Source organism: Aetokthonos hydrillicola CCALA 1050, from assembly GCF_017591665.1.
Classification (GTDB): domain Bacteria; phylum Cyanobacteriota; class Cyanobacteriia; order Cyanobacteriales; family Nostocaceae; genus Aetokthonos; species Aetokthonos hydrillicola.
On the sequence record NZ_JAAKGC010000001.1, the window covers coordinates 1 to 57,671 of the forward strand.

Sequence of the window (57,671 nt, forward strand, 5' to 3'; positions counted from 1 at the left end):
TCACTATGATCAACGAGGGTACGTAGTAGTTCTCCTGTTTGCCAATTCCAGACTTTTAGGGTGGAGTCATAGGAAGCAGAAATCATGTAGTTGCCATCAAGTGTGAGGGCGACTGCTTTTACCGAGTCACTATGACCATTGAAGGTACGCAGTAGCTCTCCTGTTTGCCAATTCCAAACTTTTAGGGTGTTGTCACCGGAAGCAGAAATCATGTAGTTGCCATCAGGTGTGAGGGCAAGTGCATTTACCAAGTGACTATGAACAACGAGGGTACGCAGTAGTTCTCCTGTTTGCCAATTCCAGACTTTTAGGGTGGAGTCATGGGAAGCAGAAATCACGTAGTTGCCATCAGGTGTGAGGGTGACTGCATTTACCGAGGCACTATGACCAACGAGGGTACGCAGTAGTTCTCCTGTTTGCCAATCCCAGACTTTGAGAGTTTTGTCATGGGAAGCAGAAATCATGTAGTTGCCATCAGGTGTGAGGGCGACTGCTTTTACCGAGTCACTATGACCAACGAGGGTATGCAGTAGTTCTCCTGTTTGCCAATCCCAGACTTTTAGGGTTTTGTCACCGGAAGCAGAAATCACGTAGTTGCCATCAAGTGTGAGGGCGAGTGTACCTACCCAGCCACTATGATCAACGAGGGTACGTAGTTGTTCTCCTGTTTGCCAATTCCAGACTTTTAGGGTGGAGTCATGGGAAGCAGAAATCACGTAGTTGCCATCAGGTGTGAGGGCAACTGCATTTACCGAGGCACTATGACCAACGAGGGTACGCAGTAGTTCTCCTGTTTGCCAATTCCAGACTTTTAGGGTTTTGTCACCGGAAGCAGAAATCACGTAGTTGCCATCAGGTGTGAGGGCAACTGCATTTACCCAATGAATATGACCAACGAGGGTACGTAGTTGTTCTCCTGTTTGCCAATTCCAGACTTTTAGGATGGAGTCAAGGGAAGCAGAAATCACGTAGTTGCCATCAGGTGCGAGGGCAACTGCATTTACCGAGGCACTATGACCAACGAGGGTACGCACTAAGGAACCACCAGGGGGAGCAAAGCTGGCTGTTTGGGGAAGCAAGCTTGGAGTTGTACATTGCTGCACCTGCGTTAACAATCTTTGAATTTCTTCTCTTTCAAAACCCAACAACCGCCCTAATAATTGCCCTGGCAATTGCTGTTGATCTTGATTTAAAATATGTGCTGACAACCGCAATGCGCCTTGAATTAACTGTAAATTCTGGTCTTCCGGCAAAAAATCATAATCTGCTATCAAGGCATTAACATTAGTATTCTCCAACTTCCCCTGCAACCAGCGAAAATCAAAAAGCAGTTGTTGTAATTCCCTTGGACTTCCCCCAGCCTGCAAGTGATAGGCTAAATTTTGCCATATATAACCGTCATTTTGTAAATCATGCCAGCCCAATGGGTATTTCTCACCGTAAGCATTTAATAGGCGATTGTGTAAAAACCCTATGCCCTCACTTTCCTTCCCTGACACGGTGTGCTGTTTTCTGACATAATCAAACTGCAAGTCATGCAAGCGCAAATTTCCAGCTTCATCCCGTAAAGCCAGAGATTTACTCACCAATTCATCAATAATATCTTGGCTATCAAACTCATCAAACCCCAACGGTTGCCAAAAAGTCTGCAAAACTGCTTCTGGTATAGATGTATCTTCTCTAAAGACAGCAAAATCTAAATATCGCTGTTTGCAATTCTCATCCAAAGCCTCTATACTTACCGCGATCGCCTTAAGTAAATCGGGATATGGATAATCAGGAAACTGTTGTTTGATTTTCTCTAAGTCAGCACCACGCAGTTTTTCTAAAATATTCTGCCAGCGATTTAGTGGCTTACCCCGCATCATCGCCCCTACCATCGCCAATGCTAAAGGCAAATATCCACATTCTCGTGCTATCTGCAAGGCGACATTATTTTGCGGGGTGGAGCCAATGATCTCTGGTTGTTTTGCCCAATCTGCCAAAAGTACTAACGCCTGTTGTGTATCCAAAACCCCAAGCGGATATTCTTCCCCTCCTAACCCTGTAACTATCGCTGCATTACGGGTGGTAACTAGCATTTGACAGCGTTCCCCTAACACATCAAACGGAGTCGCATTTTCCAAACGCCAAATATCATCCAAAATCAGCAGGCAAGCTTTATCTGCAAATAACTCCCGTAACCGTGCTTTTGCCAATCCCATCTCGGTAAAAGTCGCTTGCTTATCGCCCAATTCCTTGGCAAGATAGGATTGCCAAGTTAAAATCTGGGGATTTTCTTGTCCCAATGTTACCCAAAACACCCCATCAGGAAACGCCCTTCTGACTTCTTCATCTCGTGCTAGGGCTGTAGCTAAAACAGTTTTACCAATTCCCCCCATCCCTTGCACACCAACACGGTGACTTTTGCCAGTGATTCCCACAGGCTGATTTGTGCGCTCAAGTAATTGTTTCTTTAAAGGCTCTAGTTGTTCAGGACGTGGTAAAAAATTTGGCGGTAAATTTGGTACATTACCGTCCAGTTTACCTAAATATGCCGCCTCAGGTTCAACATCATCAACTAGTTTTTTTTTTAACTCCTCAGCTAAATCGTCTCGCCCAATAGCAATTAAAGCTGATTCTAAATCACCAAGTCGATTTCTTTGCTCTAACCACTCCCAAATACTGTGGGGTTCTCTTCCGGGTTTGAAACCGGCACGCTCGTGCGCTTTAATATCAAAATAATCTGCTAGATCTTGCCAATCTTGTGTCAACCTTTGGCAAATATAAATTTTAGTTCGACCGGGAATTTGTATATAACTACGTTGTTCCACAACTGGTGAATTAATTCTTGTAGCTATAATAGCCTTTTTTTTGATCACAGGAATCGACTCGCCAGACACACCAGCTAACAAAATCGCATTCCGGGCAAAATCAAAAGCAAACTCTATAGGCGAATCACCGTCAGATTCGGGATTATAAGCCAAAAGCGCATCGTAAAATCCTACAACAAATTCAATTGCTGCTTTATCTTGGATTTGATCGCTCATGCCAATCACATAATTAATGTGTTGGACAATAGCTTCTGCTTGAATTTCTGAGTAGCAAGCATTTAACAGCACACATTCTACCTGCTTAGAAAACAGTCCAAATAGTCCAGCTAAAGCTTCTCCCGTAACTAGCTGTTCAGATCCTGTTTCATCCTCAAACCTTAACCCTTCTATCCCTGAACCATGGCCAGAAAAGTGGATAATATTTGGTCGATAACCCAAAATAGCGCGGCGAATATCCCTTGGACGTACTGCCAAATCATAGCGCAGGTCAAATTTATCCCGATTTAGCGACCTTTGTAAACCTTCTTTAATATCACGCAGTTCTTCATCCAAGCGCAACCGCACAGTTTGCTGAGGATTTGCTGCCAAAATTAAAATTTTCTGCGGTTTGATGGTCATTGCTGACGTTGGGAGTAGGCATTTTTAAGTATACAGACATCTTGCACCCGGACTGAATTAGCCCGATATCCCGCCCGGAACTTAAGTTCCGGGCTAATAGCTTAAGTCCATTGAAATGGACTGAAATCCTTGCTCAGTCCTCTTGAGAGGACTTTAGCTATCAGCCAGCGATTTAAATCGCTGGCTGAGTTCGGCGGATGCGGAGAAACTACTTAAGACTCACGCCCTGTTTCCCATTGATCTCGCCATTTGACTGTCCCTTCAGTGGTAATTACCCAGCGACGACAAACGATATTCTCTCGTAGCGGGGAACTTCCTTCACGCAAGAGTATGTATTTGTAAGAAATTAACTTACCAGCACTTTCATTAAAGGGAATTTCTCCAAACCAAGTGTTGGTGTTAATATATTCCAGTCGGTAAGCCTTAGCAATATCCCAGTTGCCTAGCTCTGGACAATCTCCAATAACCGCAACGATCTCACCAGGCTTTGTTTCGACACCGTTAAGCTGCGCCCGCACTATGGTTTGTCCCTTGATACGCTCCCCAAGGTGACTGATGACAATCACGTCCCGTGAACCTAACTCCAAGTTATACAGGTTTCCATTTTTGACTTCAAACTTACGCCGCGTCAGGATATCAGTATGCTCTCCCTCTGGTAATTCTGTGGCGACAACATCCAGAGTGACAGCTTCCCCACGATTCATAGCCACAAATACTACTGAATCACGGTAACGCCTGATGTAACAGTAAATATCGGGTGTTATATACTTTTGCCAGTGACTCCCCATAGATACTGCTGGATTCAATCTTCGCAACCCTGAAAGCAACCGAATATCCCGATAAATGGGTGAGTCAGTGTCCCACTTCTCCATCATTGGACGATTATAAGGGTCATCGCCACCGTTTGTATCGTTGTGGAGATATTGTTCGGTGCCATAGTAGATGCAGGGAATACCACGACAGGTCATAATGAATGCGATCGCCACTCGTAGGAGATCCGGATCTGGATTCAAGCTTTGAAATCGCGGCATATCGTGATTATCAATAAATGTAATCAACTCTGTTGCCCTGTAGTAGTGATGATCTAAGTTAAGAACATCTTGAATCAGGTGAAATCCCCCTTCAGCACCTTGAGCCAAAGCTTCTCGAATTGCGATGCAAAGACCAAAGTCTAAAATTGTCATTCCAGACTCATTAGCAAACTCAACTGAACGTTCGTTCCTGGGATCGCTAAAAATCCATTCCCCAAAGATAAAAACATCTGGTTTGTGGTTTTGAATATCAGCATTAAACTCTTGCCAAAACCAGATAGGCATATGCTTAACCGTATCGACTCGCAAAGCATCAACTCCCCGGTCTAGCCATTGTTTAATTGCTGATTTAATATAGTTGCGGTAGTCTGGATTATTTTCATTGAAGGTCGCCAATCCAGATAGCTCACAGTTTTGCACTTGCCACTCGTTTTCCCAGTCAACGACTTCACCATAATGGTGATACCAGTGATTCTCATCATTGTTGAAATCAACAATCTTAACGCCATCGTCGTAGAGTTCACCTTTAGTACCGCTGAAATCAGGGTTACTATGGTTACACACAATATCCAGCACCATTTTCATATTGCGTTTGTGTAACTCATCGATTAATCTGTCAAAGATTGTCTCTTTAGTTTGTTGAGTTTTGTTAAGAGAAGGTTCTTCATCCGTGCCAATAAAGCGAGGATTGAGGCGCTTAAAATCTTTAGTCCAGTATCCGTGAATCGCAGCTTGTTCAACAAATAACGCTTCAACTTGCTCGAACAGGGGTGTCAGCCAAAGTGCTGTCACTCCCATATTTTTTAAGTAATCCAGTTTGTCAATAATTCCTTGAAGGTCACCACCCCAATATTTCCCCCAATCTTGTCGGTCTGGATCGTAAAGTTCTGGGTTGGGACCTGCACTATTGTCGGGATCACCGTCATGAAAGCGATCCACAACAATAAAGTAAATGGTTTCTTGGCGGAATTCAATGTCTCTAGTGTATAGGAATTCTAAATCAATATCACTCTCCGGTTTAGCTTCAGTTACCAGAGAATCTACTTCTACTTGTGGATCGCTGACTTGATATTGAGATGAGGAAGCTTGAGAGGGAGGAGTCGATACCATAATATGCGTGTAAATTCTATATAGATTGTTAACAGCCTCAAAGTTGCCTTTGAGGCTGACTTTCTTAAAAGTTTACAGTTCCTAGCTTCAACAACTCAAACCCCCGGAGTCGTAAAACAGTTATCTCAAACTTAACCTATGCAGTATTGGTACAGCTTCAACCATCAGTCTTACAAGCTGAATTTTGCCAACCAAGCATCATAACTGCCTGCATTGGGTGCAGCTAATGCGCCCGCAGTCTCGCCTGTAAGATAGATACTATTGCCTTGGACAGCTATGCCAAAGGCTTCATCATCAGCAACAGTACCTAACTGTTCTTTCCATAGCAGTTGCCCATTGCTATCATACTTTCCTATCCAAGCGTCGTAACTCCCGAGATTGGTTTCTCCCAAAGATCCTTTGGTAAAACCTGTAATATAAGCATTACCAGTACTGTCTACAGCTATGCCACCTGAGTAGTCATCAGTGTTAGTACCCAATTGTTTTGTCCACAGTCGTGTGCCACTGCTGTTGTACTTCGCAATAAAAACATCGCTACCTCCAGCGTTTGTCCCACCGAGAGAACCAGTAGTATTTCCCGTGATGTAAATATTACCGTTACTGTCTAAGGCTAACCCATATATTAAGTCATCAGCAGAAGTGCCTAATTGTTGTATCCATAACTGTGTACCACTAGTATTGTACTTTGCTATGTAGGCATCTCTACCCCCAGCCCTAGTACTACCCAAAAGTCCGTCAGTGTAGCCTGCAATATAGACATTACCAGTACTATCAACTCCAATGGCAAAAGAATTATCATCAGAAGAAGTGCCTAACTGCCGTATCCAAAGTTGTGTACCACTGCTGCTATATTTTGCTACAAAAGCATCTTCTATCCCACCAGCAAAAACCCCTCCTAAGGAGTTATTGGAGTTGCCTGTAATATAGACATTATCAGAACTGTCTAAAGCTAACCTAATACCAAGAGTAGTAGCAGTTCCAAACTGTTTTGTCCACAACTGGTTACCATTGGTGTCATACTTCGTCACAAAGGCAACAGTATTAGATATAATATTTATTGAAGTAGCACCGCTAATACTTCTAGAAGTAACGACAGAGCCACCAGTTGAGCCAGCAACATAAACGTTACCAGCATTATCAACAGCTACATCTGAAGCTCCGTCGTAACCTGAAGTTCCCCATTGTCTTATCCATAATCGGTTACCTCTGTTGTCATACTTTGTCACAAAGGCATCATAATTCCCTGCATTGGCTCCTCCTAAAGATCCAGAAGTACTTCCTACAACATAAACATTACCAGCTTTATCTATACTTATCCTTCCAGAAGAGTCATCACCGAGAGTCCCAAATTGCCTGATCCAATCTGTAACGATGGGCGATCGCTCACCGAGACTAATAGTCTTCCTACTATTAGCTCTGTTAAGATTTGGCTTGACAAGCGTAGATAAACCACCACTTTTTTTCAAGCCGATGGTTTGAAATTGAGATAGTCGCTGGGTATTGCTGAGTGTCTGGTGACTATTGGCAGTTGCACGGTAGGAATTGGTATCGAATAAGCTTGTAGTGATTGTAGTTGCGATCAAACTGCTCAAGAATAATCTGTGCCATTTCCATTGAGATTTCATTGATGTCTCTCCTGGTTACAATTTTTGCATTCGGACTGGACGTTCAAACCGTAATTTCTACACAGGTGTGAGGAGGATGATAAAGTGATACTCTCAAGCCTGCTGATATTATGTCAATGCAAAAAAGTCGCAGAAAGTCGGAAGTTTAAGATTTTTCACTGTTGTGCAGGATAAGTTTTTCGACTGAAAGGTGTATTAGGTTGAAGGTAATTTCTTGTAGCCGATACGCTTCAATTTATTCCCTTGCAATATATATGTCTGAGCAACTTTCAGTCTTGGACAGCACAACCCATCCCCTGGACCTTGAGTCAACATAACGACTTTTATTTTCCCTGCACTAATAGAGACACTCTGGACTACCACGCGATCGCCAAGATACTCGGTAGCAGCGTTTTTAAGGCTACCTTTTTCATTGATGATTACAGCTAGGTATTCAAAAATTCCTGAACCACCGCCGTTTACTGTAAGAAGGGTAACAGCATCTTTTATACCATCATTATTCAAATCACCAAGAGTGATGGTCTTTCCTCCCGATACACTTAATTTCGTCTCTTGATTTCTATAAGAACCATTAGTCAGCTTGAAAGAACCGTAGTCGGAAACATGGTACTCAGCATTTGAAAGCGTTTCTTTAGTTAGGGGTGTTTTGCTGACTTTCTGTGTACTTGTTTCTGGAAGAAGTGCGATCGCTAAAGAGTTTGATATTGCAAGTTGTTTTGTTACTCGCAGTCCACTCACAATCAGACCAAAACCAATTATGAAAAAAATAATTTTGTATTTTGCGCTCATATTCATTAATCCAGATTAACAATAGAAAGATAAAAACTCTTTTTTATTCCTTGAAAGAACCTAGAATTGTTACTAATGCATCCCTATTACCTTTATAGGGTTCTTTCCACAGAGTTACAGTAAGTAGGTGATTGTCCTTTGTAAGGTATAAGTAATTATTGTACGTTCCACTTTCGTCTCCAGATTCGTATTTACGGTATGTTCGCCCGTTGATTGTTATCTTACCTTTGTAGACATTTGGACCAGTGATTACATCACAGTTACAAACAGTAGTAAGCTGTTTATGGGTTTCTGCCAACTTTTTACTACCATTTGTTTGAATATAGATAGATATATCGGCACAACCAATTGTGTTGATATCACCCATAAATGAGCATTTATTATCTCCACGCTGTCGAGCTTCATAATTTTTTTGTGTTAGAATATCAAAACTGATATTACCCCTATTTCTAACTTTCTCAATGCGTGCCCAACTTGGTAAGTCGAAAGAGTAGCCAAATTCAGGTAAAACAATTTTGCGCGTGTTAGTAGCTTGGGCAATTAATATAGGTTGCTGTGCTGTTAATTGCTGACTACTAAGAGTAATACTCGTGCTGATACTGGCTGTTATAATTGCTGAAACAGCAGCATTTTTCACTATTTGTAGTAGTTTCATATTTTTATCCTAGTTGGTAAAACTTCAATTCTTTTTATGTTTAATTTAAGTTAGTAATTTCTAGATTTAGCAATTTCTAGATTACGAAATTCAACTTTAGAGAGTTTACAAGAAGTTTAATTTATTTAAAATACTGATATTTTTGTTACTTCTTGCGAAATTTTCAATTTCATTAATTTCTCTTTTAGTTACAAATTTTGCATTCAGATTTGATGTCCTACCCGTCATTTTTATACAAGTAGAAGGAAGATGATGAAGCGATACTCTCACGGTTGCTGATACTTGTCAGGGCGAAAAAGTCGCAAAAAGTCGGAGGTTTAAGATTTTTCACTCTTATGGAGGATAAGTCTTTCGACGCAAGGTGTCTCAACGCTTGTCGCTTAAAGGAAAAGGTTCAAGGCGAAGAAAGAACCCTGAGCAGGTTTTTAAGATTTTCACGATGAACAGGATTATTTTGAAGTTAACAAGGGCGGTTTGATAAAGGTGTAATCCTTGAATCCTCATTTGACCTTTTACCTTCAGTTAGACTTTGTGACAAAAAGCAACAATTCGTAAAAATAGCTAACTCGGATTTTGTGGGAAAATGTAAATTAAAGAATCAGTAATTAAACCTTTTAGAGCAAAGCGTGACCATCAACCCAGGTTTAATGATAGGCGGACGCTATCGAATTGTGGACACATTAGGAAGTGGAGGGTTTGCTACTACCTACTTAGCGCAAGACCTACACATCCCGGGATGTCCCATATGTGTTGTCAAGCAATTAATACCACCATCTCAAGAACCAAACTCACTAAAGTTAGCAAAAGACTTATTCGACAAGGAAGCAAAAACCTTAAAAAAGTTAGGAAGAGAACATGACCAAATTCCGCAGTTGTTAGCTTATTTTGAAGAAAATCAAGAGTTTTATTTAGTTGAAGAATACATAGACGGTAATGACCTGAGTAAAGAATTAAGCCTTGGTGTGCGCTGGAGTGAAACAGAAGCCGCAGACTTTTTAGCTCAAATACTAGGAGTTTTAGATTTAGTGCATAAACGTAATTATATTCACAGAGATATCAAGCCTCCTAATATTATTCGTAGAAAATCTGATAGAAAATTAGTATTAATTGACTTTGGTGCAGTTAAAGAAATATATACCCAAAGTGTTAATTCCCAAGGCAAAAATCGCGTGACTGTCCTAATTGGTACTCCTGGGTACATGCCAAGTGAACAAGAAGAAGCTAATCCAAGATTTAGCAGCGATATTTATGCAGTGGGGATAATCGCTATTCAAGCTTTGACGGGAATAGAGCCGCAACAATTCCAAAGAGATTATAAAGGTGAAATTGTTTGGCGCGATCGCGCTCAAGTTAGCAATAAATTAGCGAATGTATTAGACCAAATGGTGCGCCACAATTATCTCGAGCGTTACCAATCAGCAGCACAAGTATTGCAGGCTTTATCAAATACTACCAGACTACCTCTACCCAAACTGAGAAAGACGCTTGCTTTTCTTGGATTTAGTGGATTATTAGTTTTAGTAGTTACTATTGGCAGTGTACTTTGGCAAAAATTAAAACCAGAGTCCGAAAACTTTCAGTTGTATGAAAACCTGGAGCAGGGTATCAAAATCAAATATCCTGAAAATTGGCAGAAAAGAGATGTCCCAAATGCCATTACCCAAGAAGTGATTATTTTTGTCTCGCCAAAACAAGATAAACAAGACACTTTTCAAGAGGCTGTAACTATTAGTGTTGAAGATTTTAATGGTACATTAGATGAATCAGTAAAGATACTGAAAGGTGAAATTAAGAAGTCTTCTCGAAATGCAAATATTTTAGAGACTAGTGAAACTACGCTCGATAGTAAACCAGCCAGACAATTAATTTTTACTAGTCAAGTTGATGGAAATAATGTAAAAACTCTCCAAGTTTGGGCTTTAAAAGGAACTAAAGCTTATATAGTTACCTACACGGCAGATGTAAATGATTATGATAAATTTATTAATGCTGTAGAAAAAATGATTGAATCATTTAAAACTAATTAAATTGCCAATAGCAGCACAATCTAAATTTTCACTGCTCCATTTTAATTAACTTAAAGCTTTTTTGTAAAAATACGTTTTTCCTTATTGCTGAAATAGATTAGCAGATTTGTACGAATCAGCAATTGCTTGCCTTTTGTCTCTCAAATCAAGTCGAGCACACTCACAACTTCGTATGATATATTTTACTACTGGAGTTGTCTGATTAATTCCAGAATTTTTTGGTGAAGTTCTGTATCTCCGGCTTCTTGATATTCTACATTCGCAGCTTTCCGAAAATATGCGCTCGCACCTCGTTTATCTCCTAACCCGGCGCGGATAACACCTAAACCAACGTAACCTCTAGGATCGTTCGGCTTTATTTTGATAGCTTGGTTAAAATCAGCGATCCCACTTTGCTTATCTCCCAAAGCATAGTGAATTAAACCTCGCACGCTGTAAGCTTCGGCATCATTAGGATTAATCTTAATAGCTTGGTTAAAATCAGCGATCGCACCTTGCCAATCTTGTAACTTAACACGGGCTTCACCTCGTCCGTTATATGCATAGATGTTGTTAGAATCAATCTTAATGGCTTGGTTAAAATCAGTAATAGCTCCTTGAAAATCTTTTAATTCGGTGCGAACCTTACCCCGACCAACATAGCCACCAGCATCATTAGGATTAATCTTAATAACTTGGTTCAAATCCGCAATTGCTCCCGGTAAATCTTTCTGTAGAAGGCGGGAGATAGCCTTAATTTTGTGTGCATTGAGATCGTTATAATTAATCTTGATAGCTTGATTTGCATCAGCAATTGCCCCCTGGAAATCTTTCAATTGCATACGGAAGAAAGCTCTAGTATTGTATGCAGCGACATACTTGGGATTAATCTTGATAACTTCACTGAGATCATCAATTGCCCCTTGCCAGTCTTTCCCTTGCCAGTTTTTTGATAAAGCAACACGAATAAGTGATCGAGCGTAGTATGCTTTAGCATAGTTAGGATTGAGACGAATCGCTTCGTTTAAATCATCGATTCCCCCTTTATAATCACCTTTTCTAAACTTATCTCCAGCCTGAGCAAAGAAATCATCCGCTTTAGGTGCTGTCGCAACTAATGGTGGTGCAGAGATACCCAACTTTACCCCAACATTTGATGCTAACCGCAAAAAAGTATTAATAGGAATACCCAAATTAAACCCAGTTTTGATCGCGATATTAGGATTGATATCTGATATTTTTAAATTCTCTGTAGATGTATCTGCACGACCGTGAATTCCTATTAGTTCGCCTTTGTCGTTTAGTACCGCTCCACCACTCATTCCTGGTAACGTATCGTTACTATAAACTAAGGCATAACCTTTTTTGAGAGCTTTCGACGCATTAGCGCTAATCTTCCCTTCCACAAAATTATAGACACGTCTAGAAATAACAGCTGTAGCTTTAGGAAAACCTGCTACATAAGCTGTTGTCCCTTCTGTGCTTTGGTCAGAGTTACCTATTTTGGCGACCTTATAATTAATATCACTAGTAAATTGCACTACTGCTAAGTCTATATCTTGCAAAAGCTTAACAGTTTTGTAATTTATTTGATAACGTAGACTATCTGAGGTGACAATTGCATAATTATCAGGCTTTGCAACTACATGAGCAGCTGTTATAACGGTGTAAGTATTACCATCTCGCTTAATGATTACCCCAGAACCAGGATTGTTTGTACTGGCGATAAGTACGGTGATTTCTTTGGCAATCTTTGCGACTTCCTGTGAGGATAGTCCTACAGCAACTTGTGTCTTTACAAGGATTATTGATATCCCAATCAGCGCAGGTACGACTTCGTAAGGAAATTTCATTCCAAATCTCAAATGTAAAATTACTTCACTTTTCGGATGCAACCCCCTGGAGGTATACATCAAAATCAATTGTCAGTTCGTCACCACCACTTTCATTTAATACCCTACCAGCTGCCAAACCACGACGGTCTAGTAATCTTGCTAATACAGCACTGGGTTTTGTACCGCGTTTGAGGGTAAACAATAAATTGCTCTCAGTACAAGGATCCTCTTGATTTGCGATCGCGCAAACTACCGATTGTTTATTAATACTTCCAGTAGTGATGTATTTGAGGGTACTATTTTCGTAGCTGCGCTGAAACCTGCGAGACACCTCATTACAGCGTCTTTGTCCTGTCCAGGGTGGTGGAAAACTATCATCGGAAATCCAACGTAGTATTAATATTTGTTTACCATCCTGGGTTCGCGCATAGGTTGCTGGTACGCTTCTACCTTGATATTTGGTTTTACCACAAAAGAAAGCAACACCTGCTGCGTAGCTTGGTTGATTTAGGAGGAATGCAGTTATAGTGATACTTGATAATGTTATCAACCCTAAAAATAAGTTACTAAGTAATTTTTGTTCCATATTTATCTAGTTTAGAAATATTTTCTTACAATAATTCTTCACTTTTAAAACATCCTTTGAGTCTGATTTTATAAACTACATACAAACTTTATTTCGGTCATACTGAGATTACACTATGCTTAATTAATAAAATAAAAAACTATTCAAATGAAATCCTGTATTAATTTCTCTTCATCTTCTAATCGCGATCGCTCATATTCAAAAAATCACCTCGAACCCAACCTTTGATATTAGATTTCTTTAACTGTACCTGAAACCAGCAATAGCCATCATCATTCTTAACTCGCTTAAAAACTTTAACTTCAGAACGTCCAGCAACAACGTGCTGAACCTTGAAACTTATACCTGGTCTTTCCCGCAAATTAATACGATAATTGATTTGTGGTGAAATAATCAAATCATCTTTCGATTGCAAAAAACCATCATTCGGCATAGCAGTTTGCTGAAAGCAGTATTGCTCTCTGTTTACAGGAGCAGCTTTCACTTTATTAAATGAAATTTCAAACCCTGCAATCAACACAGTAAGACACGCTAAAACACAGTGAATTTTTGCATTGATAACGCTAAAGTTACAGTTTGATTTCAGCATTGTTCTGATTTGTTTTTACATCTGTGACTTCCAGTTGCTAAGATATGGTGCAAGATGTGATGTCACTTTAGTGCTTGTGCAGTTATGTTCTCAGGTATATTCTCAGGTTCGCGAACATCTGTCAAGGCGAAAAAGTCGGAAAAAGTCGGAATTATAAAGACTTTCTACTAAAGTGCTTGTATAAGTTGAAGTGCAATGTGTAAGTAAGTTGGCGAGAAAAATGCAATGTATATGAAGAAATGTAAATTGACCGTAGGGTGTGTTAGGCGAAGCCGTAACGCACCTTAAATTCGTGGTGGTGCGTTGCGCTGCGCGACAACACACCCTACGTTAAAATTTCTTAACATAACGTGAAATATTAACGCCGACTTACTTAGGGGCGAACGCCGTTCGCCCTTTCAAGATTTTTAATGTGTAGCAATATTTCAGCGAATTGGTATTAGTTATGTTTATTGGTTCGTAGTTGGGCTGTTTTGCCTGAAGGCGAATGCGCTAAAGCGCAACTACAAACCTTCAAATACAGAACTTATGTCTCATGTTGTATTGCACCTAGAGCTATGAGCACAGCTTTCTGCCCATCGGTTAATCCTGTAGTGCCAATAATGTTCATACCTTCGTATGGTCTAGGCGATCGCAGTGTTTGAATACAATTACCAGTAGCCACATCCCAAAGCTTTATTGTTTCATCTTCACTACCGCTGGCTAAAACAGAGCCATTTGGACTAAAAGCAACTGACTGTATCCATTTGTCATGTCCTGACAAAGTATATAAGCATTGATTAGTTTGCAGATCCCACAATTTAATCGTGCGATCCTCGCTACCACTTGCCAATAATTGACCATCCGGCGTGAAGGCAATGGACTTAATTTTATTATCATGTCCTTGCAGTGTACAAATATATTCCCCAGATGGCACATCCCATAAGTTCACTGTTTGGTCATCACCTGCACTAGCCAGTATGGTACCATCAGGACTAAAGGCGATGGTCCAGACACCGTTTGTGTGCTTTTGTAAAGTTTTGAAGCATTCGCCTTTGTTTACTTCCCAAAGCTTTATGGTTGTGTCAGCACTACTGCTAGCCAAAATAGAGCTATTAGGAGCAAAAGCGACTGATAAGATGCTACCAGCATGACCTTGTAAGGTGTTGAAACATTCGCCTGTGTGTACATTCCACAATTTAATCGTCATATCCTGACTACAGCTCGCTAAGATATCATCTGTGGGGTGAAATGCTACAGATAATACTAAATCGCTATGTCCTTTTAAGGTACTAAGGCACAAACCTCTTTGGTTCCAAAGCTTAATTGTTCTATCCCAACTACCACTGGCGATAAGTTGACCAGAATTTGGACTTAAAGCAACAGTCCAAACAGTATTTGTATGCTCTTTTAAAACCTGAGTAGGTTCCCCGGTGTAGGTATGCCATAAAACTATATTTCCGTTGTCACACCCACTAGCAAGCAAGTTCCCAATTTCCTCTGGAGATGTTGAGTCCTCGATACTGACACTCTCGCCACGCAGTATATCGGCAGAACTGAAAGCAACAGAGCGAACAGAGTTCGTATATCCTTGAAGGGTGTTAATGCAACGTCCTGTATTACACTCCCAAAACTTTACTGTTTCGTCATAACCACCACTGAGCAGTGTAGAACTATCTAGACTGAAAACCACCGACCTTACACTACCTGCATGTCCTCTAAAGGTGTTGACACAATGACCCGTTTGTAAGTCCCAAAGTTTTATAGTATGGTCATCACTGCTGCTAGCTAAGAATTGGCCATCAGGGCTGTAGCAAATAGAACGGATGACACTTGTATGTCCATATAATGTATCAAGGCACTGACCAGTGTCAACATCCCAGAGTTTGATAGTTTTATCAGCGCTTCCACTTGCTAGGATTCGTCCGTTGATACTAAAAGCAACAACACGCAATGCGCCAGTGTGACCCTCAAGCGTTCTGATGCACTGAGATGTCTGTATATTCCAAAACTTGATGGTTTGGTCAACGCTACCACTGACCAGAGTCGTGCCATCTGGACTAAAACCAACAGTCCACACAGCACTAGTATGTCCTATTAAAGTATTTAAGCATGTTCCTGCGTGGACGCTCCACAATTTTATCGTTTGGTCTTGGCTTCCACTTGCAAGTATTGTACCAGAGGGGGCGAAAGCTACCGAATAGACAGTTTTGGTATGCTCGTTTAAGGTGTGAAGACACTGACTGTTACGGGTATCCCAGAGCTTCACAGATGGATCGTCGCTACCGCTAGCTAAGAGCAATCCGTTAGGACTAAAAGCTACTGACCACACCCAATTCGTGTGACCGCGTAGTGTGAGTATTGGTTGATTGTCTATTACTTGCCACAAGCGAATTTCATTGAGTGTGTCTGCTGTGGCGAAGTATTCTCCACTAGGACTGAGAGCAAGAGATAAGATTTTTCCAAAAACGCTTGTGAAAACGGTTTGTAAGAATTTAGAATAAGCAAAGCTGACTTTATGTAAAGTTATTCCTTGTAGATAAGCTTGCCGAATTTCAAGATAGGAGAAGTCGTATTTCTGTAAGCTAGAGTTGCCGAAGCAAAGAAGGTTAAGTGCATTTCCTCCAATATAACCGGGTTTACAAGGTGACTGTTGACGCACGGTAGAAAGAATATGAGTCAGTTGCGCTTCCAGGGTAGTATTCTCTAAACTTTCAATGAGTGTTTGATGCAGGGGATGAAGGATGAGAACTTCTTGACTTTTGCGTATATAATCTTTGGCTGAGGCTTTGATAATCGCGTGAGTGTTAAATAACGAAACATTCCCTGTGGCAATTTCTTGGCTCATCTGTTCGATCAACCGCTCAGTCATGTACTCCATGAGAACTGGTTGTAAAGTAAAAGCAGAAGCTTGTTCGTTTTTTTCAACCGGTAATCTCCGCTGTAGGGATTGTAGTGTGGATGGAAGGAGTTTTTGTCGAGAATAAGTCAGGATATCATGACGTAGCTCAGCAATTGTGACAGGTTCGCGGTTAATTGTAAACCAGTAGGTAATTTCTCTTTCTTGCTCTGAAAGTCGGTCAAAATGCCAGTCTAGTAAGTCGTTCAAGTCTTCAAAGACTTGTTTACCTTCTTTCAAAAAATCAGAGATATCACCGAAGAATACTTCTTTTATATGTCGCGCTGCGAGTTCAAGAACCAAAGGGTTACCGTTATAGAAAGTAATCAATTCCTGCCATTGTTCCTGTGAACCTTTAAAAGATCCAATCTCAGCAAAAACCTTGCGTCCTTGCGCATAATCGAGACCACCCAGTTCTAGAACCTGCACAGGATAAGTGCTGCGATCTAGTTCTTTTGGCTTCTCGCGGCTGGTTAATAATAAACAACTTTGATGAGGAATTTCTGCGATCGCCTTGAGGAGTTGACCATAGTCTTCATAACCTTGACGATAGTGTCCTGCACGATCACCACTTTGGAGGACTGTTTCCATATTGTCAAGCATCAGGAGACAACGCTTCGATTGTAGATACTGCAACACTAATCTCAGTTGTTCGTCCACAGTGTCAGGTAAACGAGTTTCTTGCTGATCAGATAAAAACTTGATCCACTCAGTGAGAATAGTCGTCAGAGGTGGGGCGTTGAGTAGAGAACGCCAGATAATATAAGTAAACTCGTTTTGAATGCTGCGTGCTAGTTTCAGAGATAGATCTGTTTTGCCAATACCACCTTTACCCAAGCGAACAGACAGTTTTGTTTTGCCGATACCACCAAAACCAAGAATCCCAACCACTTGGCATCGATCTTGAAGAATCCATTGCTCTAGAAGTTGCAGTTCTTCTTCTCGTCCAAAGAACACCGCAACATCTGGTGCTTTTCCCCAATCCTGGTAATTTTTTGATTTTGCAGATGCAGAGTTTTTCTGTATTTCCAGCCGCTCTAAAACTGCCCTAAAATTCTTTTTCCCAACTTTTTCTCCAAGAGCTTCTGTTAGGGATTTCCACAAAGAAGAACCCGCATCTTTAAGAGTTTTCTCAGACCATGAAAACGTTTGTGCCATCTGTTCATAGGTTTGTCCTTCCCATGAGCCTGACAGTACTGCTCTTTCAAGATTATTCAGATGCTTCTCTGTAAGAGCAAAGATTGCAGCGTTTGCAACCAATAGGGCTTGCTCAAAATCCATGATTTGAAGTGGTTACAAAAGTATTACAAAAATATTTTAAGGGAAAACACGTAAAAATTAGACTTTTTTACAAATTTCTCCGACTTTTTTGCACTGACATATCTCAGCAAATTAGAGTTTATGGTTTTGCTTACTGTTTAATGCGCTGAAGCGCAACTACGAACTAATTGTGTTATTGGTGGGACGATCAAATACTCACAATTCCCGACCATTGGACTTTTTTCTGTTTTTCTCGGCGGTAAGAGAAGAAATGCTCTGTTGTTTGGTAAGTGCAATAAGGAGCGATCGCAATCTGTTGTAAACTAATTCCCAACATTTGTATTTGTAAAGTATTAACAACGCGCACATCCAGCCGCACTCTATCAGGATGAGGATCTGTAAGTACAGGAGAATGTGGTAGTTCATGCAATGCATCTACGATGGCATTTTCATCATGATGTGGTATAATACTCCTCCCAACTTCTGCTGCTACCTGTTGTGAAACTTGGTAAACTTCACCAGTGATAGCAGGACCCATAGCAATTCGTAAATCCTCAAGTTCGCTGCCAAGAGAGAGCATTTTCGCGATCGCCTCTGGTACAATCTTGCTTGCTGTACCACGCCAACCTGCGTGTACTGCTGCAACCTGCCCTGTTCTTTGTGAAGCAATAAGAACAGGTGTACAATCAGCGCTAGCTACCCAAACAGCTTGGTTTGGTTGTTCAGTGACTAAGCCGTCTCCCTCAGTCAACTCCTGATCTTCGTTAAACTCGCTACCAATTTCTGTTGGACTCAGCACAGTGTTGCCATGTACCTGTTTTAAGCGATAGACTGAAGCTTCTGGGTGTAGAACCTTGGTCAGTTCCAATGGCGATCGCGGCCAAAAATGTTGGGTAAAAAAGCCATGACTCCAAGGTTCTAGTAGACTACAAGTCAGGTAGGGCAGTCCTTCCCAAGTACGCCATTGCCAAGTGTGCATCGTGAACTAAACCCAGAAACGAAACAAAAATTTAAAGAAGGAGTCAGAATTCAGAATTCAGGAGTCAGAATAAATCTCGTTGGGTATTTGACTCCCCAGTCAGACAGAATTCATGCTGAATTCTGATTCCTGACTCCTGAATTCTCGTATTTAATACATCCTAACTCGGATCAGCAGTCTTTGGGTTAACCTTTGTGCCATTGAATCAGGAAACAATAGAAGCAGCCCTTAAAGCAGGGCGTCAGTCTGCGTATTTACCATTTTCTTTACATCTTTTTGAAACCGTATCTTCAACTAACCAAATTGTTTGGGATTTACTAGGCTCTGGATCTGAACCAGGATGTGTCGCTATTGCCACTCAACAGACGTCAGGACGAGGTCAATGGGGTCGCCAGTGGGTTTCACAAGAAGGGGGATTATATCTTTCGGTAGCGATCGCACCCAATATCGAAGCTAGTAACAGTTATCAGCTAACTTTGGCGACTGCTTGGGGAATTGCTCAACAACTGCAAAGTTGTGGTATTCCACTTGGTATTAAGTGGCCTAATGATTTAGTGTGCAAATCCGACGAAAACGGCTATAAATACAAAAAGCTGGGAGGAATTTTGACAGAAACGAAAGTCCAAACTGGAAAAATCTCCCAAGCAGTGATTGGGGTTGGCATTAATTGGGCAAACCCAGTACCAGAAACTGGAATCAATTTGGAAACATGGCAAGCAAATCAACAGCCAAAACCAATCCCAAGTCTTGAAATGTTAACCTCTACAATTTTATTAGGAATAGAATCCGGGATACAGTCTTTATTCCAAGAAGGAATAAACATATTGTTATCTCGCTATTTAGAATTCCTCATAAATATTGGTGAGGAGATATATGTTAATGATGTTATGAGTACTATAGTTGGCGTAACTCACACTGGGGATCTGCGCGTTTGCGTAGAGACATCGAAACAACGAAAAATAATGCAATCGGAAATTCATCTCCAACCCGGTACAATCAGTTTGGGCTACCGTAAACTTAGGCTAACTACGCACAACACGACGATAACCAATGAAGCAGCGCAATAACTCTGCCCATAACCGTTCGCAGAACTCATGGCAGCGATCCCTGCCAGCACAAAGCCTCTGTTGGCTTGGGAGCTTTAGCTTGCTTTCTGGCGGCTTAGTATATGGCCAAACCGAACCAGCAGCAATAGATAATATCGTTCCCACAGTTGAAAATTCAGCTTCAGAAGCACCTGTTAAAGTTAAGTTTCAACAAAATCACAGTGTTTCCACCCCGGAAGTGGGTAGACCAGAGCTAGAATTTTCCCAACGTCGAGCAAGACTGAGACAAAGGCTGAATAAAGGAGACATTGCTCAATCAGCAAACTCTCCTCAGAAGCATGAGGCTTCAGAGCCTACAGTGTTCGTCAGAAAATCAAAACCCCAGGTAGAAACTTCTACGCCCGAAGCAGGTGAAAGTTCTTTTAAAGCAAAATTAGAAGCTTCTGTAATTCATAAATATCAAAAACCTCAAGTTGATCCTACTGCATCAACAACTGAAGGCTCCTCTGCGGGAAATATTGCGCAAAAAGCGAAACCTAGCAGTGTAACTGCCGAAAATCAAAAGGATTACAATAACGCCTATATTGACCCCAATGATTACAGCAACGGTACGGTTCATAAATATCAAGCACCTGATTCTGTAGTCATCACAGAACGCTCTAGTGGGTGCCGAACGATTTTAGCACAAGGGCAAAATGTTTTAAGCAGTCTTTGCGCCAAATCACCCTCTCAAAATCAGCCTTTAGCTGATTCCGATACTAAGTTACAAGGCAAGCATGTGCCTGGTTGGATCGGCAGAAGCCAAACCGCTCATTCAGTCACCGTTACCTCAGACAAAGATGTTTCTGGTGGCGAAACCCGTATCGTCCCACGTTGGAATCGTATTGCTTCTGGTGTTACACGTTCAAGTCGCATTGCTTCTAGTGGTGTAACTAAGAGCGACTACCGAACCAATCGGGCTATTTCTAACAATTTTATCTCCACAACGACAGTTACTGATCACCCCGCACCACAAGGTGGTGCTTTGTCAGCACCGTTAACTGCTGACAATGTCGCACCTCGCCCTAGCACCGTAGCTTATAACATCCCACTAGCTTCAACCTTGCCACAAATTGCTTACAGTGGGGGTCTGACTTCTGGTGTTGCGGGATTGCTATTCCCTCTTCCCATCCCAGCTCAAATCACTTCTTTCTTTGGTTGGCGAACTCATCCAATTACAGGCGATCGCCGTTTCCACGCTGGTACAGACTTAGGTGCATCAACAGGAACACCTGTTTTGGCAGCTTACCCTGGTACAGTAGATACTGCTGACTATGTGGGCGGGTACGGTTTAACCGTTATCCTAAATCACAACAACGCTCAGCAAACACTTTACGGTCACATGTCACAACTCCTTGTACAACCCGGACAGGTTGTACAACAGGGAACCGTGATTGGTTTAGTTGGCAGTACCGGTAATTCAACAGGTCCCCACCTGCACTTTGAAGTCCGTAACCTTACACCAGAAGGCTGGGTAGCCACTGATCCAGGTGTTCAATTAGAGACTGCTATGAGTCAATTGGTTCAAACCTTGCAGACGGCTCATGTAACCCAACCTACTGAACCACAGAACCCACCTACCAAGCGGGTAAATTAAAACAGTGAACAGTGAACAGTTATCAGTGATCAAAGCGTATACTGCCCTGATAACTGATAACTGATGACTGATAACTGTTAAAGATTCTGCCAAATTGGCAACAATTCTGCTTGAAAAAAAAGTATCGTCTGATTCAATGGATTTTACCTAACGAAATCCATTACGCAAAAGCAGAAACTTCCTCTCTTGGTTGGCTACCAAGAGATCTTTCAAATACATCCAAAATATTATCCCCAGGTTTACTACCTGGGGATTTGCCTTTCAATGAGACGATAGAGGTTTACTAAATTTACAAAAACTTAGCTATAATTCTCTATAATTCTTTAGCCTATGAAGCTATCAGATAGAATTTTTAATTGTGAAAGATGCGGTCATTCTCAGGATAGGGATGAGAATGCTGCTGACAACTTAAAAGATGCACCAAATAAAGTAGTACGGTTGGCTAGACCGGAAAGCAAAGCCTGTGGATTGGAAGGAGCCGACTCCCCAAGTTGAAGCAGGAAATTAGCGCTAAATAAGGTTTAACCAAGTTTAGATAAGTCTTTTATAGCAGGTTTGTTACATCACCAGTAAACGCCCTTCCTAGAAAGTCTCAAGGATAAAACCCAGGTGTCTTTAAAATTTGACGCTGATTCTGTGTTAAATCAGGATAGTCATCGGGGTTGTAGTAGTACCTCGCCCAAGCACTAGCGTAAGGAGAATATTTATAGAACAATGTACGGCGTTCATGTTGTCCTTTCCAAGGTAGAGTACCGTGGCTAAGGGCTTCAGTGAAGATGATTGCTGTTCCGGCTTTACCAGAAACTTTTTGAACACAGGGATGAGGATTTTCTAAATCTTGCCACTCTTGTGGTAATGGTAAGTTGCTCTTGTGGCTACCAGGAATACACCCAAACCCACCAGAGCCAGCCGGTACGTCTGTCAGATTGTAAGCAACCGCAACCAAACCGTTGAAAATTTTTCCTTCTTTGTAAAGGTAGTACTGGCACGGATCATAAGGAGTACCGCCACCGTGTAAGATACTACCAATGGGGCCAGAAGATCCTTGGCGAAGGATGTGAACGTAGTCGTGATCTAAGCGAAACCTGGATCCAAGTAGAGCCTCAAGATAAGGAGTTATACGGGGATTGTCGATGAGATTACGAAACTCAGTACCCCAGTTTAGCAAGCCATCAAACCGAACCCACGGCTTGAAAGGTTGATCGACTTTGGCAATTTGCTTGTCGAGAACCTGATTAATAGCTGCTATTTGTGCTGAACTTAAGGCATTCTCCAGCACCAAAAAACCTTGTAAATCAAACAGATAGCGTTCAAGTTCAGTCAAATTCGCATCCTCGAAGAGGGAGTAGGGAGCAGGGAGCAGGGGAGCAAGGGAGCAGGGAGCAAGGAAGAAAAAAAGACAAAAACCAGTTTTGACTTTTGACTTTTGACTTTTGACTTCCCCGCAGGGGTGCCCCATTCTCAATATCCGTGTTCAGCTAGAAATGCCAGTGAGATATCATCACTGCTTTCGTCTGTAGGTGCTGTAACATCGCCCTTGCCAGAGGAAAGGAATTTTTCGACGTACTTGCCTAGGATATCTCCTTCTAAATTGACCCAACTGCCTGGATTTAAATAGCGAAGGTTTGTTTCAGCGTAAGTCAGGGGGATGACTGCCACTTTAAACTGCATTGTTTCTGGCTGGTATTCAGCGACTGTGAGGCTAATGCCATTTACGGCTATGCTACCTTTAGGGACAATGTAACGCGCGATCGCTCCCGTAGCAGAAAATGTCATTTCCCAGGATGTTGCTGTTTCTTCTTTTGAAAGCATCTTCCCTACCCCGTCGACGTGTCCCATCACAAAATGACCTCCCACTTTGCTTCCTACCCGTAGCGATGCTTCTAGATTCACATACTTCTGTTCTGTTTGCTCTTGTCCTAATGTCGTACGACGTAGAGTTTCTGGTGAAGCAGTGGCGATAAATCCATCTTTTAAAACTTCTTCTACCGTCAAGCAAATACCATCCACTGCGACGCTATCTCCTATCGCCAAATCACGCATAATGGTATCAGAAGACTCGGTAACACATGTAATTTTCCAATAATCCCCGCCTAGCGGTTTAATTGTTCCTAATGCTTGGATTAATCCTGTGAACACGGCTTTTTTCTCTCTGCTGAATTTAATTTATTACGTAAATTTGACTAGAATAAGCTAGTAATTCTTACATCAAAGCATTATTTTTAGGTATAAAAACTAACATAAAATCAACAAAAAGTTTAACACATTTATATTAACTCCAAGGCATACTTGAATATGTAGATTATTGTCAAGCTAGTTAATTTAACTTACTCTGGTGTTCACATCCATTTGGGAGTTTAATAGAAGCAATTATAGAGAAGAGAGACTTATGTTTATCCAGGTTCCTATCTTGCTAAAGCAAGGGTACGATTTGATACAAAATACTTCAAAGACTCAAAGGATTGTAGAGGCTTAGCCAATGATTGAAATGAAAGTCGCTGGCATAGCATTAGATGCCATAACCCGCAGCCCAATCGTGCTTTTAAAAGATGCCTCAGACCGCCGTGCTTTGCCCATTTATATCGGTCAGGAACAGGCAAGGTCAATTATGGGCGCACTGGAGAACCAAAAGCCTCCTAGACCCTTAACTCACGATTTGATTATGAATATTCTAGAAGCATGGAATATGACTTTAGAGCGAGTCATCATACACTCACTACAAAAGGACACATTTTATGCTGCTTTGATTGTAAAACAAGGGGAGCTAAAAAAAGAAATAGATGCTCGTCCTAGTGATGCGATCGCTGTAGCCCTCCGTACAAATACCCCTATTTGGGTCATGGAAGAAGTGATAGCTGATGCTTCTATTCCCGTAGATCGGGATGCTGATGAAGCTGAACAGCAAGCCTTCCGTGAATTTATTTCTAATATCCGACCAGAGGATTTAATCAAGCGCTTTGGCAACGGCGATAGTTAAATTAAGTTATAAGTGAGGAGTTATTTGCTGTAACTTTCTGGAAATGAAATACCGACGCTTTGGGAAAACCAACCTACACTTATCTGTGTTTTCCTTGGGGACAATGCGCTACTTAGCTGGCGTTGAAAACGTACAGCAAACCCTCCAACAGGCTATAGCGCTAGGGATTAATCATATAGAAACAGCCAGAGGTTATGGCAAAAGCGAACAGTACCTTGGTGAGGCGTTAGCGCAGCTTACCGTAGGTATCGCTCTTGGGCTACCTATACCCCGAACGAAGCTTCACATTACTACTAAAATTCCGCCGACACCAGATGCTGAGACTATGGATCGGTATATAAACGAATCTCTGGAACGCTTGAAACTAGATTATCTTGATTGTTTAGGGATTCACGGCTTAAACACTTGGGATCACCTGGAATGGGTCAAAGCCAAAGGCGGCTGTATGCAAGCAGTACACAAGGCTGTTGCTGATGGTCGAGTGCGACACGTCGGTTTTTCCACCCATGCTTCCGTAGAAGTCATTCAGGCAGCAATCGATACAGATTTATTTGAATTTGTCAATCTGCATTATTACTATTTTTTTCAACGGAACAAAGCCGCTATTCAGCGAGCCTTTGAAAAAGATATGGGCGTTTTTATCATTTCGCCAGCAGATAAGGGAGGACGCTTATACACTCCTCCCCAAACCCTGAAAGATTTATGTCATCCCTTTTCACCCTTGGAGTTAAACTACCGATTTTTACTCAGCGATTCTCGGATTACTACTCTCAGTGTAGGACCTGCAAACCCAGATGAATTAACAGAACCCCTCAGAGTCGCTGATCGGGACGGGACGCTAACCACAGAGGAAATTACTGCTTTTGAGCGTTTAGAAAATCACCAAACATCTGTTTTGGGACAAGAAAAGTGCAGCCAGTGTTACGCCTGTCTACCTTGTCCAGAAAATATTAAGATTCCAGAAGTGCTACGACTGCGTAATCTTGCATTAGCATATGACATGACAGAGTATGGTCAATATCGCTACCAAATGTTTGAAAACGCTGGTCACTGGTTTCCTGGGATGAAAGCTAGTCGCTGCACAGAATGCGGAGACTGTTTACCTCGATGCCCTGAAAAATTGGAGATTCCAGCTTTATTGCAAGATGCTCACGAGCGATTAAATGGATCAGAAGGTAGGAGACTTTGGGGATAGAAGCAACAGAATTATATAGAATTTCTCCAAATTCATTAATTATTAGATGTAATTTAAAGCCGAAATACCAACCCAAAGAACTCTTACCCCAATTAGCTAAACCTTTGAAGACTCGATTCCGCTTGGCTCTTTCATTTAAACATATTTCTAAAGAGGTAGAATCAATAAAATTGATGCCAGTACTTTGCCCACGATGTAGATGCAGATACCAACATAACGGAATTAAAGCACTTTTCTTCAATTCTACAAATCGGTTGTAACTTACAAGATTGGGAAAATATTTACGAAAATGATTCTCTACGTGTTTAGTATAAAAATCTTTAAAATTTCTATAAGATGATTGTAGGACTTACGCATTGACAGAAATCATCAGCTATGCGGTAGGAATTAATAGCGCCTAAATGAAAGATTTTTTCACAAATAAGGGTGTTACCGTCCATTGTAGGGGCGCAAGCATGAGCGCCCCTACAGGTTTGAAACAACCATTATCCGTTAATCCACATGATGTTCGATTTGTATAGTGCGTAAGTCCTAGATTGATGACGGGGCCTGATCCTGAAAAAATGGGGAACCTTGGTAGAGTCGATGGGGAGTATTATCTCCCGCACCTCTCTGTTAGATCCGGACATGTAGTAGGGTAGGTAGCCAACGAGTTACCATTAGTGGCACTTTTCCAACCACCCCCCTCCAAACGAAGCATGACCGTTTCCGTATCACTTCGCTTTCCAGTAATCTTTACGTTTGAGTGCCTCACCGTCATAGCGTCCGTATTGAATTTTCTCGTGACACTGACGACAAACCACTAAGGTTTTACGTTTACGTGCTGACATTTTGAGCATCCATTCAGGGCGTTCATGATTTCCTTTTTGCTTAATATCTGCTAGTTTGTGAATATGGTGGACTTCAATATTGTCCGTTGCACCACAAATTTCGCATTTTTGGGCAAGAAGGCGCTGAATAACTTCACTGCGCCCGTTCCAAATATGGTTAGCCTGATTATCATCGATTGTGACCCATTTATTCCACTGCAAACAAACACCACCGAAATAGGTTATTAAGGGCGATTTTCCGTCACGTTCCACTGTTATCTGTAGCACCTTGTAAGTACCATCCTTTGTATCAATGGTTGTGCGGAACCGTTTGTAAATTTTCTGGCAAGTGGTTTTAAATTTCTTTGCCAAAGTTTTTACTTTGGGATTGCTCCATAACTCGTTTCAGCTCGGAAAGCGTGTGGAGGTTGTAAGCCATGCGATAGTACTGGACTATTCCTCGATACTCCGCTTGATATTGGCTAACTATACTATAGGCATCGTCGTTGACTCTTTGGGTTAAGTGTATAGGCTTTCCGGAGCGCATATATTTGACACAATGGTCTTTGATTACGCTTTTGGGAACCCTTAGCCCTACACTACCGTTGATACATCTTTGACCACGATGGTCATGTTTATCGTCGGCGTGTAGTATATGGATTTCATAACCCAGGAATTTAGCTGCTTCGTCCCTTGCATGGGTTACGAGCGTCTTTTCATCACTGAGTTCCAGTTTAAGTTCGTCACGTAAAAACATGGCTATCTTCTGTTTAATATCCAAGGCTTCGGATTTTGAGCCTACTACTCCCAGTAGGAAATCATCAGCGTACCTTACGTACCAAAGGCGACGAAAATTAGGGTCGTTAGGATCACGGGATGGAATGGACTGTGCCTGTTGGTTCAGTCTTCGTGCTTCTTCCAACTTTCCCGCTTTTCGTGCTTTAGCTGCTGAAGAAGGTCAGTACATTGTACGGAGGATAGACACTCCTTCGCTGACCTCGCGTGTATGCTGGTATTAATTCTTGTTCGACGTATTTATCCAGCTTATCTAGTACTAAATTAGAAAGTATTGGGCTGACAACCGCACCTTGTGGTACACCACTGTATGTGGAGTTGTATTTCCAATTTTCTAAGTACCCTGCATCTAGTAACCCTTTGATAAGTCGAATAAAGCGATTGTCATGGATTTTCTCAAGTAGTATTTTTAACAGAATAGTATGGTCTATTTTGTCAAAACAAGCACTGATATCTCCTTCGATAAACCACTTTGTAGCTCGACCTTTTTGGGTAATTTCCTTCAGGGCTGTGTGACATCCGCGTCTTGGTCGAAAACCGTGGGAATGTTCGCTAAATTGAGGCTCATAGTAAGCTGATAGTATCGAATGAATCACTTCTTGAAGTAATTTGTCCGACCAAGAAGGCATACCAAGAGGTCGTAATTTACCGTTTTTCTTCGGGATATAAGTACGTCGCACTGGTGTCCATCTATATCGCTCATTTTTTAGAGTTTCAATGATGGTGTGAATTTTCTCCAGGGACATCCCGTCCACCGTTTCCTCCGTAGCACCCGGTGTCATTGCACCTGCGTTGCTATTCAGCTTGGCGTAGGCACGTAAGTACAGGTCTGGGTTATATAGCAGTCGATACACATCTTCTACTGGCAACCTACGCTGCCCGCGTTCACGTATGATGTTCAGTATCGTTTCGGCATCTCGCCGGAACGCGTACCTCTCGATTTCTGTTGCATCTAATTACCTGTGACACAACACCGGTGTAAGCGGTTCTCCCGCTCTCCAAAGGTGGGGCGTTATTCCCACGATTACTATTGTCACTCCGTTACCATAGGACTCGCGTCCCTTAGGCAATCCCATGTTCCGTCACTGACGAACGTATCTAGAACGACTTAGGTTCCTACTCATATCCTTGAATGAGTTCATTACGAGAGCGCTTGTTGGTCGGGGTGTACCATTAACGAAAGTTGAATTAATGGTTACCAACAACATCGGTGTACAAACGTGATACCGAAGGATGTGCAGTTCCACCACTGGATATTAGGGTTTAAGCAGTTTGGCTTTAACCATATCGTTCAGGCGTTGCAGAGCCATAACATACACGCTTTCTGTTATTCTCCGCTTTACGAACATGCTCTTGTCCCCTCGCCCTTTCGGGTCTAGGTCAGTTGTTCGCCTTGGAGTCGATTACCCCGAACTCCAGCCAACTTAGTTGGCAATTCAATCAGTGCGTACCACGGCGCACACTTTCGCTACATCCGGCTCCCGATATTCTTAGCTTTCGCGTTTGCCCATGTGCAAATAGTCGTGGCAACTTTCATGGATTGCTATGAGGTTCTGTTTCTTCCAATCGACCAACCCCTGAGTTTATGAGCAATGCTGGGTTACCCGAAGAACTTTTTGAGCCGGGTGAATTCAAAAGCTTAATCAGTATAATTTCAAACACTGATAATGATTAAGACATAACAGCCTCGGCGCAGATAAAAGATGATATTTAGGTGTACTTAAGTCGGATCAGAAACGTCATAAAATATTAAGAGGAAAGTAATATGACTAGCCGATTTATTACTTCAAAAGATTTTGAAGACCATAAGGGTTTACAACAGAGGCTGATGAATTTGCCAGAGTCAGAGCAATTCGATGAGATAAACAGCCTTTTAGATCGAAACTTTGTTATTGGTTTACAGTTTGCCAATGCTATATTAAAGGACAAAAAATACTTTGAGCTTCTGCTACAAAGAGGACTAGAGAAAGCAAATGCAAGTGAAATAGAACTTTGGCTAAAGTATTTAGTCCCACGTATTGGCTTCCGGCGCATTATAGCCATCCTATCTAACAAATTATCACAAGAGCCAACTCAAGTAGCTAAGGCTTCGTACTGGTTGCCCAAATTTCTACCAAAAGGAAATGAACAAGCAGCAAGATTGCTAAAAAATCTTTTGAATCAGGAAAAACAAATGTTAGGTGAAGAGTACAAAGTTGTTAACCCTTCAGGGCAAGTTTATAAATTAATTTTAAGAATTAAAAGCACAGGTGAATTTGCTGTTTTTGTTGGCTACCAATTGGGTAGTAAGGGTTCTAGAATAATTGTAGAAATTCTCGATTCACAAAACTTATCTCCGACTGGTGGAGTTAGGCAAGTATCACCTGGGGATATAGAGATTCTCGACCCACAACCTTATGATGATTGAAACTTAAAGTAATAATGCACTACTAGACATCTCCGAAATAGGAATCTTTTATGTTCAGAGGGAGCAGGGAGTAGGGAGCAGATTTCTTCTGTTCGCATTTCAATGAGAAATAAAAAAAATAAATATGACTTGTGAATATACAGAAAAGCCTGCATAATCATTTTAGGAGAACCCAAAGTCAGTAGACCGAAAACTTTTCAAATTCGACGAAAGAATAAGGGTTTCAGCTGATGGGATTGGATTTGGCGATCGCTCTGTCAGTGAAATCAGAACAAAAGTTCTTGAAAAGCTCCTTACAAGCTGATTTCAGATCTTAGTATCCCAAAGCGACAATCAAGGACTGGCGAAGCTTCTGGAAAACTTTTCAGTCTACTGAAAGTACAAATATTTCTGTACCTAACTTTTTGGAGTATTCCTTTCTCGGTTTGTAGTGAATATTGAATAGTTATTAAGGATGACAGCACCATGCGACTCACGTTGTTTACGAGTATCTTAGCTGCAAGCGGGATCGCCCTCAGCAGTATGATAATTATTAGTCAGCGCAGCAATGCTCAAACTCCCACCAACTCTTACTTTTGTGGCAAAAGTAAGGACGGTGTACCAACTACATTTGCCCGGACACCAGCAGGGGATAAAATACAAATAATTCGTTGGGAAAAAAAAAGAATAGTCGGCAATTATACTCCTGAAGACCGCTGTAATATAGTCTCTCACAACTTTCAAAAGGCTTCTCAAGATGATGTCCTAAATTATATAACCACTGGGAGGAGCCCAAACGGTTATCCAGTGTTATGCGCTGCTGAGCGATACGGAGAAGCATGCAGTTATATACTACTGACAATTGTTGAAAAAAATGATGACACTGCCAAAAGAGTAATCGAAAATTTGGCAGCACTTGGTGCTGTGGCGAACGGACCAGTTGTTCAATCTTTCCATAGCTCTGGTCAACCCTTTATCGATATGTCTAAGTTACTACAGGTAGCACCAAAGGAAAAATCTAACTAAGTAGCCGTCTTTAACAAGAAAGAATTTAGGAGTCAGGAGTTATTTGGGAACGCATGGCTTCTATGCGATTTCCACGCTAAGAGATCCGATTCTGTCTCCTGATTCCTAATTCCCAACGCTATTAATTGTGTCTCTAAGCTCCTGTCCAGACGCGATTAATCCCGTCTGTACGTCACCTAACTCCTGACAAATTTAAGATGAAGAAAAAACAAAAGAAACATTACTCACTGGCTTTGGTTGCTGGGATGAGCAGCTTGTTAGTACTACCAATGCAGGGTTTTTATCTCAGTGTTTCTGCGCCCAAGGCTGTCGCACAACAGCAAACCTCCCAACTTTCGCAAGAGCAATTGAAAAAGATAGCAAAGATAGCTAAATCTATAACTGTTAGAATTATCTCTGGTAACAAGGGCGGTTCCGGTACATTGGTGAAGAAAGAAGGTTCGCTGTTTACAGTTATCACTAACAGGCACGTTTTGGAACCAGGTAAACCCCATCTCATTCAGACAGCCGATAGTCGAAATTATCAAGGCGAGGTCGTTAAGGGAGTTAATTTTGGCAGTCGGGATTTGGTTTTATTGCAGTTTCGGTCTAATGCTAACTATCCTGTAGCATCCTTTGGAAAATCAGCCTTAAAACTAGGTGATGATGTGTATGCTGCTGGCTTCCCCTTTAAGGATAGTCCCTCTGAAGCAAGGCAGTTTGACTTTAAAAGCGGGCAAGTTTCGAGTTTATTAGGAGAAAAAAAATTACAGGGTGGGTATGGGATTGGATACACCAATAATATACAAAAGGGTATGAGCGGAGGACCTCTGCTAAATAACCAAGGTCAGCTAGTAGGTATAAATGGTATCCAAGCTCAACCGCTCTGGGGTAATCCCTACAAATATGAGGATAATACTCAACCTAATGATACACTGCGGCAGGAGATGAAAAGCTCTAGTTGGGGAATACCCATTGAGATATTGGCAGAGTCAGCTCCCCAATTCGTCGCAGCACAGGTAGCACAACAGTCAGGGACTGCGGCGAAAGCATCTACTGTTCCTAAGTTGACAAATCAGGTTGACAGCATTGCCAAAGAGATTACAGTGTTTATCGATTCGGTAACTGACCAGGGGTCGGGGGTGATTGTTGCTAAAGAAGGCAATACCTATTATGTTCTTACTGCTGGGCATGTAACAAGTGTCAACAAACAGATTACTGTGTTTACCCCAGACGGTAAAGAATATCCAGTGGATATTAGCAAAGTCAAAACTTGGCGTGGTATAGACGTAGTGTTGTTACAGTTTACTAGCAACGAAAGATATCAAGTAGCGACTTTGGGGAACTATGGCTTGGACTCTGAAGACCAAGTCATTTTTGTCTCTGGGTTTACCAAAGCAAAACAAACAAATGTCAAACCTAGTCGCCAACTCAGCGCTGGGTTTCTTTTAGGTTGGAGTAGCACTTACGCAAACGCCAGAGATGATCGCTCTTTTTCAACTGGGTATGGGCTTGTCTACACCAATCTTACTGTAAGAGGTATGAGTGGCGGACCCGTATTAGATGTTGACGGAAACTTAATTGGGATTCACACAGCAGCAGAAGCAGAAGATTTAGAAACAAAAACTAATAAGCGCACATTAGAACTGGGTTATAGCTTGGGTGTCCCGATTCGTGCTGCGTTGGCAAAACTAAAGCAAGAAAACACTCAATTTAATTTTACATACAAGAGTTGTCCCGGAGCACAAAAGAGTTGTCCGCCCAGCAAACTCACTGCTGCACAACAAGATGAAATCGTTACAGCTTCTCTAAATTTAAAACAACCGGAAAGTAGCTCTGATGAAATTGAATGGCTAAATTTTGGTAATAAACTCTGGAGATTGCGTCGGTACAGAGAAGCAGAGCAAGCTTTTGACAAGGCAATTACAAAAAAGCAGAATTTTCCCGAAGCTTGGTACGCACATGGTATGGCACTGAAGCTTCAAAATAATTATAACCTAGCTATTCAATCATTTAGGAAAGCTATTAGTTACTATAACCGTACAGATTCTGAACAACTTTCTCAAGCTTGGCGTCAGGTAGGTGATTCATTTTGGTACTTAGGGGAATATGAAGAAGCACGCAAATTTTTTCTTAAAGCGATTGACTTTAGACCTGATGATTTTATCCTTTACAGCTGGCTAGGTCAAGCACTAATGGACTTAGGACGTTACCGGGAAGCACTAGAGGAGGTTAATAAATCTCTTAGAATTAATCACAATCTTCTTGATAGCTACATCCAGCTCAGTAAAATACATGAGTCTTTACAAGACTACTCTGCAGCAATTGACGACATAAACAAAGCCTTGGAACTTCAGCCAGATTTAGCCTTTGGCTATGCACATCGAGGTTATCTCCATTCTTTGCAGGAGGACTATACTGAAGCGCTGGCTGATTTAAACAAAGCTATAGAATTACAGCCTAAGTATTTTGATGCTTATAGCACCCGTGGACAAGTCTACGCCCGAATGGGAAATCCTCAAAAATTTGATGAGGATTTTCAGCAAGCTCTTCGCCTCAAGCCTAACAGCACGGATATTTACTCTAGCCGAGGTGATGCTTACTCGCTGCTGGGAGATACTCAGAAAGCAATTGACGATTACACGCAAGCCATACGCCTTTCTCCTAAATATGAATTAGCCTACCAGTTCCTCACACAGCGTGGGTCGGTTCGTTATAAGAACGAAGACTATCAAGGGGCAATAAAGGACTACAACCAGGCTTTGAGCTACCAACCAAACTATGTTCCAGCGTATCTACGTAGAGGTGATGCTTACGCTAAATTAGGAAAACGACAAGAATCAATGAGGGATTTCGATAAAGCCGTGAGCCTCCAACCTGATAATCCCTTTGTTTACAGTCGCAGGGGAAATGCGCGATATATCTTGAAGGATAATAACGGGGGAATGGAGGACTATAAAATAGCCATCGACAAGGCTCGTCCATACCTAGCAGATTTATTTTACGCTTATCGGGCTCGTGCCAGAGATGAGCAGAAAGACTATCCAGGCGCGATTGAGGATTACAGCCAAGCGATTACACTCAAACCCAAGAAAGCGGAATTTTATCGCGCTCGGGCTTTAGTCAGATCAAATCAGAAAGACTATCAAGGAGCGATCGCGGATTACAGCCAAGCTATTACACTCAAACCTAATAAAGCGGAATTTTATCTTGATCGGGCTTGGGTCAGATATGAGCAGGAAGAATATAAAGGAGCGATCGCGGATCTTAGCCAAGTTATTCAGATCAAACCCAAGAAAGCGGAATTTTATAGCTATCGGGCTTTAGTCAGATCAAATCAGAAAGACTATCAAGGAGCGATCGCGGATTACAGCCAAGCGATTAAGCTCAAACGCAATGATTCACAATTTTATCATGATCGGGCAGCGGTCAGATTATATCAGGAAGACTATCAAGGAGTCATTGAGGACATGACTATCGCTATCAACCTGAAACCGGATTTTGCTGACGCTTACTATGGTCGTGGCTGGGCTAATCAGATGTTAAACAATAAACAAGCAGCAATTAAGGATTTACAAAAAGCTGCCCAACTTGCTCATGACCAAAGTGATATGGTCGTTTATAAAGCAGCACAGGATAAGATCCATGAACTCACTTCAACAGTAGAATCACAAAAATGAATCTTGAGGCACTTATGTTGCCTGTATGAGACTCCTATATATTAGGACCCCAGGGAATTTCTGCCACAGCTTGTGGCAGAATTATTCCATCCACACCTGCTACAACATCCACAACACTTTTGACAAAACAATTCAAAATTCAAAATGATAAATACTAAAAAAACTTTAGTTGTGGGATACAAGCCCACTAGAAAAACTGTTAGGTGCGAGATGCTGTAAGGCACGAGAAATGCTACGTCCTTGTCTCAAGCCTACGGCTTCAGCCTTAGGTGATAATTTTGAATTTTGAATTATTAATTTTGAATTGGAGCGAAGCGAGTGACATCTTGAGTATAAGCGAGATAAAAGGCTCTTATCCGCCAGAATAAAATCAAGGAGACACCTGCCAAATCCTAACAGTCTGATCCACACTGCCACTGGCTAAGGTTTTACCATTCGGAGTAAAGACGACAGAGGTAACTTCTTTGGTATGCCCTTGTAGGGTGCGAATTTCCTGTCCAGTTGTGGGATTCCATAGTTTTATCGTGTGATCTGCACTACCACTGGCAAGTGTATTACCATCCGGGCTGAAGGCGATCGCATTCACTGCATAAGAATGCCCTTTGAGAGTTCGGCTTTCTTGTCCGCTTTGGATATTCCACAGTTTTATAGTCTTGTCAGCACTACCGCTGGCAAGAATTATTCCATCTGGGCTGATTGCAACTGAATTCACTCGAGACGAATGCCCTAGAAGAGTGTGGTACTGTCCGCTTTCTATATTCCACACCTTGATGCTACCATCAGTACTACCACTGACCAGAGTGTTTCCATCGGAAGTCATAGCAACTGATCGTACCTCTTGGAAGTGCCTTTGGAGAGTTTTGATTTCTTGTCGGGTTGACAAATTCCATACTTTGATGCTACCGTCAGCACTACCACTAGCCAGAATTTCTCCTTTTTTACTAAAGGCAATGGACGTAACATCTCTATTATGACCTTGGATAATCCCAAGCTCCTGTTTAGTGACAAGATTCCATAATTTAATAATATTCTGACTGCTTCCACTAGCAACCGTATTGCCATCTGAACTGATGGCAACATTATTAAGCTGCCCAATATTTCCTTTTAGAGTGTCAGAAAGTTTGCCAGTCGATAAATCCCAAAGTCGAAGTGTAGTGTCCCAACTACCACTAGCCAGAGTTTTTCCATCTGGGCTGATGGCGACGGAAGTAACAATTTTGGAATGTGCGCTCAAAGTTTTCAGGAGACTGGGATTGGAATTATCAACTACAGGGTTGACAACAGAGTTAGATGAATGAGATGATTTCCACAAAAACACACCCCCCCCAATGCCCAAAACTAGTATCGCACTACCCACCAGCAGTAGATTTTTATGCTTATTGTTGACTGGCGTCTGTTGTGGTATTGGTTGAGGAATCAAATCTTGAATGACTTCATCCGCTGATTGATAACGTTCCTGAATCTCCGTTTTCAATAGTTTATCGAGAACATTTCTCAAATTACTACTCATTGGATCTGTCAAATGGCGTTGCCAATTAGAAATCCAACCATAACCTAGCCTTGTCCATAATTCAAAAGGAGAAACCTTAGTCAGCAGATAAAAGCAGGTAGCTCCCAAGGCAAACAAATCACTAGCTGGGTAAGCCTTTCCATCCTGCATCTGTTCTAGAGGACTATAGCCATATGTACCAATAATAGTTCCTGGTTTAGTCTGAACTGCTTGACTGAGTTCCTTAGATGCGCCAAAGTCAATCAGCACCAAACGCCCATCACTCTTTCGGCGCATGATATTCTGTGGCTTGATATCTCGGTGAATGACGCTGTGCTCGTGGATAAACTTGAGTACAGGCAACAAGTCGAGCAAAAACTCTCTAATTTCCTTTTCATTATACTTTTCCCTTTGTTGCAAATCCTTGAATAAATCCTGCCCATCAATAAACTGTTGCACCAAATACAAATTGTTATCCTGCTCAAAGTAAGCAAATAACGTTGGAATTTGCGGGTGTTCTCCCAACTGTTGCAGTAGTCTTGCCTCTGCTTCAAAGAGTTGCCTTGCCTTAGAAAGTATTCCAGCTGTCCGACCTTTAGGAGCTAATTGCTTGACTACAAAGATTTGATTAAAATTGTATATATCTTCCGCTAAATAGGTTCTACCAAAGCCACCCTCGTTTGAAAGCAACTTAGTCACGCGATAGTGTCCCCCCAGAAGAGGAATTAGTTGTGTCTGGCAACTGTGGCAAACATTTTCACTATCAGGATTTTCAGGGTTTACACAATCCGGATTCAGGCAATAAATCATATGCCTTATAAGGGTATAATTAGATTTGGTTTATAGTACTTGTTGTCCTGTAACCCAGATTACTATAATTTCAAAGTTTGTAGTAAGCGCTTTAACTCCTACTGCGACCCTTAATATTATAGGTTGACAATTACAAAAGAAGGAGAATTAACGGCTAAACAGTATTCTCATCTGGATCACACTATACAGAAGAAGATACTAGCAGTTTTCAAGAGATGATGCGACGCATGGAAACTCCCGAACCACAACTACGCAAACTCAAGTTAGAAGCGCTACAGCGCGATATCGTCCTGGGTGTAGAACAGTTGCACAAGGGAAAATATAGTGAATATGACGACGAGTCTTTACCAAGTTTGCTGCAAATTATTCAACAACGAGGACAACGTAAACTGAATCACGAATGAATAAGAATTTGGAGAATCAATATAAATATACGTTAAAAAGATATTGAACTTTTGATGAATATTTTAATAAAAAATTATACTAATCTATAATTAAAAGCAAAATTATACTGAAACTCAACTAACTAAAATGGCAAGATCTGATATAGGAACGGATATTAACCTGAACGGCGTCGGTCAAGAAATGTATGAGTTTATAACTGACTTATATCCTATTTGCCGAAGTATTACAGGTGATGGATTACGGAAAACGCTTCATTTAATAGAAAAACATATTCCCTTAAATATCAATGAAGTCAAAAGTGGAACAGCAGTATTTGATTGGACGGTTCCTAAAGAATGGAATATTAGAGATGCCTATATTAAAAATTCTAGTGGTGAAAAAGTTGTTGATTTCAAAAAATCAAATCTTCATGTACTAAATTACAGTATACCTATCAATCAAAAGATGCCTTTAAGTGAGTTAAAGGCACATTTATTTTCATTACCCGATCGTCCTGATTGGATTCCTTATCGAACTTCGTATTATAAAGAAAATTGGGGATTTTGCATTAGCCATAATCAGTTATTAGAATTGAAAGACGAAGAATATGAAGTTTATATCGATTCTTCGTTGGAAGATGGTCATTTAACTTACGGCGAGTACTACATTAAAGGAGAAAAAGACGATGAAGTTCTGCTTTCATGCCACTCCTGTCATCCGTCGCTGGCTAATGATAATCTTGCTGGTATTGCCTTGGCAACATACTTAGCTAAATATCTAAGTGAAATTAGTCCCTCTTATTCTTATCGCTTTATCTTTATTCCTGGAACAATTGGCTCTATTACCTGGCTCGCAGAGAATGAAGCCCATGTTGATAAAATTAAACACGGTTTGGTTTTAACGTGTTTGGGTGATCCTGGCAAGTCTCACTATAAAAAAAGCCGTAGAGGTGATGCTGAGATTGATAAAGCTGTTATTCATGTGTTGCAGCGCTCAGGTCAAGATTATGAAATTCAGGAATTTTCACCGTATGGTTATGATGAGCGTCAGTTTTGCTCACCAGGATTTAATTTGCCAGTAGGCTGTTTTATGCGATCGCCCCACGGGACATATCCTCAGTATCACACCTCAGCAGATAATCTAGACCTAGTTCAACCCCAATATCTTGCCGATTCATTCTCAAAAATTCTCTCGGTTTTACAGATTATAGAGAACAACAAAAAATACTTAAACCAAAACCCTAAATGTGAGCCACAGTTAGGAAAAAGAGGACTATACAGTGCTATTGGTGGCTTGACTGATACTAAAAAAACCGAAATGGCGATGTTATGGATTTTAAACTTTTCTGATGGTAATCATACTCTATTGGACATTGCCGAAAAATCAGGTTTAGAGTTTGGTTTGATCAAGAAAACGGCAGATACATTATTACAGTTCAATTTGTTAAAAGAATGTCTAGAATAAATACTACTGTTTTTAAAGAACAAGTTGCTGTAGTCACAGGAGCCAGTAGCGGAATAGGTAAAGCGATCGCCTTAGAACTTGCAGCACAAGGTGCTAAGCTTTGCCTGTTAGGACGTAAGTTGGAATCACTATTCGCGATAGCGAAAATTGCCCAAGAAACTTCACCTCAAGTTAGGTGTTACCAATTAGACTTAACGCTAGATGAAGATATTCGGCAATTTAAAGCGCATGTTGACATAGATTATGGTCAAGTTGATCTACTCATTCACAGTGCGGGAGTGTATTCGCTTGGAGAAGTAAAAACTGCTTCTGTACAAGACTTCGACTTACAGTACCAGACAAATGTTCGTGCTCCCTATATCCTGACACAAGCTTTGCTACCCAACCTACTATCCAGTCAAGGGCAAGTTGTGTTTATCAACTCAACGGCGGGTTTAATTGCTAGAGCAGGTGTGTCACAATATGCTGCTACCAAACATGCACTAAAGGCGATCGCAGACAGTCTTAGAGATGAAGTCAATCCTCTAGGAGTGCGTGTCCTAACTGTATTCCCTGGAAATACCGCTAGTCCTATGCAAGCAGCGATTTGTGAGATGTTAGGCAAACCATATAACCCTGAGCGTCTCATACAACCAGAGGATGTAGCTAGTGTAGTGGTTCATACTCTCAGTTTACCTCGCACCGCTGAAGTCACTGAAATTAAAGTTAGACCTTTCTTAAAAAGTTAATGACAGAAGGCAAAATTGATATTACTGAACCAGACGAGTGATCAACTCTCTTGGTGACAACACTGGAATGGCTGTACCTGTAAACCCAGCTAGATCACGAGTAACAATCCCATCTAAATGAGTTGTGATTGCACAGGCGATTTGCACTGCATCTTCAAAATCCTGAAACCTAAGCGCGATCGCCTGTTCTAATACTGCACGATCTACTAGACAAATTTCCATCAATACTAATAGACGTGTTACGGCTGTAAGTGCTACTTCATCGCTTTGCGTCTGTCGTCTGACTAAGTAATAAATATCAGTAATCGTAGATGCGGAAATAAACCCCTCCAGTTCACCTGCTTATACCGCTTCAAATAAGACTCTAGCATCATTCACAAACGGATCACGAGCTAACAAAGCATCTAACAAAACATTTGTATCAAATAAAATTCGCATTACAGATACTTATTTACTCGCCGCTCGTTTAACATTACCTGTACTTCTTCATCAGTTGGTGGTGATGCATTTGTCTTCGCAATTCCAATCAAACTTGCAGCCAGTCCCTGTTGTTTGCTCACTGGCATTGTTTCCGCTTGCAGTGAGTGCAGAAGTACATTCACCAACTGCCAGCGTTTCTCAATTGATAATTGCAACGCTTGATTTTGAAGTTCTTGAAGTGTCATTTGTTTTGTCACCAATGGATTTTTTACTAACTCAAGACTTATGATAGCTTGAAAAACAACTAGTTAAGTATGGAAGCTACACTAGCATTACTTTGAGACTTTACCTACCATCTTGTCGGTTGAAGATTCTAATTCAACCTCTTGTGACTCAACAAAAGTTTTGTGTTCAGAGCTTATAAATTCTTCAAATAATTCAAAGAAACGTAAGAGCGCAGTGCGTTCATCTTCTGAGTAGAAGAGGATGACTTTATCCCAAGATTGGCTGGAGGAAATGTTGAATTTTTGCTGAATCCATCCTTGGAATTGTGTAAATTTTTTTTCTTGCTCAGTTTGAGAAATGCCTAGTTCCCGACGAGCAAGAATATAACCTGCTAAACACGAGCGGAGGTTACTGATCGCGGCTTTCCCCAGATACATAGAAGGTCTTTTCTTAATTTTTTGGATCAATTCGTAAAAACTGCTCATACTAAATTCTATTGCAATGTTCAAGAAAAGTTTGGCAAAAAAGCGGTTGTGATCGATATGATCGCTATGGTGACTTATAACCTTCCACAAACCTGATGACCTCTAAACAACCAGAACTACTCGCCCCAGCAGGTAATTGGGACTGTGCCAAAGCTGCTATTGAAAATGGAGCAGATGCGATTTACTTTGGTTTAGACCGATTCAACGCCCGTATGCGAGCCCAAAATTTCACAGAAGCAGACTTACCCAAATTGATGGAATTTCTGCATCGTCGGGGTGTGAAAGGCTATGTCACTGTTAATACGCTTATCTTTCCACAAGAACTAACAGAAGCAGAGCAGTATCTCCGCACAATAATTGCAGCAGGTGTGGACGCGGTGATTGTACAAGATGTAGGAATTTGTCGTCTCATTCGTCACCTTTCACCAAATTTTCCTATCCACGCATCCACCCAGATGACCATTACCAGTGCAGCTGGGGTAGAATTTGCTAAGTCGCTTGGCTGTCAATTAGTCGTTCTCGCCCGGGAATGTTCGCTTGAGGAAATAGACAAAATACAGCGCCAACTTAACAAAACAGAAACGTCACTTCCTTTAGAAGTTTTTGTTCATGGTGCTTTATGTGTAGCATATTCTGGTCAGTGTTTAACCAGTGAGGCTTTAGGGGGGCGTTCTGCTAACCGGGGGGAATGTGCTCAAGCTTGTAGAATGCCTTACGAATTAATTTCTGATGGAGAAATTGTGGATTTGGGTAATCGCAGATATTTACTCAGTCCACAGGATTTGGCAGGGCTAGAAGTTTTGCCAGATTTGGTGAAAGCAGGAATAACTTGCTTGAAAATTGAAGGTCGCTTGAAAACTCCCGAGTATGTTGCTAATGTAACTCGTGTGTATCGAGAAGCCCTAGATAAGGTGATAGTAGATATTTACCCAACCCCTGCTTTAACTCAAGGGAACCGAGCAAGGTTTGTTAATGAAGGATGGGGAAATCAAGAGCGTTACAATCTGGAAATGGCTTTTTCTCGCGGACTTTACACCGGCTGGTTTGGTGGTATTAATAATCAAGAATTGGTTCATGCTCGGTTTGGTAAAAAGCGTGGTGTTTACTTAGGGGAAGTCACTAGTATTCGCAATGAGCAAATAAGGGTACTTTTGCAGGCTCCAATTAAACCCGGAGACGGTGTTGTATTTGACAGTGGTCACCCGGAAGCTCAGGAAGAAGGCGGGCGGGTTTATTCTGTGGAAATGCGGGGGCATGAAGCAGTACTGATTTTTGGTCGACGTGATTTAAATCTACGTCGGATACATGTGGGTGATCGAGTTTGGAAAACTAGCGATCCAGAATTAGATCGCCAATTACGCCAGAGTTTCTCTCTGGAAAATCCACAATTTCTGCGTCCGATTTACTTAGAGATTTATGGAGAACTTGATCAAAAACTAATAGCGATCGCGCGTGATGAACTAGGTCATATTGTTCAAGTAGAGTCTGCAAACTCTCTTGTGGAAGCACATACCAAACCTTTAACGACAGAACGTTTGCACGAACAGTTTGGTCGTCTTGGCAATACTTCCTTCTGTTTAGGTTCGCTTACTAATCACCTTGAAGGTAATTTCATGCTACCTGTGAGTGAGTTGAACCGGATGCGACGAGAAATTGTAGTGCAGTTGGAGGAATTGCGATCTGCTTGCAGCAGCGCTTCGCTATCGCAAGCAAAGCTCTGGGAATTAAACCCAAATGCTTCCTTGTCAAACTTACTTCCTTCAGTAGTCAAAACCCAAAACAACTGTGACTCGTTGTCTCTTATCGTGCTAGTGCGGAACTTACAGCAACTAAAAGCAGCATTTCAAGCAGGAGTTGATACACTGTACTGTGAATTTGAAGATCCACGTGCGTATCGTGAAGCAGTAGAGATAGTCCATCAACAAGGGAAACACAACGAAACTCGCCCTAACATCTGGGTAGCACCACCTCGGATTACAAAACCAGGGGAGAACTGGATTTTGCAGCAAGTACGCTCTTGTAATGCGGATGGTTATCTAGTACGTAATTATGACCATCTCAAATTTTTTGCCCAAGAGCGTTGTATCGGCGATTTTTCTCTCAATGTTGCTAATCCATTAACAGCAGATTACTTTAAGCATCGCTTTAATTTAGAAAGGCTTACAGCATCCTATGATCTGAATATTACCCAACTAGAAGACTTGCTTACGAGTTGTTCACCCAACTGGTTTGAGGTGACGATTCATCAGCATATGCCTATGTTTCACATGGAGCATTGTGTGTTTTGTGCTTTTCTGTCTAATGGGACTGATTATACTAACTGTGGAAGACCCTGTGAAAAGCATGAGGTAAAATTGCGAGATAGAGTTGGGACAGAACACATACTCCAAGCAGATACAGGCTGTCGAAATACAGTATTTAATGGGACAGCACAGACGGGAGCAGAATACGTACAGCGTTTGGTAGAACTAGGTTTGCAACACTTACGCATCGAATTTCTCAACGAAAGTCCTGAACAAGTGCATCAAACCATAGATTGCTACCGTCAACTATTGCAAGGCAAAATTACAGGTGTTCAACTTTGGCGAAAGTTAAAATTGCAAAATCAGCTCGGTGTTACTCGCGGTTCATTGGGTTAATTCTTCTTAGATGATTTACAGGAATAAATATACCACCCTAGTTGGTTTCGGCTTCGCTCAACCAACTGAGAGATCGCGAGTTGAGCGAAGTCGAAACTCGCATTCCCCAGGTATTTTCTTTCTTGGAAATCACCTTAGATAATAGAGAAGTTTATCCAAATCTCAGGAAATGTTAACCAATGCCTTATCTAACGTCAGCAAGCCAAATGCGTCTTGTTGTTGCTGAATATACCACAGCAACAACTTTGTGGATAGATACAGAAGTCGCTGACTATAACAAACGCCATCCTAAACTCTCACTCATTCAGGTATTAGATGATCCAACAGATTTAAGTGGCGATCGCATCTACCTTTTAGATGTACTAGAAAAACCTGATATTGTTGCTGAGTTTGTTGATAAAATCATGCTTAATCCTGCTATTAACAAAGTCTTTCATAACGCCAGCTATGATTTGAAATTCTTGGGTAATAAAAAAGCAAAAAATATTACTTGCACTTTAGAAATGGCAAAAAACATTCCCTATTATCTCTTACCATTGCCCAACTACCAACTTAAAACTCTAGCTACTGAACTTTGTAATTTCCAAAATATAGACAAAAAAGAGCAAACAAGCGATTGGGGAAAGCGACCTTTAACTGAAGAACAAATAGAGTATGCTTACATGGATTGTATTTATCTTGCCCAAGTCCACCTGCGTCTGATAGAATTAAGCCAACAAAGTAACCCAGATAGCGCTACGGAGAATTTAACAGCACTGACCGCACGATATACTCAAATTGAGCATGAATGGAAAGTCTTGAACTCAGAATTTGAGTATTTGCAAGAGCGCATCAAAAAAGCTATGCAAGCTCAAAATATATCTGAAACTACGGATTTTAAACTGACTAGCTATGAACGTGCAACAGCAAAAGTATCGTTTACAGAACTTGTCAGGTTAGCACAGTCCAAAAATCTCGATTTTGATTTTCCCATCACACTGACTCAAAAACTTCAAAAGGATTTAGGAGAAAACCTGGAAGAATTGTCTGTAGATATCGAAACAACGAACAGTTGGCGACTAACTCCCAAAAAACAGGAAAATGACCAAAGCAATGATGAAACCAATGCGTAACTATCAATCAGAATTACACATACAAACTATTAAGTTGTATCTGGTTATACGAAATTATGAAATGGCGGTTATTTGAGGAAGAATTTACAGGGGTGGGCAAATTATTTGGTATAGCTGCATTTACCGCATTAATCACAATACTAACCGTTTCTTGCAGCCAGAGCAACGATTTAAAAGTGGTAACGGAAATAGGAGTTCGTCCTCCTAAACCTCCAACTAAACCATCGAAAGCTGGTGATTTTTATATTCAAGGACAGTACAAACATATAAAAGGTGACTCGGCTGGCGCGATCGCCGCTTATACTAAAGCAATTAGCTTGAACCGTAATTACGCCGCAGCTTACAATAGTCGCGGGCTTGTACATTTTGAGATGGGAGACAAAAAAGCAGCGATCGCTGATTACGACGAAGCGATTCGTCTCAATCCCAAAGAAGCAGTTGCCTATAATAATCGCGGCGATGCTCTTGCTGATCAGGGAGATATATACGGCGCTATACAAGATTATAATCAAGCGATTAGCCTTGCTCCCAACTATGCTCAAGCCTACAATAATCGCGGCAATGCCTATGCAACTCAGGGAAAAACAGATGACGCGATAGAGAATTACAATCAAGCCATTCGTCTTAATCCTAAATATGCTGCTGCTTACAATAATCGTGCAAACTCTCGTGCAGCTAAAGGAGAAATAGATGGCGCGATCGCCGATTACACTCAAGCAATTCGTCTCAACCCGAAATTTGGCGTAGCCTTTAATAACCGGGGAAATACCCGTGCCGCCCAGGGAGACAAAGAGGGAGCAATGGCAGACTTACGGAAAGCAGCTGAACTTTTTCAGCAGCAAAATAATCAAAGAATGTACCAACAAGTCATGAGTAATATAAAACAGTTACAATAATCACAGATTTGTTAGATTTTTCTACAAGTTTTTGTAAACTCTCGATAAAGTTTGCCTTATCGTAAAAAAACGATGGCATCAAATATTACTTTGCATGGTATAGTAATTTTACTGCAGATAAATAAATATATCTGTGTGCTAAGCCAGTTCAGTTTTAGAGAACCGATGTATTAAAACAGTGAACAGTCAACAGTTATCAGTGATCAAAGCATATGGTGCAGTGATAAGTGATAGCTGATTAACTGTTAAAACTGTGCTTCGCGCTCGTATAAACACATTATTCTTGACTGATAACTGATAACTGATAACTGATAACTGATAACTGCTAAAAGGGGTTCCTTCTGCCAAATTTTGTACTTTATCAAAGAAGAGTTCTAAATCTTAGTTTGGAAAAAAGTATGCTTAAAACATGTTCTATCTTGTTTTTTGAAAATCATCTTACCCTAGCCCCTACGGTTCTAAATTTATCAATGCTTATAGAAAAATATGTTGATGCTCTGACTATCTTTGCAATTGAAAATAAGAAAATACCTCTACCTGAAAAAATAGGAACCAATGGTAAGATTGTATATTTTCCTGAAGGGTTTAATTTATATAATTTTTCTAACCAAATGAAATTTTTCACTTTAAGTAGAATAATAGAAATATTTATTTTTAATCTTCAGATTTTTGGATATTTGCAACAAAGTGAAAATAAAGATAGCACACTCAAGACTAATCTTAATATCGCAGTTGATTTTCATGGTCTAGCTGTTGCATTAGTATTATCATACTTATATAAACAGAAGTTTGTATTTGTTTCATTGGAACTAGAAGAGTTAAGAAAATTCGGATATATTTCTAAGCCTTTCTATGAGATGGCTAAGTTAGCTTATAGAAAAGCCGAAGCTGTGATTGTTCAAGATGAAGATAGATTTAAAGCGCTTTCGGAATACTGCCAATACAATCATCCGAAAGTTTTCTATTTACCTAATGCACCACTTAATGGTTTTTTAGACAATCCAAATGGCAAAAACTTTTTTAGAGAAAAATTTAATTTAAGTGGCGATAAATTTCCCTATATTGTTTTGTATGCTGGAATGCTCAACGATGATCTTTATTTAAAAACATTAGCTGAGTCTTTTGTATCTATTGATAATGGGTGTGCATTGGTATTTCATGGAGCAGATAGACGAGGAATTAAAGAAGGAGATGATTATGCACAATCTTTGAGAAAGCTAAACTCCAAGAACTTGTTTCTTTCCTTAGATCTACTTCCCTATGAAGAACTATCAAAAATTTATTCGTCATCGACTATAGGTATAGCTTTCTATAAATACATTAATGATAATTTCGGTAAAATAGCAAAAGCTTCTGGAAAATTAGCTCAATATTTAAAGCATGGGAAGCCAGTTTTAGTGAACAATATCCCATCACTTTCTCAACTCGTTGAAGAATATGAAATTGGTATTGTCATAAATGATCCATTTGATACTCAAGAAATCAAATCAGCTATTGATAAAATACTAAGTTCTTACGATTTTTATAGTAAAAATGCTAAATCTTGCTTTGAATCGGAGTTTAATTTTGAAAAAAAAGTAGAACCTATATTATCTTTTATAAATTCTTTATAGACTGAAGCTCTATGAGCCAAGTCAGAAATAGGCAAGCGACAAAAAGGAAGGGGGGTTTAACAGTTATCAGTTATCAGTTATCAGTTATTAGTTAATTTCGGACTGGACAGATCTCCACACATCCAAATCAGTTTGCCTAGTAGATCTGAAATAGGTTCCAAAGAATAGTCTTTCAAATCCACGGTTATTTGGTTATATTCAAGTTTGAGAAATCGCCATAACAACCCACTACTAACACATCCATAAACTGGTTTCGGTTCTTCTCCTTCCCGCTGGTTAAATTGTTGTGCTGCAACCATTTCCGCCATACACTGTCCCATGCCGCTGTTAATATCTGCTTTTTTCGCTTCTACCAGGACGACTACTGGAGACTCAATTTCTAACTGTTCGGGTGATCGGCTAATTAGAAAATCACAAATACCAGACAGCCCGACTTCAACGTTAACCGTGAAGTCTTGACCTGAAAACAAACTCACTTGACGCTTGAGAAGCTTGCGGACTTCCACTAAAATAGGGCTAATTAGTAGTTCAGATTTTGCTTTCTCACTTGGCAGTGCAGCAGCAAGGGGAAGGTTTTCTTCTAGCACCTCCAACAAAGTAGAAGTTGGTGCAGCCGGAGAAATTGCTGGAAAAAAGGAGGTACCTTCTATGGTCTCAATTCCAAAGGTTTGCTTCACTTTACCAACCGTAAAATCGCTGTATGCCATAAGTCTTGACCTATTCCAAGCGTAGGTTGTCGCCTCTTTATTGTAGGGGTTAGTGGTGTCGCCAAACGCCGCACCACCACAAATTTAAGGTGCGTTACGGCTTCGCCTAACACACCTTGACCAATCGTATTGTCTAGTAATCAGTTGTTAGTTCCTATGTGAATACGGTTTTCTACTTCAGAAAATTTTTCTTGTGCTTGCTGTTCATTATCTAACAGAGAAACAACAATCCCCACCAAGAATGCTAGGGGAATGCTAACTAATCCAGGATTTTTTAACGGGAAGGCAGCTGAAGCGTGTTTGAGAATAGTCACCTGAATAGTTGGTGAGAAATATATTAGTACCAAAGATGATACCGTACCTACTAACATACTAGCTACAGCAGCGTTGGTTGTAAACCGTCGCCAAAGCATTGATAAAAGCAACGCTGGAAAGTTTGCACTGGCGGCGATCGCAAATGCTAAACCCACCATATAAGCAACATTCTGTCCTTTAAACAAAATACCCAGCAGCATCGCTAAAGCACCTAATAACATAGTGGCGAAGCGCGCAACCCTTAGTTGTTCTGTCTCGTTAGCATGGCCTGAGCGTACCACATTCACCCACAAATCATGGGACAATGCTGCTGCACCTGAAAGCGTCAATCCCGCCACAACCGCTAAGATTGTAGCAAAAGAAACTGCTGCAATAAAACCTAAAAAAGCATTACCCCCTAAAAAGTCTGCTAAAATTGGCGCGGCCATGTTACCACCAGTACCAATTTTTTTAATAGTATCTTGACCTACTAGTACCATTGCTCCAAAACCTAAAATAAAGGTGAGCAAGTAAAAAACACCAATAAAAGCAGTCGCGTATGTTACTGAAACTCTAGCTGCTTTGGCATTTGGTACAGTATAGAACCGCATCAGGATGTGAGGTAGTCCAGCTGTGCCAAACATTAGCGACATCCCAAGAGAAATAGCATCCAATGGATCAGAAACTTGTTTACCCGGAGCTAATACGCCTGGATATTTGGCTTCAGCAGCAGCAAATAGTGCTATTGGATTGAAACCAAATTGAGCCAACACCAAAACGGCTAACAAGATAGTTCCACCCAATAGTAGAATTGCCTTGATAATTTGCACCCAAGTTGTGGCAATCATTCCACCAAAAATCACATAAGCCATCATCACGCAACCTACGATGACAACGGCTAATTCATAGTCAAACCCAAACAGCAGCTTGATCAGTTCGCCAGCACCTACCATCTGAGCGATTAAGTAGAAACTAATCACTGCTAAAGTACCTATGGCGGCTGCTATTCGCACTGGTGTTTGTCTTAGACGATAAGCTACCACATCAGCAAAGGTGTATTTGCCTAAGTTACGCAGAGGTTCTGCGACTAAGAACATAACAATTGGCCAGCCCACCAAAAAACCGATAGAATAAATTAACCCATCAAAGCCGTTCAGCGCGACTAGTCCTGCAATGCCTAAAAAGCTCGCAGCACTCATGAAGTCTCCTGCTAAAGCAAGCCCATTTTGGAAACCAGTGATATTACCGCCAGCGGTGTAAAAATGTGATGTACTTTTGGTTAGTTGTGCAGCCCAGTAGGTGATACCTAGAGAACTACCAACAAAAACAACGAAGAACGCGATCGCTAGTGGGTTAAAGTGACCAAGACTACTAAGGTCTACTATAGCCAGTGGTAAATAATGCCAAAAACTATTCATCTTTTGAATTGGTTGATATACAGCAGAATTCAGGAGTTAGGAGTTAGGAGTCAGGAGTCAGGAGTCAGGAGTCAGAAGGCTAGCTTGTACACAAAAGCACTGCACTTCAGTTATCTGGAACCTGGTATGGTTACTCATCTACGTAGAAGTTCAGCAATTTTATCGTCGTAATTTTTATTTGCCCAGCGTACGTAGACAAAAATTAGTACCCATGCACTGATAATTACTAGCGCTCCTAGTAAAATCCCGAGACTAAGCCCTGGAATCACTTGTGACCCCAACAAAGGCTTATTAAACGCAATCAACAGAATAAATCCAAAGTAGATAACCATCATGGCTCCACTCAGCATCAGCGATACCTGCCAACGCTTAGCTGCAAGAGCTTGCAAAGCTTTTGTGCGGTCTTCCATATTCAGCTTCAATTTGAGAAGATAGCTGAGATTCTCTCATTCAATGTATCTGGTGTAAAATCTTCTTTAAAATTCTTAGTTATGCTGATAAAATTACTATATAACTATGAATTGTCTCACTGCAACTAAGTGGCAGGCGTGATTTTCTACCTTGATGTCGTTCTAAATTTATTTGGATCAAGCTCGAAATTACCATCGACAAACCCCTGAACCTCAGTGCCAGCTTCGTAGGTTCTATTCTTGCCTTTAAACAATAAAGCTAAAGGAGTAACCACAACTGCTAGCGCAATGATTCCTCCAGATGTACCACCGCCACTTTTTTGCTCGGCACGAATAGCAACGCGTTCGCCACTCACTAAAGTGACTTCTTTAAGAGATATCTCCAACTTTCCTTTACGACCCAACATTCCAGAGCGTTTTGCTTTAGTTACTATACCTCTTGCGATCGCGCCCTTAGCAATCACAATTACGTTTTTCACCAAAACATCTTCTGATACTTCAAACTCGACCGGGTCGTTTTCTTTAGCCGTTTTAGAGGAAATTGTTTGCTTGAATTTAACTTTTACAGCAGTGCCATCGGCTAAACCAAAAGAAAGGGCAGGAGTGGGAGACTTAATGGTAGGGTTGTTGGGTGGAAGGGGTTTTCGTACCGCTTGACTCACTACAATGACCGGCTTGAGGCTTGCCATAACTGGCAATTGTGTCAATGGCAAAATTTCTACACTAGCCAACAGCACCGATGCTCCTATAAAAGCTTTTTTCATCAGTAATAGCCTTAGTGGATGTTGTAATAAATAAAATACCACTAAATTGCTATTAACTTTTTTTGTCCTGTGACTGTTCTGGCTGTGGAATGTGAGTTAAACCGCTCCCGCTACAACAGTGTTTGAATTTTCTGCTAAACGACCATCTTCCATATAAATAATGCGGTCAGCAATATCGAGAATACGATTGTCGTGAGTCACTAGCAAGATTGTGCAACCATGTTCTTTAGCAAGGCGTTGCATAAGTTCCACCACATCACGACCAGATTTTTTATCAAGCGCTGCTGTTGGTTCATCAGCAAGCACAATTTTGGGTTGTGCAACTAAAGCACGTGCGATCGCCACTCTTTGTTTTTGTCCGCCCGACAGATTTTCAGGATAGTAATTACAGCGATCTGCTAATCCTACCTCTTCTAGCATCGCCATTGAGTGGGCTTGCATCTGTTCAGCGGTAATATTTTTGTGGAGTTCTAAGCCCATCCTCACATTCTGCAATGCCGTCAAGCTATTGTGCAGGTTATGTGCTTGGAAAATATAACCATTGCTACGTCGCGCTAAAGTCAGTTCTGCTGCACTAGCACCACATAGTTCTCGTCCCAAAACACGCAAACTGCCAAATTGAGCAGAACGCAACCCACCTACTAAGGTAAGCAGCGTAGTTTTACCAGAACCAGAAGGTCCTGTCATAATTATGATTTCACCAGCATTGATTTCTAAATTAATGTCAAATAGGACTTGCTTGCGCAACTGACCATGCCCAAAGTAGTGGTTAAGATTTTGGATAGAAATAACAGCTTGCATTTTTTTAAATATTATTTGTTAAATTTTACTGATTGTCAGCAATTAGTTAAAACATATCAGCAGGGTCAGCAGCTTGGAGTTTACGAGTGGCGATCGCTCCAGAAATAGTACACATAATGATAGTTAACACTAGTACCATCAAGGCTCGCGCCATGGTCATGTATATCGGTAAATTTGTCGCACTTCTAGTCAGGTGGTAAAGTCCAAAAGGGACAATTATTCCCGGAAGAAAACCAAGAACTGCCAAAATGATTGCTTCTTCAAAAATCACCCCTAGCAAGTAGATGTTACGATACCCCATAGCTTTAAAGGTAGCGTATTCTTTTAAGTGAGCATTCACATCAGTAGAAAGGACTTGATAGACAATAATAATGCCAACTATAAATCCCATAGATACACCAAGCCCAAAAATAAAACCAATAGGGCTTTCTTTCTTTAAGTAGTCCTCCTCGAATTTAATAAATTCCTGGTGGGTTAAAACTTTGACATCATTAGGCAAGTAAGCTTTTAATGCTGTTGCAACTTGCTTTGGATCGTAGCCTGGCTTAATCTTGACTAATCCCAGATTAATGCTGCTTGCATCTCTTCTAGGAAATAACCTGAGAAAATTCTGATCACTAGTAATTAGATTCCCTTCAGCAGCAAAAGAAGTCCCCAATAAAAATAAACCACTGAGGGTGATGGTACGGTTCTCGATTTCAGTGGTAACGCTTTTACCCTGTTTAATTTTATCAAGGGCAACTTTATAATCCCCTTTAGAACCTCGATCAAATAAAAAAGTATCTGGTAGTGTAATCTTATTTAACTGCTGGTTTACTTCTGGTAGGTTAAAAGCAGGTCGCTCCGGATTAACGCCAATAATTTGAATCTGAGTTTCGTTAGCAAGGTTTTGAGGATTTCTCCAGGTAATAAGATTGATATACATGGGATCTGCCGATTCCACACCTGGTATATCAGAAGCTTGATACAATCGTCGGCGAGGAATGGTAGAAAGATTTTGTATGTTGCGAGCTTTTGGACTCATTAAAACAATATCTGTATGTAATGCTCGATTGAGGCGAGTATTGCTGTCATACAGCGCATCTTGAAAGCCAAGCTGCATAAACATTAAAACATCAGCAAAAGCAATACCTGACAATGCTACCAATAGACGGCTTCTTTCATGGCTTAGTTGCACCCATCCTAGAGGTGTTCGTCTTTTAAGCTGCTGGATCAATCCGATCATAGTTGAATAACCGCCTTAACTTGCAAATTGGTAAACTTAGCAGCTTTCTGACTTGAGGTATTATCGAGCTTTACATGGACTTCAACAACTCTGGCATCAATGTTAGAACTGGGGTCAGTATTAACTACATTTTGCCGACGCACTTGTAAACCTACCCAATCGACTTTCCCCTGCAATTCACTTGGTAGAGAATCGCTTATGACTCGCACATCCTGTCCAGGGCGAATTTTACCAATTTGATCTTGGTAGACTTCTGCAACTACATACATTTGGCTTGTTTGCCCAATTTCAACAATGCCATTACTTGAAACAACTTCACCAGGACGTGTGTGTATTTCGAATATCTGACCATTTTGGGGCGATCGCACGTAAGCCTGTTTAAGATTTTCCTTTGCTTGATTTACTGCGGCGATCGCATCGTTAACTTCTGCTTTTGCGAGTTCCACATCTACTGGACGCACTTCAGCTATCTTGTTGAGTGTGGCTTGAGCTTCGGTAATTTGCTTGGTACTAGTGCCATTAATACGGGTAAGTACTGCTTTAGCTTCGTTTAATTGTTGCGTTGCAGTGTCTAAGCTCAGGCGCTTGGCGTCAAACGAAGACTTAGAAATTGCACCTTGAGAATATAACTGCTCATATCGCTGATATTCCGCCTGAGCATTGTTTAGTTCTGCTTCTAGTCTTCTAGTGGTTGCTTGTTGTGCTGTCAGATCACCTTGCCATTGTGCATTGAGTCGGTCAATTTGGGCTTTTTGCGCTGCAATTTCACCTTGTTTTGCACCTGCTTGAATCTGAGCCAAGTTTACCTGCTTGACTCTCACTTGTTCTTGTGCTTTGGTTACGGCGGCTTCAAGGCGGTTTTTGCTATCTAGAATAGCGATGATTTGTCCCGCTTTTACTTGTTGGTTTTCTTTGACTAACAGTTTTTCAACACGATTCTCTTGGCTAGATGTAGGCGCAGAAACTTTAATAACCTTTCCCTTTGGTTCTAACCTTCCCAAGGCAGTAACTGTGGTAACTTGAGGCGTACTGATTTGGGCGGTTTGGGTTACGGCTTTAGACTGTGGCGAATGAAATCTCCATCTGTAAACTGTCACCCCGCTAACAGCTAGGGTTGCAGCCATTGCCATAATGACTAATTGGCGATTTTGTCCCTGTTTGAAAAATTCTGATCCATTATGCACCATAAGGTGCCTCCTAAAATCTAAATAAATTAGAAGATTATTATTTCGTTACTTTTTTAAACTAAACTGTTTAGTACAATTATGTCAAGAGTTATTTTTAAACTTGCTAGCGGCTTAAATAAAAATATGGAATGTAATCATTTAGACCGTTATTTATCATCAGAGAAAGTCGAAGTGATTTTAGAAGGAGCGATGCGAGAGTTTCTAGCTCATGGCTTTGCTGCTACAACCATGGATCAGATATCAGCAGCAGCAGGTGTGTCCAAAACAACGATATATAATCACTTCGGCGATAAACAGGGATTATTCAACGCTTTAATTCAGCAATTGATAAAAGAGATATATTACGCAAGATTTAATCCTCAGAAAGCTCAGTCTATGCAAGACGAAGCATCTGTCATCTTGCACAAATTAGCCGTGAGTATTTTAAACTTCGATGATATAGAGCAGCACTGGGTAGCATTTTTCCGCTTGATCGTTGGTGAGTCTGGACGCTTCCCGGACTTAGCGCGAGCCTTCGTTAGAAACATGGAACAGTTATGCATAAAGGATCTCACTCAATTCCTAGGGTCTCGTACTGAACTCAATTTACCTGACCCAGAAGCAACTGCACGCATTTTCTCTGGAACGTTGGCGCATTTTTTAATCATTCAGGAGTTATTGCATGGCAAGGACATTCTGCCAATGGAGCCAGAACGCCTGATTAAGGCTCTAATTGACTTAATTACTCTGAGCCAAAGTCAGAAGAACTTAGATGAAGAACAGTATTCAGGGATAAGACACAAATCATCTAGGCGTAAACGTAGTGATTCAGGTCAGTTTGCTTCAGACTACCAAGATGATCCGAAACGCCTGAGATCCATCAGGCTAACAGATACAGCTTGGGAAAAACTGGCGGCGATCGCAGCTAAGAATGATATGACCCGAAGTGAGATTATCGAAATTTTTGCTCGCAATCAAGCAAGTGAGGATGAGTGATTTTGTATATACATGGCAAAATCAGTGAACAGCAAACAGTTATCACAGTGTCAGTCTGGGATTTGACCCCAGGATAAATACATCACTGATAACTGATAACTGATAACTGTTGAATTAGCCACCTAAATACATTAATTTGATTTGAATATTTGTGTTGGAACCTGCTACAAAAATTGCTGAATCTTCAAATTTAGGTGGACCAGTGAGAATTGTTGGATTTCTGGAAAACCCAAAACCGTTGGTTGGAATCCCCAAGAAATTGCGACGAAGTTTGCCATCTCCTTCGGCATCATGCAGTACTGCTACACTATAGCTTCCGGGTTTCAAATTCTTAAAAGTCAAAACCATTGATGTATTGGTAATTGGTACACATCGATTTTGCAATGCATTTGCAGCACTATTGGGAAATCCTTTACTGCTTGCAAAAACATTCACGCAAACGTTTCCAGATCGATTCCGCAACCCATCAATCTCAACGGTTAGGTCACTCATTAAATTTGCTCGAGCGCTGAATGGACTCGCCAAACTCAAGAATGCTGAAAACAGTAGAAGACCTAATCCAAATCTTTGCATTATACACCTGTCTAAAAAGAGAAATTTTTTATCAGCAAAACAAAGTTAACCATCCAAGAGGATGATGTATAAAATTGTACCTATTACTGGCTTTTGATGTAGACGAACAAGTGGCAAAGTTAACTTACCAAATGTTTGGTAAAACATTTACTATTAATTTAGATAACACAAATTTTAACTTTTGTCACATCTGTCAACCAAATGTTTGGTAAAATGACCAAGAAAGTTTTGTCGATCGCTTAGATATGATAGATATGAGTTATTAATTAACTGGGTTATAAATGAGTGGTGCTTATGAACGCTTGCTTGATACAGCGGAGCGTCTTTTCAGCGAACGGGGGTATACAGCAGTAACCCTGCGTGATATTGGGACTGAACTGGGAATCAGCCATGCATCTCTCTATTACCATGTACCTGGAGGAAAAGAGGAACTTTTTGTAGAAGTTACTGAGCGATCGCTTGCGCGACACAGGGTAGGCTTATTTAAAGCAATCTCTCAAGCAAAGCCAATTTTACAAGAACAATTGCGCGCTGCCGCACGATGGTTTCTCTCTCAACCACCAGTTGATCTATCTAGATTGAGCCGTTTAGATCTACCTGCACTTAATCAAGTTCAAGCAGAACGTCTAACAAAGGTAGCTTATGAGTCAATTTTGCAACCTATTGAGCAAATCTTTGTGACAGCTAGCGAACATCAGCACTATCGAGTGGTGTACCCAATTTTACTTGCAAGTTCATTTATTCAGATTATAGGAACTATTCATGATGCAGATCGCTACACAACCACTCCGGTAAAAGATATGGCTGACGAAATGATAGCAGTTTTGTTGCGTGGCATTGAACCACGTTCTGAAAATAGTTCTTAAGTCAGGTCTAACAACAAGCATCAAGCTTGACGATGAACTGATACTCGCTTACCAGGGTCTTGCTTTTTTACTCACACACCTGAATATCCCATGATCATTTTGCGATCGCCAAAGGGTTGGACAGGACCAAAATATGTAGATGGCAAAAAAGTAGAGGGCTGAACTAGCAAGTGATGATTTTGGACAGCAACATAAACGGTGCCTGGAAGCAGAACATCCCCGGTAGCGGCTCTTTTAACTCGCAAAGCTGTGAGTGTTATGGACTAATCAAAGCGGAGTTTGACCGCTTAATTGGCGGCACAACTTAAGACAACGCATTCTTGGAACACTCATCACCTCTCACTGCCTAGTGTAACGATGCTTAACTCCAACAGGAAAATACTCAGGATCACCAGATGGAGCTAAAGCTACTATCGGCATTTGATATTCTGATGGAACGTAATTAGCAAACTCGCTGTTAAGACGCTTTAACTGGGAAAGAATAGAAGATGCAATAACTTGTTGTTTTTCTTCACTACCTTCTACCAAAGGCGCTAACTCTACAACCACAGATAAAAATCGGTTTTTATCTGCATCTTCTTTGACCTGCAACACAAACTTACCAGTTACCCATTCTCTAATAACTGGTTGCTCTAATCCTACAGTCACATTTTCTGGATAAATATTGGCACCGAAGTAAGACACTGTGAAGTTAGAACGTCCAAAAATATAGACGAAGGGCAATGAGTGTATACCTCTTACTATAGTCTGAGCAGGTAGTGTTTGTTCATCGGATATCCCGAGCCTGGAGCCTAATTCCGCAGACTGATTTAGCAACTCCGCAACTGGATCAAACCCCCATTCTGCTAAAAACTTTAGCATTGCATCGTAGCTAATTATCCCTCCAGTATCCAAAATGTTATAACGTACTAAGGGTATACCATTGTTACCAGAAAACAGCAAAGTGCCGTCTTTTACTTCAAAAAAGCGGCTGATCGGGTCATATTGTACCAACGTGGGTAAGCGCGATTCGCCAAACAAAGCACGCGCAGCATCTGGATGATTGGCTAAAAACCGCCGAATGCAAATACTCAAAGGTGTTTCATTGCCCAGTACACCTGCATCTGCTGTACCGTAAAGTGACGCGGAGTCGTAGTAAGAATTTTGGAAACCAACCCTTTCGCCAATTAAATCACGCCATTCTTCGCTGAAAACCTCTCCTGCCATAACTAACTTTATTTGATATTGCTGCCACTTAATACCACTCACAATACCAGTGTCTATGACATCTTTGAGAAATGGTGGATATCCTAACAGAACAACTTGCTCAAAAGCTGAACCTAGTTCTTGAACAACTCGAAAAATTTCTTTTGTATTGTTACCAGGAGTAATTACGGTGATAGGATAACCCTTAGCAGCTAAATAACGACAGCAATTGGTGGTGTACATCCCACCCACCCAAGTCCCTAAAGGAAAACAAATAACAGCTAGTGTACGCTTAGTATCTGCATAGAAGCTATCGTGAAATATCTGCTCAAAGCGTGTGGCAATCTCCATTTCATCAGTAAAGAAACGAGGCCAAAATGTTGGTTTTCCGGTAGAACCAGAGGAAACAGCAATCATATCACACGTTTCTAACTGACCGTGGTAGCACAATTCACTCAGCGGATGGCGCAATAGGTAATTTTCTTTTGTCAGTAGCGGTAGTCTTTGGAAATCTTCAACGTTTTGGTATTCGGATGGATTTATTCCCTGCTGTGCCAAAAAAGCCTTGTATGCGGGTACATTAGCAGCGACTTCGTGAAATAATGCCAAAGTCGTTGACTCAGTTTTAGCGTTGAGATGGCGATGCAGTACTTTTTCTAGGGGGGTCTGTAAAAATTCTGTAAATGACCTAACTGCCC

45 protein-coding genes and 4 pseudogenes (1 of these 49 running past the window's edge) are annotated in these 57,671 nt (G+C 41.1%); 19 read left to right on the forward strand and 30 right to left on the reverse strand.

Annotated features, from left to right (window positions below):
• From G4P69_RS00005 to G4P69_RS00025, 5 genes are all read right to left on the reverse strand, one after another.
• Nucleotides 1-3,431 (reverse strand): NB-ARC domain-containing protein (locus G4P69_RS00005; protein WP_208347904.1); only part of this gene is annotated, 3,431 nt, incomplete at its 3' end.
• A gap of 212 nt (nucleotides 3,432-3,643) precedes the next feature.
• Complete coding sequence (locus G4P69_RS00010; RefSeq protein ID WP_208339403.1) at nucleotides 3,644-5,572, reverse strand: alpha-amylase family glycosyl hydrolase; 1,929 nt, start codon at nucleotides 5,570-5,572, stop codon at nucleotides 3,644-3,646.
• A 170-nt stretch (nucleotides 5,573-5,742) separates the two neighbouring features.
• A complete protein-coding gene (locus tag G4P69_RS00015; RefSeq protein ID WP_208339404.1) occupies nucleotides 5,743-7,197 on the reverse strand; it encodes an SBBP repeat-containing protein in 1,455 nt (484 codons plus the stop codon).
• A 195-nt stretch (nucleotides 7,198-7,392) separates the two neighbouring features.
• Nucleotides 7,393-7,986: a hypothetical protein gene (locus G4P69_RS00020; RefSeq protein ID WP_208339405.1), complete on the reverse strand. Its 594-nt coding sequence runs from the start codon at nucleotides 7,984-7,986 to the stop codon at nucleotides 7,393-7,395.
• 43 nt (nucleotides 7,987-8,029) lie between these two features.
• Nucleotides 8,030-8,641: a hypothetical protein gene (locus tag G4P69_RS00025; protein ID WP_208339406.1), complete on the reverse strand. Its 612-nt coding sequence runs from the start codon at nucleotides 8,639-8,641 to the stop codon at nucleotides 8,030-8,032.
• A gap of 626 nt (nucleotides 8,642-9,267) precedes the next feature.
• On the opposite strand from G4P69_RS00025, the gene G4P69_RS00030 reads away from it, so the two are divergent.
• Nucleotides 9,268-10,668 carry a protein kinase domain-containing protein gene (locus G4P69_RS00030; protein ID WP_310834212.1) on the forward strand — a complete coding sequence of 467 codons (1,401 nt, stop codon included), beginning with the start codon at nucleotides 9,268-9,270 and terminating at the stop codon, nucleotides 10,666-10,668.
• A gap of 185 nt (nucleotides 10,669-10,853) precedes the next feature.
• On the opposite strand, the gene G4P69_RS00035 is transcribed toward G4P69_RS00030, so the two are convergent.
• From G4P69_RS00035 to pgeF, 5 genes are all read right to left on the reverse strand, one after another.
• A complete protein-coding gene (locus tag G4P69_RS00035) occupies nucleotides 10,854-12,500 on the reverse strand; it encodes a serine protease (protein WP_208339407.1) in 1,647 nt (548 codons plus the stop codon).
• A 25-nt stretch (nucleotides 12,501-12,525) separates the two neighbouring features.
• Nucleotides 12,526-13,068 (reverse strand): COP23 domain-containing protein, encoded by a 543-nt coding sequence (locus tag G4P69_RS00040; protein WP_208339408.1) that lies wholly within the window; start codon nucleotides 13,066-13,068, stop codon nucleotides 12,526-12,528.
• Between the two features lie 178 nt (nucleotides 13,069-13,246).
• Nucleotides 13,247-13,657 (reverse strand): SH3 domain-containing protein, encoded by a 411-nt coding sequence (locus G4P69_RS00045; protein ID WP_208339409.1) that lies wholly within the window; start codon nucleotides 13,655-13,657, stop codon nucleotides 13,247-13,249.
• Between the two features lie 526 nt (nucleotides 13,658-14,183).
• Nucleotides 14,184-17,816 carry a WD40 repeat domain-containing protein gene (locus G4P69_RS00050; protein ID WP_208339410.1) on the reverse strand — a complete coding sequence of 1,211 codons (3,633 nt, stop codon included), beginning with the start codon at nucleotides 17,814-17,816 and terminating at the stop codon, nucleotides 14,184-14,186.
• 187 nt (nucleotides 17,817-18,003) lie between these two features.
• On the reverse strand, nucleotides 18,004-18,774 hold the full coding sequence (gene pgeF / locus G4P69_RS00055) for a peptidoglycan editing factor PgeF (protein WP_208339411.1): 771 nt from the start codon (nucleotides 18,772-18,774) through the stop codon (nucleotides 18,004-18,006).
• Nucleotides 18,775-18,968: 194 nt separating this feature from the next.
• Between pgeF and G4P69_RS00060 the strand changes: the two genes are divergently transcribed.
• From G4P69_RS00060 to G4P69_RS40350, 3 genes are all read left to right on the forward strand, one after another.
• Nucleotides 18,969-19,841, forward strand: a complete 873-nt coding sequence (locus tag G4P69_RS00060; RefSeq protein WP_208339412.1) for a biotin--[acetyl-CoA-carboxylase] ligase — start codon at nucleotides 18,969-18,971, stop codon at nucleotides 19,839-19,841.
• Complete coding sequence (locus G4P69_RS00065; RefSeq protein WP_208339413.1) at nucleotides 19,825-21,456, forward strand: M23 family metallopeptidase; 1,632 nt, start codon at nucleotides 19,825-19,827, stop codon at nucleotides 21,454-21,456. The genes G4P69_RS00060 and G4P69_RS00065 overlap by 17 nt, the downstream gene beginning before the upstream one ends.
• 330 nt (nucleotides 21,457-21,786) lie before the next feature.
• Nucleotides 21,787-21,951 (forward strand): zinc ribbon domain-containing protein, encoded by a 165-nt coding sequence (locus tag G4P69_RS40350; protein WP_339385220.1) that lies wholly within the window; start codon nucleotides 21,787-21,789, stop codon nucleotides 21,949-21,951.
• Nucleotides 21,952-22,048: 97 nt separating this feature from the next.
• Here G4P69_RS40350 and G4P69_RS00070 read toward each other — a convergent pair whose 3' ends face one another.
• Together G4P69_RS00070 and G4P69_RS00075 are read right to left on the reverse strand one after the other, a co-directional pair.
• The gene (locus G4P69_RS00070; RefSeq protein WP_208339414.1) at nucleotides 22,049-22,780 is read right to left on the reverse strand and encodes a phytanoyl-CoA dioxygenase family protein; all 732 of its coding nucleotides are present in this window, start codon (nucleotides 22,778-22,780) and stop codon (nucleotides 22,049-22,051) included.
• Nucleotides 22,781-22,917: 137 nt separating this feature from the next.
• Nucleotides 22,918-23,595, reverse strand: coding sequence for a riboflavin synthase (locus tag G4P69_RS00075; RefSeq protein ID WP_208339415.1), 678 nt, complete (start codon nucleotides 23,593-23,595; stop codon nucleotides 22,918-22,920).
• 340 nt (nucleotides 23,596-23,935) lie between these two features.
• On the opposite strand from G4P69_RS00075, the gene G4P69_RS00080 reads away from it, so the two are divergent.
• The gene (locus G4P69_RS00080; RefSeq protein WP_208339416.1) at nucleotides 23,936-24,433 is read left to right on the forward strand and encodes a bifunctional nuclease family protein; all 498 of its coding nucleotides are present in this window, start codon (nucleotides 23,936-23,938) and stop codon (nucleotides 24,431-24,433) included.
• Nucleotides 24,434-24,476: 43 nt separating this feature from the next.
• Nucleotides 24,477-25,628: an aldo/keto reductase gene (locus G4P69_RS00085; RefSeq protein ID WP_208339417.1), complete on the forward strand. Its 1,152-nt coding sequence runs from the start codon at nucleotides 24,477-24,479 to the stop codon at nucleotides 25,626-25,628.
• 16 nt (nucleotides 25,629-25,644) lie between these two features.
• Here G4P69_RS00085 and G4P69_RS00090 read toward each other — a convergent pair.
• The 4 genes and pseudogenes from G4P69_RS00090 to G4P69_RS00105 form a co-directional block, all read right to left on the reverse strand.
• Nucleotides 25,645-25,971: pseudogene (locus tag G4P69_RS00090) on the reverse strand (transposase); the annotation flags it as partial.
• A 370-nt stretch (nucleotides 25,972-26,341) separates the two neighbouring features.
• Nucleotides 26,342-26,809: an HNH endonuclease gene (locus G4P69_RS00095; RefSeq protein WP_208339418.1), complete on the reverse strand. Its 468-nt coding sequence runs from the start codon at nucleotides 26,807-26,809 to the stop codon at nucleotides 26,342-26,344.
• Nucleotides 26,793-27,359: a group II intron reverse transcriptase/maturase gene (locus G4P69_RS00100; RefSeq protein ID WP_208339419.1), complete on the reverse strand. Its 567-nt coding sequence runs from the start codon at nucleotides 27,357-27,359 to the stop codon at nucleotides 26,793-26,795. The genes G4P69_RS00095 and G4P69_RS00100 overlap by 17 nt, the downstream gene beginning before the upstream one ends.
• Nucleotides 27,360-27,378: 19 nt before the next feature.
• Nucleotides 27,379-28,101: a reverse transcriptase/maturase family protein gene (locus tag G4P69_RS00105; protein WP_208339420.1), complete on the reverse strand. Its 723-nt coding sequence runs from the start codon at nucleotides 28,099-28,101 to the stop codon at nucleotides 27,379-27,381.
• An 896-nt stretch (nucleotides 28,102-28,997) separates the two neighbouring features.
• Here G4P69_RS00105 and G4P69_RS00110 point away from each other — a divergent pair.
• From G4P69_RS00110 to G4P69_RS00120, 3 genes are all read left to right on the forward strand, one after another.
• On the forward strand, nucleotides 28,998-29,639 hold the full coding sequence (locus tag G4P69_RS00110; protein ID WP_208339421.1) for a hypothetical protein: 642 nt from the start codon (nucleotides 28,998-29,000) through the stop codon (nucleotides 29,637-29,639).
• 465 nt (nucleotides 29,640-30,104) lie between these two features.
• Nucleotides 30,105-30,644, forward strand: coding sequence for a COP23 domain-containing protein (locus G4P69_RS00115; RefSeq protein ID WP_208339422.1), 540 nt, complete (start codon nucleotides 30,105-30,107; stop codon nucleotides 30,642-30,644).
• A 197-nt stretch (nucleotides 30,645-30,841) separates the two neighbouring features.
• Nucleotides 30,842-34,303, forward strand: a complete 3,462-nt coding sequence (locus tag G4P69_RS00120) for a serine protease (RefSeq protein WP_243902160.1) — start codon at nucleotides 30,842-30,844, stop codon at nucleotides 34,301-34,303.
• Between the two features lie 370 nt (nucleotides 34,304-34,673).
• On the opposite strand, the gene G4P69_RS00125 is transcribed toward G4P69_RS00120, so the two are convergent.
• On the reverse strand, nucleotides 34,674-36,602 hold the full coding sequence (locus G4P69_RS00125; protein WP_208339423.1) for a protein kinase domain-containing protein: 1,929 nt from the start codon (nucleotides 36,600-36,602) through the stop codon (nucleotides 34,674-34,676).
• Between the two features lie 227 nt (nucleotides 36,603-36,829).
• Between G4P69_RS00125 and G4P69_RS00130 the strand changes: the two genes are divergently transcribed.
• From G4P69_RS00130 to G4P69_RS00140, 3 genes are all read left to right on the forward strand, one after another.
• Complete coding sequence (locus G4P69_RS00130) at nucleotides 36,830-37,006, forward strand: hypothetical protein (RefSeq protein WP_208347907.1); 177 nt, start codon at nucleotides 36,830-36,832, stop codon at nucleotides 37,004-37,006.
• Between the two features lie 127 nt (nucleotides 37,007-37,133).
• A complete protein-coding gene (locus tag G4P69_RS00135; protein WP_208339425.1) occupies nucleotides 37,134-38,450 on the forward strand; it encodes a DUF4910 domain-containing protein in 1,317 nt (438 codons plus the stop codon).
• On the forward strand, nucleotides 38,438-39,178 hold the full coding sequence (locus G4P69_RS00140; protein WP_208339426.1) for an SDR family oxidoreductase: 741 nt from the start codon (nucleotides 38,438-38,440) through the stop codon (nucleotides 39,176-39,178). Before G4P69_RS00135 ends, G4P69_RS00140 begins: the two co-directional genes overlap by 13 nt.
• 21 nt (nucleotides 39,179-39,199) lie before the next feature.
• On the opposite strand, the pseudogene G4P69_RS00145 reads toward G4P69_RS00140, so the two are convergent.
• From G4P69_RS00145 to G4P69_RS00155, 3 genes and pseudogenes are all read right to left on the reverse strand, one after another.
• Nucleotides 39,200-39,616 (reverse strand): annotated as a pseudogene (locus G4P69_RS00145) (PIN domain-containing protein).
• On the reverse strand, nucleotides 39,616-39,843 hold the full coding sequence (locus tag G4P69_RS00150) for a hypothetical protein (protein ID WP_208339427.1): 228 nt from the start codon (nucleotides 39,841-39,843) through the stop codon (nucleotides 39,616-39,618). The pseudogene G4P69_RS00145 and the gene G4P69_RS00150 overlap by 1 nt, the downstream one beginning before the upstream one ends.
• Before the next feature lie 87 nt (nucleotides 39,844-39,930).
• Nucleotides 39,931-40,308, reverse strand: a complete 378-nt coding sequence (locus G4P69_RS00155) for a hypothetical protein (RefSeq protein WP_208339428.1) — start codon at nucleotides 40,306-40,308, stop codon at nucleotides 39,931-39,933.
• Between the two features lie 95 nt (nucleotides 40,309-40,403).
• Between G4P69_RS00155 and G4P69_RS00160 the strand changes: the two genes are divergently transcribed.
• The 4 genes from G4P69_RS00160 (at nucleotide 40,404) to G4P69_RS00175 (ending at nucleotide 46,568) form a co-directional block, all read left to right on the forward strand.
• Complete coding sequence (locus tag G4P69_RS00160) at nucleotides 40,404-42,947, forward strand: U32 family peptidase (RefSeq protein ID WP_208339429.1); 2,544 nt, start codon at nucleotides 40,404-40,406, stop codon at nucleotides 42,945-42,947.
• A gap of 179 nt (nucleotides 42,948-43,126) precedes the next feature.
• Nucleotides 43,127-44,059: a ribonuclease D gene (locus G4P69_RS00165; protein WP_208339430.1), complete on the forward strand. Its 933-nt coding sequence runs from the start codon at nucleotides 43,127-43,129 to the stop codon at nucleotides 44,057-44,059.
• Nucleotides 44,060-44,115: 56 nt separating this feature from the next.
• Nucleotides 44,116-44,955 carry a tetratricopeptide repeat protein gene (locus G4P69_RS00170; protein WP_208339431.1) on the forward strand — a complete coding sequence of 280 codons (840 nt, stop codon included), beginning with the start codon at nucleotides 44,116-44,118 and terminating at the stop codon, nucleotides 44,953-44,955.
• Nucleotides 44,956-45,353: 398 nt separating this feature from the next.
• Nucleotides 45,354-46,568 carry a glycosyltransferase gene (locus G4P69_RS00175; protein WP_208339432.1) on the forward strand — a complete coding sequence of 405 codons (1,215 nt, stop codon included), beginning with the start codon at nucleotides 45,354-45,356 and terminating at the stop codon, nucleotides 46,566-46,568.
• A gap of 80 nt (nucleotides 46,569-46,648) precedes the next feature.
• On the opposite strand, the gene G4P69_RS00180 is transcribed toward G4P69_RS00175, so the two are convergent.
• From G4P69_RS00180 to G4P69_RS00210, 7 genes are all read right to left on the reverse strand, one after another.
• Nucleotides 46,649-47,275, reverse strand: coding sequence for a hypothetical protein (locus G4P69_RS00180; protein ID WP_208339433.1), 627 nt, complete (start codon nucleotides 47,273-47,275; stop codon nucleotides 46,649-46,651).
• A 140-nt stretch (nucleotides 47,276-47,415) separates the two neighbouring features.
• Nucleotides 47,416-48,987 carry a sodium:solute symporter family transporter gene (locus G4P69_RS00185; RefSeq protein ID WP_208339434.1) on the reverse strand — a complete coding sequence of 524 codons (1,572 nt, stop codon included), beginning with the start codon at nucleotides 48,985-48,987 and terminating at the stop codon, nucleotides 47,416-47,418.
• Between the two features lie 134 nt (nucleotides 48,988-49,121).
• Nucleotides 49,122-49,397, reverse strand: a complete 276-nt coding sequence (locus G4P69_RS00190) for a DUF485 domain-containing protein (protein ID WP_208339435.1) — start codon at nucleotides 49,395-49,397, stop codon at nucleotides 49,122-49,124.
• 146 nt (nucleotides 49,398-49,543) lie between these two features.
• Complete coding sequence (locus tag G4P69_RS00195) at nucleotides 49,544-50,161, reverse strand: hypothetical protein (protein WP_208339436.1); 618 nt, start codon at nucleotides 50,159-50,161, stop codon at nucleotides 49,544-49,546.
• Between the two features lie 96 nt (nucleotides 50,162-50,257).
• On the reverse strand, nucleotides 50,258-50,962 hold the full coding sequence (locus tag G4P69_RS00200) for a DevA family ABC transporter ATP-binding protein (protein WP_208339437.1): 705 nt from the start codon (nucleotides 50,960-50,962) through the stop codon (nucleotides 50,258-50,260).
• Between the two features lie 46 nt (nucleotides 50,963-51,008).
• Complete coding sequence (gene devC, locus G4P69_RS00205; protein WP_208339438.1) at nucleotides 51,009-52,187, reverse strand: ABC transporter permease DevC; 1,179 nt, start codon at nucleotides 52,185-52,187, stop codon at nucleotides 51,009-51,011.
• Nucleotides 52,184-53,374 (reverse strand): ABC exporter membrane fusion protein, encoded by a 1,191-nt coding sequence (locus G4P69_RS00210; RefSeq protein WP_208339439.1) that lies wholly within the window; start codon nucleotides 53,372-53,374, stop codon nucleotides 52,184-52,186. The genes devC and G4P69_RS00210 overlap by 4 nt, the downstream gene beginning before the upstream one ends.
• Nucleotides 53,375-53,452: 78 nt before the next feature.
• Here G4P69_RS00210 and G4P69_RS00215 point away from each other — a divergent pair, with 78 nt between their 5' ends.
• A complete protein-coding gene (locus tag G4P69_RS00215; RefSeq protein WP_243902162.1) occupies nucleotides 53,453-54,349 on the forward strand; it encodes a TetR/AcrR family transcriptional regulator in 897 nt (298 codons plus the stop codon).
• 114 nt (nucleotides 54,350-54,463) lie between these two features.
• On the opposite strand, the gene G4P69_RS00220 is transcribed toward G4P69_RS00215, so the two are convergent.
• Complete coding sequence (locus tag G4P69_RS00220; RefSeq protein ID WP_243902163.1) at nucleotides 54,464-54,841, reverse strand: DUF2141 domain-containing protein; 378 nt, start codon at nucleotides 54,839-54,841, stop codon at nucleotides 54,464-54,466.
• A gap of 362 nt (nucleotides 54,842-55,203) precedes the next feature.
• Between G4P69_RS00220 and G4P69_RS00225 the strand changes: the two genes are divergently transcribed.
• Together G4P69_RS00225 and G4P69_RS40355 are read left to right on the forward strand one after the other, a co-directional pair.
• Nucleotides 55,204-55,788: a TetR/AcrR family transcriptional regulator gene (locus G4P69_RS00225; protein ID WP_208339441.1), complete on the forward strand. Its 585-nt coding sequence runs from the start codon at nucleotides 55,204-55,206 to the stop codon at nucleotides 55,786-55,788.
• Between the two features lie 78 nt (nucleotides 55,789-55,866).
• Nucleotides 55,867-55,944, forward strand: a pseudogene (locus G4P69_RS40355) (phosphoketolase family protein); the annotation flags it as partial.
• Between the two features lie 38 nt (nucleotides 55,945-55,982).
• On the opposite strand, the pseudogene G4P69_RS40360 reads toward G4P69_RS40355, so the two are convergent.
• A pseudogene (locus tag G4P69_RS40360) lies at nucleotides 55,983-56,033 on the reverse strand (hypothetical protein); the annotation flags it as partial.
• Between the two features lie 94 nt (nucleotides 56,034-56,127).
• Nucleotides 56,128-57,671, reverse strand: partial view of a phenylacetate--CoA ligase family protein gene (locus tag G4P69_RS00235; RefSeq protein WP_208339442.1) — the 3' portion only. Its footprint extends 25 nt past the window's final position; 1,544 of the gene's 1,569 nt are visible here — the last part of the coding sequence; the start codon falls outside the window, past its right edge; its stop codon occupies nucleotides 56,128-56,130.

Coding starts and splice junctions, on each gene's coding strand:
- G4P69_RS00010 (WP_208339403.1), bottom strand. CDS start 5,572: ATGGTATCGACTCCTCCCTCTCAAGCTTCCTCATCTCAATATCAAGTC.
- G4P69_RS00015 (WP_208339404.1), bottom strand. CDS start 7,197: ATGAAATCTCAATGGAAATGGCACAGATTATTCTTGAGCAGTTTGATC.
- G4P69_RS00020 (WP_208339405.1), bottom strand. CDS start 7,986: ATGAGCGCAAAATACAAAATTATTTTTTTCATAATTGGTTTTGGTCTG.
- G4P69_RS00025 (WP_208339406.1), bottom strand. CDS start 8,641: ATGAAACTACTACAAATAGTGAAAAATGCTGCTGTTTCAGCAATTATA.
- G4P69_RS00035 (WP_208339407.1), bottom strand. CDS start 12,500: ATGAAATTTCCTTACGAAGTCGTACCTGCGCTGATTGGGATATCAATA.
- G4P69_RS00040 (WP_208339408.1), bottom strand. CDS start 13,068: ATGGAACAAAAATTACTTAGTAACTTATTTTTAGGGTTGATAACATTA.
- G4P69_RS00045 (WP_208339409.1), bottom strand. CDS start 13,657: ATGCTGAAATCAAACTGTAACTTTAGCGTTATCAATGCAAAAATTCAC.
- G4P69_RS00050 (WP_208339410.1), bottom strand. CDS start 17,816: ATGGATTTTGAGCAAGCCCTATTGGTTGCAAACGCTGCAATCTTTGCT.
- pgeF (WP_208339411.1), bottom strand. CDS start 18,774: ATGCACACTTGGCAATGGCGTACTTGGGAAGGACTGCCCTACCTGACT.
- G4P69_RS00065 (WP_208339413.1), top strand. CDS start 19,825: ATGAAGCAGCGCAATAACTCTGCCCATAACCGTTCGCAGAACTCATGG.
- G4P69_RS40350 (WP_339385220.1), top strand. CDS start 21,787: ATGAAGCTATCAGATAGAATTTTTAATTGTGAAAGATGCGGTCATTCT.
- G4P69_RS00080 (WP_208339416.1), top strand. CDS start 23,936: ATGATTGAAATGAAAGTCGCTGGCATAGCATTAGATGCCATAACCCGC.
- G4P69_RS00085 (WP_208339417.1), top strand. CDS start 24,477: ATGAAATACCGACGCTTTGGGAAAACCAACCTACACTTATCTGTGTTT.
- G4P69_RS00110 (WP_208339421.1), top strand. CDS start 28,998: ATGACTAGCCGATTTATTACTTCAAAAGATTTTGAAGACCATAAGGGT.
- G4P69_RS00115 (WP_208339422.1), top strand. CDS start 30,105: ATGCGACTCACGTTGTTTACGAGTATCTTAGCTGCAAGCGGGATCGCC.
- G4P69_RS00120 (WP_243902160.1), top strand. CDS start 30,842: ATGAAGAAAAAACAAAAGAAACATTACTCACTGGCTTTGGTTGCTGGG.
- G4P69_RS00125 (WP_208339423.1), bottom strand. CDS start 36,602: ATGATTTATTGCCTGAATCCGGATTGTGTAAACCCTGAAAATCCTGAT.
- G4P69_RS00130 (WP_208347907.1), top strand. CDS start 36,830: ATGGAAACTCCCGAACCACAACTACGCAAACTCAAGTTAGAAGCGCTA.
- G4P69_RS00135 (WP_208339425.1), top strand. CDS start 37,134: ATGGCAAGATCTGATATAGGAACGGATATTAACCTGAACGGCGTCGGT.
- G4P69_RS00140 (WP_208339426.1), top strand. CDS start 38,438: ATGTCTAGAATAAATACTACTGTTTTTAAAGAACAAGTTGCTGTAGTC.
- G4P69_RS00150 (WP_208339427.1), bottom strand. CDS start 39,843: ATGACACTTCAAGAACTTCAAAATCAAGCGTTGCAATTATCAATTGAG.
- G4P69_RS00155 (WP_208339428.1), bottom strand. CDS start 40,308: ATGAGCAGTTTTTACGAATTGATCCAAAAAATTAAGAAAAGACCTTCT.
- G4P69_RS00160 (WP_208339429.1), top strand. CDS start 40,404: ATGACCTCTAAACAACCAGAACTACTCGCCCCAGCAGGTAATTGGGAC.
- G4P69_RS00165 (WP_208339430.1), top strand. CDS start 43,127: ATGCCTTATCTAACGTCAGCAAGCCAAATGCGTCTTGTTGTTGCTGAA.
- G4P69_RS00170 (WP_208339431.1), top strand. CDS start 44,116: ATGAAATGGCGGTTATTTGAGGAAGAATTTACAGGGGTGGGCAAATTA.
- G4P69_RS00175 (WP_208339432.1), top strand. CDS start 45,354: ATGCTTAAAACATGTTCTATCTTGTTTTTTGAAAATCATCTTACCCTA.
- G4P69_RS00180 (WP_208339433.1), bottom strand. CDS start 47,275: ATGGCATACAGCGATTTTACGGTTGGTAAAGTGAAGCAAACCTTTGGA.
- G4P69_RS00185 (WP_208339434.1), bottom strand. CDS start 48,987: ATGAATAGTTTTTGGCATTATTTACCACTGGCTATAGTAGACCTTAGT.
- G4P69_RS00190 (WP_208339435.1), bottom strand. CDS start 49,397: ATGGAAGACCGCACAAAAGCTTTGCAAGCTCTTGCAGCTAAGCGTTGG.
- G4P69_RS00195 (WP_208339436.1), bottom strand. CDS start 50,161: ATGAAAAAAGCTTTTATAGGAGCATCGGTGCTGTTGGCTAGTGTAGAA.
- G4P69_RS00200 (WP_208339437.1), bottom strand. CDS start 50,962: ATGCAAGCTGTTATTTCTATCCAAAATCTTAACCACTACTTTGGGCAT.
- devC (WP_208339438.1), bottom strand. CDS start 52,187: ATGATCGGATTGATCCAGCAGCTTAAAAGACGAACACCTCTAGGATGG.
- G4P69_RS00210 (WP_208339439.1), bottom strand. CDS start 53,374: ATGGTGCATAATGGATCAGAATTTTTCAAACAGGGACAAAATCGCCAA.
- G4P69_RS00215 (WP_243902162.1), top strand. CDS start 53,453: ATGTCAAGAGTTATTTTTAAACTTGCTAGCGGCTTAAATAAAAATATG.
- G4P69_RS00220 (WP_243902163.1), bottom strand. CDS start 54,841: ATGAGTGACCTAACCGTTGAGATTGATGGGTTGCGGAATCGATCTGGA.
- G4P69_RS00225 (WP_208339441.1), top strand. CDS start 55,204: ATGAGTGGTGCTTATGAACGCTTGCTTGATACAGCGGAGCGTCTTTTC.